The sequence below is a fragment of the Bradyrhizobium sp. sGM-13 genome, from assembly GCF_018398875.1.
Taxonomy (GTDB): Bacteria; Pseudomonadota; Alphaproteobacteria; order Rhizobiales; family Xanthobacteraceae; genus Bradyrhizobium.
This window is the reverse complement of the sequence record NZ_JAGWDK010000037.1, coordinates 1-48537: the sequence shown is the minus strand read 5'-3', so window position 1 is coordinate 48537 and position 48537 is coordinate 1. Positions and strand designations below refer to the sequence as shown.

At 58.3% G+C, this 48537-nt stretch carries 40 protein-coding genes and 5 pseudogenes; 20 read left to right on the top strand and 25 right to left on the bottom strand.

The window, feature by feature from the left end; genetic code table 11:
- Nucleotides 1–4: 4 nt before the first annotated feature.
- The 3 genes and pseudogenes from tnpB to KJQ96_RS33040 all read right to left on the bottom strand — a co-directional run.
- Nucleotides 5–175: an IS66 family insertion sequence element accessory protein TnpB gene (tnpB, locus tag KJQ96_RS33050; protein WP_249727018.1), complete on the bottom strand. Its 171-nt coding sequence runs from the start codon at nucleotides 173–175 to the stop codon at nucleotides 5–7.
- The gene (locus KJQ96_RS33045) at nucleotides 163–324 is read right to left on the bottom strand and encodes a hypothetical protein (RefSeq protein ID WP_213254921.1); all 162 of its coding nucleotides are present in this window, start codon (nucleotides 322–324) and stop codon (nucleotides 163–165) included. The genes tnpB and KJQ96_RS33045 overlap by 13 nt, the downstream gene beginning before the upstream one ends.
- Nucleotides 321–686, bottom strand: a pseudogene (locus tag KJQ96_RS33040) (transposase); the annotation flags it as partial. The gene KJQ96_RS33045 and the pseudogene KJQ96_RS33040, both read right to left, overlap by 4 nt.
- Nucleotides 687–2009: 1323 nt before the next feature.
- On the opposite strand from KJQ96_RS33040, the gene KJQ96_RS33035 reads away from it, so the two are divergent.
- Entirely contained in the window at nucleotides 2010–2195 is a 186-nt protein-coding gene (locus tag KJQ96_RS33035; protein WP_145963793.1) for a hypothetical protein, read from the top strand.
- A gap of 272 nt (nucleotides 2196–2467) precedes the next feature.
- Nucleotides 2468–2944, top strand: coding sequence for an Lrp/AsnC family transcriptional regulator (locus KJQ96_RS33030; RefSeq protein WP_108523191.1), 477 nt, complete (start codon nucleotides 2468–2470; stop codon nucleotides 2942–2944).
- A 246-nt stretch (nucleotides 2945–3190) separates the two neighbouring features.
- On the opposite strand, the gene KJQ96_RS42250 is transcribed toward KJQ96_RS33030, so the two are convergent.
- The 4 genes from KJQ96_RS42250 to KJQ96_RS33010 all read right to left on the bottom strand — a co-directional run bounded on the left by KJQ96_RS42250 (nucleotide 3191) and on the right by KJQ96_RS33010 (nucleotide 8238).
- Nucleotides 3191–3379 carry a helix-turn-helix transcriptional regulator gene (locus KJQ96_RS42250; protein WP_108523203.1) on the bottom strand — a complete coding sequence of 63 codons (189 nt, stop codon included), beginning with the start codon at nucleotides 3377–3379 and terminating at the stop codon, nucleotides 3191–3193.
- A 1961-nt stretch (nucleotides 3380–5340) separates the two neighbouring features.
- A complete protein-coding gene (locus KJQ96_RS42245) occupies nucleotides 5341–5898 on the bottom strand; it encodes a 4'-phosphopantetheinyl transferase (protein WP_375293227.1) in 558 nt (185 codons plus the stop codon).
- A 583-nt stretch (nucleotides 5899–6481) separates the two neighbouring features.
- Nucleotides 6482–6727 (bottom strand): hypothetical protein, encoded by a 246-nt coding sequence (locus KJQ96_RS33015; RefSeq protein ID WP_244608732.1) that lies wholly within the window; start codon nucleotides 6725–6727, stop codon nucleotides 6482–6484.
- 980 nt (nucleotides 6728–7707) lie between these two features.
- A complete protein-coding gene (locus tag KJQ96_RS33010; RefSeq protein WP_305830722.1) occupies nucleotides 7708–8238 on the bottom strand; it encodes an FkbM family methyltransferase in 531 nt (176 codons plus the stop codon).
- 555 nt (nucleotides 8239–8793) lie between these two features.
- Between KJQ96_RS33010 and gmd the strand changes: the two genes are divergently transcribed.
- Nucleotides 8794–9879, top strand: coding sequence for a GDP-mannose 4,6-dehydratase (gene gmd / locus KJQ96_RS33005; RefSeq protein WP_213254894.1), 1086 nt, complete (start codon nucleotides 8794–8796; stop codon nucleotides 9877–9879).
- Entirely contained in the window at nucleotides 9860–10861 is a 1002-nt protein-coding gene (locus tag KJQ96_RS33000; RefSeq protein ID WP_283772421.1) for a GDP-L-fucose synthase, read from the top strand. The genes gmd and KJQ96_RS33000 overlap by 20 nt, the downstream gene beginning before the upstream one ends.
- 151 nt (nucleotides 10862–11012) lie before the next feature.
- Here KJQ96_RS33000 and KJQ96_RS32995 read toward each other — a convergent pair.
- A pseudogene (locus KJQ96_RS32995) lies at nucleotides 11013–11318 on the bottom strand (6-pyruvoyl tetrahydropterin synthase family protein); the annotation flags it as partial.
- 371 nt (nucleotides 11319–11689) lie between these two features.
- Entirely contained in the window at nucleotides 11690–13003 is a 1314-nt protein-coding gene (locus KJQ96_RS32990) for an LLM class flavin-dependent oxidoreductase (protein WP_213254892.1), read from the bottom strand.
- Between the two features lie 2215 nt (nucleotides 13004–15218).
- Here KJQ96_RS32990 and KJQ96_RS32985 point away from each other — a divergent pair.
- The 8 genes and pseudogenes from KJQ96_RS32985 to KJQ96_RS32955 all read left to right on the top strand — a co-directional run bounded on the left by KJQ96_RS32985 (nucleotide 15219) and on the right by KJQ96_RS32955 (nucleotide 24785).
- Nucleotides 15219–15967 (top strand): annotated as a pseudogene (locus KJQ96_RS32985) (hypothetical protein).
- Nucleotides 15968–16027: 60 nt separating this feature from the next.
- Nucleotides 16028–16699, top strand: a complete 672-nt coding sequence (locus KJQ96_RS32980) for a hypothetical protein (protein ID WP_213254890.1) — start codon at nucleotides 16028–16030, stop codon at nucleotides 16697–16699.
- 482 nt (nucleotides 16700–17181) lie between these two features.
- On the top strand, nucleotides 17182–19395 hold the full coding sequence (locus tag KJQ96_RS32975) for a hypothetical protein (protein WP_249727017.1): 2214 nt from the start codon (nucleotides 17182–17184) through the stop codon (nucleotides 19393–19395).
- Between the two features lie 142 nt (nucleotides 19396–19537).
- Complete coding sequence (locus tag KJQ96_RS32970) at nucleotides 19538–19888, top strand: DUF3363 domain-containing protein (protein ID WP_213290479.1); 351 nt, start codon at nucleotides 19538–19540, stop codon at nucleotides 19886–19888.
- 336 nt (nucleotides 19889–20224) lie between these two features.
- Nucleotides 20225–20408 (top strand): annotated as a pseudogene (locus tag KJQ96_RS40645) (hypothetical protein); the annotation flags it as partial.
- Between the two features lie 1522 nt (nucleotides 20409–21930).
- Complete coding sequence (locus tag KJQ96_RS32965; protein ID WP_213254886.1) at nucleotides 21931–22620, top strand: response regulator transcription factor; 690 nt, start codon at nucleotides 21931–21933, stop codon at nucleotides 22618–22620.
- A gap of 73 nt (nucleotides 22621–22693) precedes the next feature.
- On the top strand, nucleotides 22694–24109 hold the full coding sequence (locus KJQ96_RS32960; protein WP_309142502.1) for a type II and III secretion system protein family protein: 1416 nt from the start codon (nucleotides 22694–22696) through the stop codon (nucleotides 24107–24109).
- A gap of 10 nt (nucleotides 24110–24119) precedes the next feature.
- Nucleotides 24120–24785, top strand: a complete 666-nt coding sequence (locus KJQ96_RS32955) for a CpaD family pilus assembly lipoprotein (protein ID WP_213254884.1) — start codon at nucleotides 24120–24122, stop codon at nucleotides 24783–24785.
- A 39-nt stretch (nucleotides 24786–24824) separates the two neighbouring features.
- Here the strand turns inward: KJQ96_RS32955 and KJQ96_RS32950 are convergent, their stop codons facing one another.
- The 11 genes from KJQ96_RS32950 to KJQ96_RS32900 are packed head-to-tail and all read right to left on the bottom strand — an operon-like array spanning nucleotide 24825 to nucleotide 33251.
- Nucleotides 24825–25862, bottom strand: a complete 1038-nt coding sequence (locus tag KJQ96_RS32950; RefSeq protein WP_213254882.1) for an EscU/YscU/HrcU family type III secretion system export apparatus switch protein — start codon at nucleotides 25860–25862, stop codon at nucleotides 24825–24827.
- Nucleotides 25859–26680, bottom strand: a complete 822-nt coding sequence (gene sctT, locus KJQ96_RS32945; protein WP_213254880.1) for a type III secretion system export apparatus subunit SctT — start codon at nucleotides 26678–26680, stop codon at nucleotides 25859–25861. The genes KJQ96_RS32950 and sctT overlap by 4 nt, the downstream gene beginning before the upstream one ends.
- Complete coding sequence (locus KJQ96_RS32940) at nucleotides 26681–26965, bottom strand: EscS/YscS/HrcS family type III secretion system export apparatus protein (protein ID WP_213254878.1); 285 nt, start codon at nucleotides 26963–26965, stop codon at nucleotides 26681–26683.
- 2 nt (nucleotides 26966–26967) lie between these two features.
- Nucleotides 26968–27633, bottom strand: a complete 666-nt coding sequence (gene sctR, locus KJQ96_RS32935) for a type III secretion system export apparatus subunit SctR (protein WP_108523099.1) — start codon at nucleotides 27631–27633, stop codon at nucleotides 26968–26970.
- Nucleotides 27626–28681: a type III secretion system cytoplasmic ring protein SctQ gene (sctQ, locus tag KJQ96_RS32930; RefSeq protein ID WP_213254876.1), complete on the bottom strand. Its 1056-nt coding sequence runs from the start codon at nucleotides 28679–28681 to the stop codon at nucleotides 27626–27628. Before sctQ ends, sctR begins: the two co-directional genes overlap by 8 nt.
- 59 nt (nucleotides 28682–28740) lie before the next feature.
- The gene (locus KJQ96_RS32925; protein ID WP_213254866.1) at nucleotides 28741–29271 is read right to left on the bottom strand and encodes a YscO family type III secretion system apparatus protein; all 531 of its coding nucleotides are present in this window, start codon (nucleotides 29269–29271) and stop codon (nucleotides 28741–28743) included.
- Entirely contained in the window at nucleotides 29247–30596 is a 1350-nt protein-coding gene (gene sctN, locus KJQ96_RS32920; protein WP_213254864.1) for a type III secretion system ATPase SctN, read from the bottom strand. Before sctN ends, KJQ96_RS32925 begins: the two co-directional genes overlap by 25 nt.
- A complete protein-coding gene (gene sctL, locus KJQ96_RS32915) occupies nucleotides 30593–31216 on the bottom strand; it encodes a type III secretion system stator protein SctL (protein WP_213254856.1) in 624 nt (207 codons plus the stop codon). Before sctL ends, sctN begins: the two co-directional genes overlap by 4 nt.
- Nucleotides 31206–31844, bottom strand: a complete 639-nt coding sequence (locus KJQ96_RS32910; RefSeq protein WP_213254854.1) for a nodulation protein NolU — start codon at nucleotides 31842–31844, stop codon at nucleotides 31206–31208. The genes sctL and KJQ96_RS32910 overlap by 11 nt, the downstream gene beginning before the upstream one ends.
- 10 nt (nucleotides 31845–31854) lie before the next feature.
- Nucleotides 31855–32721, bottom strand: a complete 867-nt coding sequence (gene sctJ, locus KJQ96_RS32905) for a type III secretion system inner membrane ring lipoprotein SctJ (protein WP_375293226.1) — start codon at nucleotides 32719–32721, stop codon at nucleotides 31855–31857.
- Nucleotides 32722–32726: 5 nt separating this feature from the next.
- Nucleotides 32727–33251 (bottom strand): nodulation protein NolB, encoded by a 525-nt coding sequence (locus KJQ96_RS32900; RefSeq protein ID WP_213254852.1) that lies wholly within the window; start codon nucleotides 33249–33251, stop codon nucleotides 32727–32729.
- Nucleotides 33252–33428: 177 nt separating this feature from the next.
- On the opposite strand from KJQ96_RS32900, the gene KJQ96_RS32895 reads away from it, so the two are divergent.
- Nucleotides 33429–34127: a secretin N-terminal domain-containing protein gene (locus KJQ96_RS32895; protein WP_213254850.1), complete on the top strand. Its 699-nt coding sequence runs from the start codon at nucleotides 33429–33431 to the stop codon at nucleotides 34125–34127.
- Nucleotides 34128–35542: 1415 nt separating this feature from the next.
- On the opposite strand, the gene KJQ96_RS32890 is transcribed toward KJQ96_RS32895, so the two are convergent.
- The 3 genes and pseudogenes from KJQ96_RS32890 to KJQ96_RS40640 all read right to left on the bottom strand — a co-directional run.
- Nucleotides 35543–36967 carry a pitrilysin family protein gene (locus KJQ96_RS32890; protein ID WP_309142501.1) on the bottom strand — a complete coding sequence of 475 codons (1425 nt, stop codon included), beginning with the start codon at nucleotides 36965–36967 and terminating at the stop codon, nucleotides 35543–35545.
- A complete protein-coding gene (locus tag KJQ96_RS32885; RefSeq protein ID WP_249734806.1) occupies nucleotides 36964–38439 on the bottom strand; it encodes a pitrilysin family protein in 1476 nt (491 codons plus the stop codon). Before KJQ96_RS32885 ends, KJQ96_RS32890 begins: the two co-directional genes overlap by 4 nt.
- A gap of 300 nt (nucleotides 38440–38739) precedes the next feature.
- Nucleotides 38740–38892, bottom strand: a pseudogene (locus KJQ96_RS40640) (NUDIX domain-containing protein); the annotation flags it as partial.
- 661 nt (nucleotides 38893–39553) lie between these two features.
- Between KJQ96_RS40640 and KJQ96_RS32880 the strand changes: the two are divergent.
- Nucleotides 39554–39763 (top strand): hypothetical protein, encoded by a 210-nt coding sequence (locus KJQ96_RS32880; protein ID WP_108522968.1) that lies wholly within the window; start codon nucleotides 39554–39556, stop codon nucleotides 39761–39763.
- A 747-nt stretch (nucleotides 39764–40510) separates the two neighbouring features.
- Here KJQ96_RS32880 and KJQ96_RS32875 read toward each other — a convergent pair.
- Nucleotides 40511–41929, bottom strand: coding sequence for a DUF1521 domain-containing protein (locus KJQ96_RS32875; RefSeq protein WP_213256169.1), 1419 nt, complete (start codon nucleotides 41927–41929; stop codon nucleotides 40511–40513).
- A 636-nt stretch (nucleotides 41930–42565) separates the two neighbouring features.
- Here KJQ96_RS32875 and KJQ96_RS32870 point away from each other — a divergent pair.
- The 6 genes from KJQ96_RS32870 to KJQ96_RS32845 all read left to right on the top strand — a co-directional run bounded on the left by KJQ96_RS32870 (nucleotide 42566) and on the right by KJQ96_RS32845 (nucleotide 47853).
- Nucleotides 42566–42853 (top strand): hypothetical protein, encoded by a 288-nt coding sequence (locus KJQ96_RS32870; protein WP_108522969.1) that lies wholly within the window; start codon nucleotides 42566–42568, stop codon nucleotides 42851–42853.
- Between the two features lie 372 nt (nucleotides 42854–43225).
- A complete protein-coding gene (locus KJQ96_RS32865; protein WP_108522971.1) occupies nucleotides 43226–44113 on the top strand; it encodes a hypothetical protein in 888 nt (295 codons plus the stop codon).
- Between the two features lie 30 nt (nucleotides 44114–44143).
- Nucleotides 44144–44671 (top strand): hypothetical protein, encoded by a 528-nt coding sequence (locus tag KJQ96_RS32860; protein WP_108522972.1) that lies wholly within the window; start codon nucleotides 44144–44146, stop codon nucleotides 44669–44671.
- A gap of 1 nt (nucleotide 44672) precedes the next feature.
- A complete protein-coding gene (locus KJQ96_RS32855; RefSeq protein WP_057850262.1) occupies nucleotides 44673–45101 on the top strand; it encodes a hypothetical protein in 429 nt (142 codons plus the stop codon).
- Nucleotides 45102–45112: 11 nt separating this feature from the next.
- Nucleotides 45113–47230, top strand: coding sequence for a type III secretion system export apparatus subunit SctV (sctV, locus tag KJQ96_RS32850; protein ID WP_213256165.1), 2118 nt, complete (start codon nucleotides 45113–45115; stop codon nucleotides 47228–47230).
- A 32-nt stretch (nucleotides 47231–47262) separates the two neighbouring features.
- Nucleotides 47263–47853, top strand: a complete 591-nt coding sequence (locus KJQ96_RS32845) for a tetratricopeptide repeat protein (protein WP_213256163.1) — start codon at nucleotides 47263–47265, stop codon at nucleotides 47851–47853.
- A gap of 254 nt (nucleotides 47854–48107) precedes the next feature.
- Here KJQ96_RS32845 and KJQ96_RS32840 read toward each other — a convergent pair.
- The coding region (locus KJQ96_RS32840) for a transposase (RefSeq protein ID WP_213290477.1) at nucleotides 48108–48537 on the bottom strand (430 nt) is incomplete at its 5' end.

Here is a 48537-nt window from a genome sequence, read left to right as displayed (position 1 = left end):
AGCCTCACGAGGAGGGGCATTCGCATGGATAGTCGAGCAGCATCGCGAGCTGCGTCGCACTTAGATGCACCACGCCGTCGCGGACGGGCGGCCAGGTAAAGCGTCCCTGGTGCAGCCACTTCGTCACCAGCACCATGCCGCTGCAGTCCCACGCCAGAAGCTTCACTCTGTCCATACGCTTGCTGCGGAACACGAAGACGTCGCCGCAATACGGATTCGCGCGCAGGCTTCGCTCACCAGCGCCGACAGCGTGTGCACCGACTTGCGGAAATCGACCGGCTGTGTCGCCAGCACCACCTTGAGGTCGGACCGTAGCGCAATCACCGGATGCCCCGAAGCGCTGCCAGCACGGTCGACAGCGTCGCCAGCTCCACGCCCGGCTCGCCCCGGATGCGCGCCCCGCTCACCTCGATCTCGATCACCCCGCAGGCCTTGGCCCGCGGCGCGCTGATCTCCAAAGGCTTCGTTTGTACCGGCGAAATACGCTCGGACTCGCCTGCTGTCCCGCCACCGCTCTCGGCACCAATTTGGATCGGCACGAAGTTTGGCGGCTTGCCCGCTACCGCCGCCGCAACTTGGCGTCGCCACACCGTAAGCAGCCCGCGGGAAACGCCATTGCGCCGCGCCACCTCGGAGATGTTCGCACCCTCCTCAACGCTCTCCGCCACGATCCGGGCCTTCTCCTCGCCCGTCCACCGTCACCGTCGGCGCTCCCCGGTGATCACCTCGACGCGGCGATAAGAGTCACCTTCCTGCCTGGCATCAAGCATGGCATTTGCCATCGCGCCACCTCCACAGATCAGCTCATGCCAAGCTGTATCGCAGGTGAACCTCGCGATGGCGAGGTGGGGGCCTCATGCCGGTTACCGTAGAAAGCGATATGGTGCACTCCTTCCATCCAGACGACCATGATCGGAAGAAATGTGGAGAGTAAGCATTCTCCGCCCCCGTAATGAAAAAGGAAGGCCGAGATCGACATCTCACACGCTCTGCCGGTAACACATGGCTCGCGTTAAAGCTTGTTCGCGTGCCTGTATTGGCAGTGGCGACTTCACGAGTGCTGCTACAAACCCATCGCATCCCGGCCGCTTGAATCCATCAAAAAAATGTACCAAAGCGCAGAAATTCCACGAAGATGCGCTGCTCATTGCATTAATCAAGATCTAAATATTCGTTAAACTCAGCAAACCTCGCAAAGCACTCCGATGGAGCGAGCCGCTTCGCCAACAAGGCGGACCTCAGACTTGGGATCGCTGCACCTCACCTGCGGGCATGGTGAAGCGGAAGACAATGTAGGGAGGCTATAGACGTAATGCCGACTGAAGGCGAACATGCGCAAAGCTTCCACCGTGGCTCGATTGAGAGCCTAAGATTTATGGTGGCCCCGAGATCGGCGCGCGAGGCCTGCATCTATCGATGCTATCTTGATGCCATGAATGCCACTGTCGGCCTGATCTTCCGGCCATCCTCAACACACCTGAAACGTTCGTGATGAAGGCGATTCAGTGTGCGGCTTCGCCGAGGATGACACTTTGATAAGTTTTCAAAGGTTAGTTCCACACTGTGTCGGCATCCATGAGTACTTCGATTGATGATAGCTTAAGTGAGATCAGATCAGTGCGCAATGAAATTTGGCGTTGTCTTAAGTTGCTTCAAAGCGAGTTGCCTGATGAGGAGCGAAAGCTCATCGAGCAACGCCTGGTTGAACAGTGTTCCGCCTTCGAACGGCTGTTAGCGACCACATTTCCTTTCACGTTGAGGCTCAAGTCAACTTCAGTACCTGTGCCGCTCAACACGTAACTAAGTCTACCGGCATGAGCCCCTCACCTCCATCCTTCGGCTCACCTGCGATCCGGCCTAGACTGAGTTCATCAGTGGAGGTGGAATGGCGGCAATGCGATGCATGATTTCAGGCAGGAAGTTGATTCCTATCGTTGCATCGAGGTCATCGCCCTGGGCCGCCGGCGGCAGCGCCCCAACGATGGATAGGCGAGGAGAAGGCCCGGAGCGTGGAGCAACGTTTTCAGAAGGATGCGAACATTGTAAGCGGTCTTTGGCGCAATCGCGTTGCCAGCGGCAAGGCCGAGATCGGCCGCCAGCTTGAGCAAATCCGTCAGCAAGTTAGAGCCGAGGGGCCCGCAATCTCCGGAACCCAAAAGCTTCGCAAGAGAAAGCAGAGCCAGCTTGAAATTTGAGCATAGGCCCTCCTTTAAACGAACGATCTTTGGCAAAGGTGGGGAGCAGCAGGTGATCGCACCAACGCCTCATACCATTCACACGTCGTCGTTAACGTTCACTGGCTGCTCTTCATCCGGCAGGATGATCAACTCCTGGCGGAGCAGACTCACTACCAGCGGCCAAGACGGTGCGATGGCCCACGCGGTCATTCGTTGAAATCATCGCATGCATTTGGAATATTTTGGACGCCTTTCGGGATGAAATTCACCTCAAGGCCGGGGAGCCGATTATGCAATACGATCGGATAGACGCCCGCATCCTCGAGATTGTGCAAAAGAACAACCGCCTAACTTCCGAGGTGATCGGCGCACTAGCAGGGCTTTCTGCTACCGCGTGTCAACGACGACTGAAGAGGCTCCGTTCGGAGGGCATTATCGAGGCCGATGTTTCAATCGTTTCGCCGAAAGCGGTGGGCAGACCTATTCAAATGCTGGTGCTGGTGACCATGGAGCGAGAGCGTTCAGATATAATCGATAGATTCAAGAAGGCCATCAGATCGTCCGTTGAGATCGTCAACGGCTTCTACGTCACCGGCGACGCGGATTTTGTCCTATACGTTACCGCGCCCACAATGGAAGATTATGAGGAGTTCACTCGGCGGTTCTTCTATGTGAACCCGGACATTAAGAGCTTCAAGACGATGGTCGTATTGGATCGCGTAAAGGCGGGCTTTGCTGTTCCCGTTGAAGCACCATCCGAGAATTGACAACACGCTGATGCAGGCGTTTCACCCCGCGGATCGACGCGTTTGCGCGCTTTTCATCACTTAACGCGCATAGAAACCGCGGATGCTATCGCTTTCTGCTTGTATGCTGATGAGGAAGGGTTCGAAAAGCTTCCGTGCTCCCTTTCGGTGCGACAGCAAGCGATAGGTGTGCCGTACCTGCCAGCTGAGCGGACGACCTCCACTTTGATCAGCGCCTTTGAGTTGAGCCTCTCCCGTCGTTCAACTTCACGGAAAAACGCCCAGGTCATTACCTAATCTCGCGCAGAAACTTTCAAGCAGCACAATGCTGACGGTCGATTGCCTCGTTTCGAACCGACTGATCATCCGGACTGAAATACATGCTGCCGATGCACCATCGCCAAGCGTAAGCCCGCTCTCGAGCCGGGCACGCCGAATGGCAGCCCCCCTTCTCATCGATCGGCGCCTTTGCGGTCGCGCAGCGGTAGGCGGAAGCCGCTCCGGCACGCTTCCTTCTTAAGCTTACTCGGGCGCTTCCAATCCGCTCGCTTGACTTACCCAACTCGACGTCCCCCGCAGAAATTGCTTGCACAAGATTTGACGGCTAGACGCTTCGCGACTAGCAACGCTCGTTTGTCGCCATTGGTTCTCCTCGCCGATCCACAACAGTGCTCCGGCTTGAGATCGCGTCGAGGACATTCGCCCGAAGCTCCAGAAACGTTCATCGAAATTTTTATCGGCAGTCCTTAGCCAAAGGTGACGGATCCGACCGAGAGGACCGCACCATGTTTGGCTCGGTACGATAGGCCGTTCCGGCAACGAATGCGAGACTACTAAGGCCCGACAACCCTTCGAGTGTCATGATGCGGTGCTCGATCAATGTGATTGCAACATTCATCTCCTTCGAGAGCAAGCGGAGTAGACACTCGACGCACCTCACCTACTCCGATGTTAGGGGGTTAAGCGTGCCACACGCAGCCATCACGAATGTCCGATTCCTCGAGCCCCAGCCTTCTCGTCGTCATAGCTTCGATTAGCGCATCGATCTGGTGCTTGGTCGTGCCCGGCGTGACGACCAGGTGGCTGACGTCCTGCGTCGCAATCTACCACTTGGTCTTGATGCATTCTCCAACGGGAGGGAAGACCACGGTCAGCGCATCGGGATTGCGCCACGCTCTCACGCCATGGGCATTTAGCTCTTCGGCTGCGTAGGCCGCGAGTTGCTCACATTGACGGAAGGTTCGCTTGATCCCTCCGATACCTAGGCTGCGGATCGCATATCAGAGAACAATCGGGGTACCCTTTCGGTTTCCGCTCGCCTGTACTCTGGAACGCTCCCGAGCAGGAACTTCATCATCCGCGCGTCGTTCCGATGCATTTTGTCGGTCTGCCACAGAAGCGCGCCTTGTCGCCGTTATCGAAATATGCCGCTTCGATTGGTGTATGGATCGCCGCAGTAATGCTCGATGAACCCGCTGAATGGCGCAAGTAGCGCTCCGGCTCCGGATAGAGCCACCTAGATAAGGGGCACATTGTAAAAGCCGTCGTCAGAATGGCGTTGACACTCGATTGGCTCTCAGGGGCGACGGTCTTGATCGATTCGTTCTCACTAGACGCGGATTTCATCATTACACCTATGTCGAGAACCGTGCGAACAGCACCGGTCCGCAAGCGTAACGAAGCACAGCGGAAATGGGTTGAGAGGCTTAGAAACCCAAAAAGCTCCCAATGCTCCGCAGCTCGCGATTCCCCTTTCAATTGCAACTTCGGACTTCTGCGACCGGCTTGGCCCTACTGCCACCTGGCGCGGTGCAGGATTTGAGCCACTGCGACGCAACCGCAAATTGGCTGTTTTTTTCGCTCGCGATGTCGCATTCGCAACAGCTTGGCGGCTTCTAGACAAGAGGCGCGTTTGCTTTCGTACGGAAGCGCGCGCGCAGGCCAAGGCGAATTGCGACTCGGCAGCCCGACGGGCGCCCACCGCCTCGATCATCTCTGGCTTGGCTGTTGCTTGCGGCGTCGCTCTCACCACGTTGCGTATCCGGCAGTTACATAGCTTGTTCGATGTTGGATCTAACGCCGCCATCGCTATTGCGAGCGTGGGCATCATCGCGCGAAACCCGGATAACGGCAGCTAGTCGTGACCTATCAGGCGCTCCCTTTTCACGGTTTCCTGATTGAGAGACCCACATGATGACCGGCATCTCAGCTCACGTTCGATCAGAAAGGGCTCGGTGAAGGACCTTGTCTGGTCGGATCGCGGAGAGGGCAGCGGGGCGCTACGGAGTCATACACATTAAGCTTCTTATCGGAGTCAAAGCGCCCACTCGCTACTAGAACAGAAGAATATTCTTCAATTGCAAGGCAACCTCGATGAGGTCTCGTTTGGCCTTCCAGCATTTAGCTGACGAGATGCATCACGCGCCTCGAAATCGCACGGCTAGTGCTAGAATTCCTCCAACAAATGGACGATAGATTCCATTTATGGTTCGACTGCCGAAACTAGTAGGCTTTTCCGGGTTGACAATCTCAGCCTCGAAGACCCCGCTCTGATCATTCGTCCTGACACTGACATCTTGAAAATCCAAGAATTCACCAGTTGCCGGCGCATATGATTTGTATACGGCTTCCTTTATTGCGAAGAACAATTTCGGGCCGAAGCGACTGCTGGACCACTCCTTACGTTCGATTTCCTCGGAGGTGCACACGAGCGGCAAAAGGTCCGCACCTAGCGGTTCATGATCTTCAATGTCCAACCCCAGAGCGAGCACAGTGTTGGACTTTCCAGCAACAGCTCCGCAATCAGACGAAGAGTGGGAAATGCTGCCGACGACCCCCGAAGGCCAAAGAGGAGCCCGATCCACTCTCGACAAAATCGGAACAGGAGCGAAACCCAATTTGCGCAAGACCTCATGAGCGTGATGCCGTCCCCAGGCGAACTCACGCCGACGACGAAGCGAGACGTTCCCCAACATGTCGTCTTCGGCCGGAAATGGGAGGGGGACCGGGTCACATATCGATCCGCCGGAAAAGCTGATGTCATTTGCCAAAGCTGCGCCGATAGCAGCCCCTAACGTCGTTAGCGTTTTCATAGGTTGGACCAACCTTTGTTCTGGAACAATCTGAAGCTGCAGATCTGAGCTCGCTTTACGTTAGCTAGCCTGAGATCGCAGGCCGCTCAAGGCCCGCAGCGTCCGAGACGAAGTCATGCTCTGCGACGCTCGATATTTCGACGGCAGGATCGGACCGATCGAGCGTGCATCGGACGAGCTCTGCGCTGACGCGACCCGCTTTCGAGATCGACAGCCCTCGCGCCACACCTGGCTGGCCGAATTGCATCACCGTTGTCGGAGCTGTCGCAGAGTGCTCAGAGTGGACGGGTACGGCCTTCAACAATTCCGGTGAGGCAGAGGTCGGGGCGGATTGGTACCCTGCTTGTGGACGTCGAGCAGAATTATGCAGTCTATGTGGAACCTAACCTGTCGGTCCTACCCTCCATTATGATGCCGGACCAACGAGGGCGACTTTGTGCTGCGCGGTCGTGCGAGGAGCTCTCGCTCACTGCATTTGATCCGTGGCGCGACCGATGAACTCGAGCACCGACTGCGCCTTGTGGATCTCACGTGCGACGCAATTGAAGATTCGGGTCGCAGATTCAAGCGTGACGACAAGTCCAACCTCCTCGCATGATAGCTCAAAATGATGCGCAACCTGTTCGTTGGTAGGTGCAATGCCACTTTGCAGCGAGCTGATCGCTAATGATGCGAGCATGTGCTCGACCACGTCTTTTTCGGCCTGAGTCAAGACATGCTTCCTTTCTGAATGTTGGCTCGCCTGTCGGCGAAGTTGTGGTCGCCGTTGAAAGACCGGCCAAAGCCGCTCCGCCTCCGCGCCTGTGTTGCCACGACGGTCACATCATGCGGGCTCAGGAAACTTGGGCGAGACAGCTTCCGTCGACTTCTAGACTCTACTTATGGGGCTGCAGTAAGCAGAGTAAGGCTCAAAGACGACCCTGCGCATACGATCTCGGAAGTTCGAGACGTCTGCCGGATCCGCAGCCTCACCCATTGGGGCGCTTCGCCGTGACACGAACTCGAAAGCGGCGACGTCGACTTCTGCACGCATGGCGGGAGTCCGAAATTACACGAACATGATGACCATGCCGGCGCAACCGCCGGCCCCCGGTGAGCAGCGGACTGAGGTTTCCCAACATGCTCCACGAAACGAGGAGAAGGCAGCAAGCATCACAGTAGTTCAGCTCCTTCGCAGCGATACCGCACTTCCTAAAGAATACGGCGCCCTCGCCACCTGCATATCAAGATCGGCTGAGAAGATCGCAACGTGCCACGCAGCCCAGCCAATGCGGCGCACGCCTCACCCACATGGGTGACTCTGCCTAAGGGTGGCCGGCCCTCCGAAGCGCTTGCACGGACTGATCTACCTCCCACGTCGCACCACTACGAGCCCTCTTACGAGCCCTCTTGGATTTGTGGATCTTTCCTTGACTCCGATCTGTTTCTGCCTGCCAACACGCGAAGTGACTCAGCCTCTCGAAGCACACTGAATGAAAGCGTCACGAGGATGCTCGAGAAGACGCGAATCCCTCAATGGGAACGTTGCGTGGCACTCGTTTGAGTTGCTAATGATGGCTTTAGTCAGCATTTTTTCAAGCCTACAACCTGACGCTACGTGAGATTCAAGCTGTTTTTGTTGGGCTTGCGGCTTTTCGGGATTTGGGTACTTGCGAGTTCTTATCGAAGAGCTGATCGCAGGCGAGTAAGGGTTCATCGCCGGACGAACGAAGGTAACAGGTCAAGATTGGCTTGCAGGGACTGCTGCCCTTCATAGAGCTCCTGGTCGCTGCATTCCGTGTAGACGAAGCGCGTGTTGCTCAAGGTATTCCTGCCGCCAGCGATCACATCGGACTCGGCTCCCTGCACGTCCATCCAGATGAAATCGATGCGTTTTAAGTTCGCCTCACGGCACCAATCATCCAACCGTCGAGTTTCAACTGAGATGGGATGATCAAACCGAACCCAGTCATGTTCCACGAGATGATTCTTGGGTCGGCGTATTGAGCCAGAGAGATCCCATTCCTTCGCATCTCCATTTCCATTGCTTGGATGGAAATCGACCCTGCCATTTCGCTCACTGACCGCGATCTCGAATAGCTTCACTTTGTCGAGGTACAGATCCATGTTTTTCTTGAAGCGAGCAGCCGCTCGGGGATCTGGCTCAAAGCAGTAGAGCTGAGCCTGCGGGCAGAGCTCGAGAAACTTTCGCGTATCGGTTCCGTCGTTGCAGCCGATGTCCAAGATAACGCGATCCGGCTTTTGGAAGAAGAGAAGCAATCTGCCGATTGTACTGTTAAGGATGATGTGGGTTCCATGGAAATATGCGGTCTCTTAGAAAAAGGCCTGCCGAAGCCTAGCCAGCAGTCCTGTCGAGAACTTTTGGAGCGCTCGGCAGCTGCCTACTTACAGGGCCTCGCGGAGGTCCGTTGAACTTTGTCCTTGAATTCTCGATTACACGCACCCCCTTCCTGCGCAATGTATATCAATGTATATATAGTGTATGCGCCGGCCTGACGATAAATCGGATGGATTATGCGCGCCTCTCGATCAACTCGTGGCTTTTAGGATGCGTCGCCAGCGTATTTCGGGCTCTTCAATAGGCGCGTCGTACCATGTCATTGCTGTCGAATTGCAAAGTAGCTCGTCACAATCGCACCACAGCACAAGGCAAAGGGCGGGCTCCAGCTTTCATTGCCCCGGCCGATGCTGACTCGGCGGCCTAACCGCCTGATTTGAATCGACTTTCAGTTAGACTTCGCAAATGACGGCCTTCCCTTGCGCATAACCGGAGAGAGAATGACGGCTCAGGATTCACAGCGGCGCGTGGCGCTGATCACGGGCGTCACCGGCCAGGACGGTGCCTATCTGGCCGAATATCTGCTTGGCCTCGGCTATGAGGTCCACGGCATCAAGCGGCGGTCGTCCTCGTTCAACACGGCGCGGATCGATCACCTCTACCAGGACCCGCATGCCCGCAACGTGCCGTTCCTGCTGCATTACGGCGACATGACCGACTCGACCAACCTGATCCGGCTGATGCAGCAGATCAGGCCGACCGAGATCTACAACCTCGCTGCCCAGAGCCATGTCGGCGTCAGCTTCGAAAGCCCGGAATACACCGCCAACGCCGACGCGGTCGGCGTTCTGCGCCTGCTCGAGGCGATCCGCATTCTCGGCATGGAAAAGGAGACGCGCTTCTACCAGGCCTCTACGTCGGAATTGTACGGCCTGGTCCAGGAGGTGCCGCAGAAGGAGACCACGCCGTTCTATCCGCGTTCGCCCTACGGGGTCGCAAAACTGTACGGCTACTGGATTACGGTGAATTATCGCGAAGCCTACGGCATGTTCGCTTGCAACGGCATCCTGTTCAACCATGAGAGCCCGATCCGCGGCGAGACCTTTGTCACCCGCAAGATCACGCGCGGCGTTGCCCGCCTCGAGGTGGGGCTTGAGGACACGCTCTATCTCGGCAATCTCGAGGCCAAGCGCGACTGGGGGCATGCGAAGGACTATATCGAGGGCATGCATGCGATCCTGCAGGCGGATCAGCCTGACGATTTCGTGCTCGCCACCGGCGAGACGCGCTCGGTGCGCGAACTGATCGAAGTCGCCTTTGCCGAAGTCGGCCGCAGCATCGAATGGCACGGCAAGGGCGTCGAGGAGACCGGTGTCGACAAGAAGTCCGGCAAGACCGTGGTGCGCATCGATCCGGAGTATTTCCGGCCCACGGAGGTCGACCTTCTGATTGGCGACGCCAGCAAGGCGCGGGAGAAACTGGGCTGGAAGCCCAAGACGCCCTTTGCCCAGCTGGTCAAGGAGATGGTCGCGAGCGACCTCGAAGACGCGCGACGGGAGGCGGCTCATGGTAAGCATTCCCTTTGAGCTGAAGGGCAAGACCGTCTACGTCGCCGGCCATCGCGGCATGGTCGGTTCCGCACTGGCGCGCCGGCTGGGGCGTGAAGATGTCGAACTGCTGACAACGACCCGCAATGAGGTCGATCTGCGTGATCAGGGGGCGGTCAACCGGTGGTTCGCCGCCCACCGACCGCAGGTCGTATTTCTGGCGGCAGGCAAGGTCGGCGGCATCGTCGCCAACAACACGCTGCGCGCAGAATTCCTCTACGACAATCTGGCGATTGCGGCGAACGTGATCCATGCCGCGCATGTCCATGGCGCCGAGAAACTGATGTTTCTCGGCTCCTCCTGCATCTACCCCAAGCTGGCGCCGCAGCCGCTGCGCGGGGATTCCATGTTGACCGGCCCACTGGAGCCGACCAACGAGCCATATGCGATTGCGAAGATCGCCGGTATCAAGATGGTGGAGGCCTATCGGAGCCAGTATGGCACCGACTTCATCAATGTGATGCCGACCAATCTCTATGGCCCCGGAGACAATTATCATCCCGAATATAGCCACGTCGTGGCTGCGTTGATCCGCCGTTTCCATGAGGCGAAGGCATCCGGCGCCAGCGAGGTCGCGGTCTGGGGCACCGGCACGCCACGGCGCGAATTCCTCTATGTCGACGACCTCGCGGACGCCTGCATCCATTTGATGAAGACCTATTCGGATGACGAACTAGTCAATATCGGCACCGGCGAGGACACCACGATTGCCGAATTCGCCCGTGTCGCGGCCGCAACTGTCGGCTATACCGGCGAGATCAGCTTTGACACCTCGCGCCCCGACGGCACGCCGCGCAAGCTGCTCGATGTCTGCCATCTCACCGCGCTCGGCTGGCGAGCCCGCACCTCGCTGAGGGAGGGCATTGCGTTGGCGTACCGGGCATATCTAAACGAGAGCCACAGGTCGCGGCAGAGTAGTCCTCCGCGTGCCGAACAAGCGAGCGTGATCCGGGACCCATAAGCAATCGGCCTGTGAAGACTCTCCTAGCGCTTGAGCGGGAATCGATCGTTCGGGCAGAAGGGGTTTTAGATGCACGCTTTTTTCAAGCTATAGGGCTCGAAGGATTGCAAATTCGACGACGAGAAGCAGGCCAAACAAGGTGCTTTTCTTGTCATCGTCCCTCATATTCAGCCCAACAATCGGAGGTTTCGTAGGCTCGAACGGATAATATTTGATGAAGCTTGTGCTTCAATCTCTCCAAGATCAAAACGGCAATGTTCTCTGCCGTAGGATTCTCCAATCCCTCGACTTCGTTTAGGCATCAATGATCAAGTGCACTGATGATCTAGGTCAGAAAAGTCTACGACGAATCCGGTGACAGGATCCCTGGTCCATCGAGTTGCACCTCGACCCTATAGGAATGGCCGTGCACGCGGCTGCACCTATGTGTGGGCGGCACGTTCGGGAGCCGGTGAGCCGTTTCAAAAGGCTTGGGATATCTTCATCGAATGCGCAGATGCTTATAGGATTTCAATGCTCAGCCCAGTTCGGATAACTGAGTAGTACCCATGATTTCGCGTATGGATTGGGGCATCCATCAGCTAAAGGGGCAATTGGATTCAGGGGGTGAGGCATTCGGCATCTACCCCGATCAACGTAGTCACCCAGAAAACTTAGACGCATAGCTTTGGGTTCCCAGCTTCGCAGAGAAATCACTTGTAGGATTGGCGCGGCCAGCACACAAGCTTCTTAGGACTGTGAGCGATGCGTGGCCGATTTCCTCGGCCGTTGCCGGCCACTGAGGGCACCCGCCCATGAACTCGGCCAGATCCCATCGCGGCCCTCGCGTCAGTCGACCTTGGCCGACTTGGCGAAGGACTCGCGTGAAGCCATCGGAATGGCGCCTCCGCGGGTCGGGTCCGCGAAGGTGCCACCGGCCGAGGCGTAGTCCTTACCTGTACAACGCTCAAGGACGATGCCAATCGCCTCGACATTCGGGATGTCCGACTCGTGCAGCTCGGGCATCGAGGACTTGCGGGCAAGTGCCGCCTCTACGTAGGGAGCCAGCTCCTCTTCTTTACGTCGGACGCGCTCGTCTTCCCGCTCTTTCAGAGCAGGCATGACCTCTTTGGCGAACAGCTCAAGTGCCTCACAGATATGCTCGTGCTTATTCATGCCGCACTGCTGGATAAAGATCATCTGGTCGATACCGGCATCAGCATACCCCATGAGATGCTCGCGAACACTCCTGGGCTGTCCGATGCTGCCTGAGCCTGGCGTCTCCTTCATCTCGTCCTTGATCGCTTGGAAGCGCCGCCACAAATTCGTGCGCCCAGGACGGTGTTCGCCATATACCGCATAATGCGCGATCGAATAACCGAAGAACTTGAAACCATCGAGTCCTCGACGCATCGCTTCTTCGGCGTTCTCATGAACCATCATACCGTTGAGAGTGGCGATATTGGCGTTTACCGAATGCCCAATGGGCACGCACTCATTGGACTTGATGATCTGATAATACTCGTCGCGCCACACTTTCGCTTGCGACGCCTCCACAAATCCAAAAACCAGCGCCCCTACCCCGTAACGCGCGGCACGCAAAATACTGTCGCGCCGGGAACACGCCATCCAGATCGGTGGGTGCGGCTTCTGGACCGGCTTTGGCACGATGTTACGGGTCGGCATTGAGAAGAATTGCCCGTCGTACCCGGGATACGGCCGCATCGTCATCATATTGGCGGTCTGCTCGACCCCTTCCCGCCACATGGCATTTTTCTGCTCGGGCTCGATCCCAAAGCCATGCATCTCGATCAGCGACGCGGATTCTCCGGTCCCCCACTCGGCGCGCCCCCCAGAGATCAGATCGAGCGTCGCCAGGCGCTCCGCCACCCGCGCCGGATGGTTGTAATTCGGGGAGGACAGGCAAATGCCGTGACCAATGCGAATAGTCTTTGTACGCTGGGAGACGGCACCCAGAAAGACCTCGGGTGCGGATGAGTGGGAGTACTCCTCGAGGAAATGATGCTCAACCGCCCACATGTGATCGAATCGAAGCCGATCGGCCAGTTCGATCTGCTCCAGCGCATCACTGAACAATTTTCGCTCGCTGCCGTCCTCCCAAGGACGCGGCAACTGGTGTTCATAAAACAGTCCAAGCTTCATCCTTTTTCTCCTGGGGCACGATGGTCACCGAGCCGCTTCAAACATGGCGCCCAGCCCACTGTCGCAGGGTGGTTCTGCGCCGCGGCCAGCAAATGTACTTCGTTCTCTCGGTTCAAAGCTCTTGCGCGCCAATCGAGCTCTCTATCTTAACTCCAGCCGCCGATCTGCTGGAACGGCTCGCCGCCCCCTCCACGAAGGTAGTGCACTGCGCCTCATTCACGACCATTTCCGAAGCCACTGAAGGGCAGGCTCTCCCAGTTCGCCGCGACCGAGGCGCGATCTGGATGTGCCTCTCTGCCGACGATCAGACGCGACAGGACCAATGCCGCTGCTGGCCGAATGACAGCGGCACCACGACGGATGTGGCTTCAATCGGCGCTCCAGCACTCAACAGTACAGCAGTTATGGCATTGATTTGGATCAACTGAGCAAGCCTCATCTAAACTCCCGGGCCGGTGCCTGCGATACCGCCATTGTCGTGACGGATTCTTCACCGTCTCCCAGCAATCGGCGTGCCACAAGACCTTTTGTGCGAGGCTGCTTGAAGAAGACACACCATGTGCTTCGCGTCAACTACTAGCTGCGTAGTGTCGGGCCTGGAAATTACGTCTTCAACCGGACACGGCTGACCACGACAACACGTGCGTTAAACGACGACCCTGGGTCTCGTGCCGAACTCGAATGCCTGCTCGGGGATCATCTTGCCTCTGGCGACTTCACGGCCAGGGCGCTCGGCATCGCAGCATGATCTGGTATCTGGCAATTTGCGGCGGGGGCATCCAGTGGTGCTGGCGTTGGCCGTACAGGCTGCCGCATCACCGATGCTTGCCGGTTGCCGTCTCCAAGTTTGTTGGCGGCGAGTCCTCAAACGCGCTCTGAGCGAGCCCTACACGTCGGATCCGACGACGATGTCATGGGGCGCGGTCGCCGAGTGAGATTCCGACCTGACGGCGTTCGCATGTTGAGGACCGCGGTCATCGTCGCGCTCTGGGCATCCGCGCTGATGAAGAGAGCCGAAGGTGAGCCGTAAGCGGCCGGCCAGTCCTGCTGATCAAAGTGGGAGAGCCGGTCGCCGGGGCGAAGGACGTCACCCGCGATTGCGATCGTGGCTTGGCGAGAGGCCGCCTCTTCCGGCCACTTGCTGAAACCATTCACCAGCGATGCTAGACTTTGGCTGTTCAACTCCTGAAGCGCTCCGCTTTCATCGCCCGAACATGCGGCTATTCTGATCGTTGCATTACGGTATTCGGCCATCGTTGAAGTGTCGACCGAATGATGATGCGAAGAACGAAAGGGCTCTGAGCCCGACTTCCTTAATCAGAGGGTTATCAAGCCGCGACATACATGCAGCTATGCGCTCGCACGCTTCGATACCTGCCTGACCTCAGGCCTGCTGGCTCACCGCATTGCATGTCGTGGCGCACCCCCACGATATCCCGGCGCGGATGTCTTCTTCGAAGCATGGCACGAATCTCAGTTAGTATCTGCGGCGGCCTTTTACAGGAACGTTGCCTGGTCCACGCCGGCACCCCGGCCGGACACGACTGCCTATGCAGCGGGAGCGCGTCTCTTCGCGAGATTCTGGTAGCTTGATCGCAGCGCGGGCGGTGCGCGACCTGCGCAATTGCAACTTACATCACCAAGCATTCAGCATTCGTATCATCCGACACTCCCCAGGCCACATGCGACTTTGCCAGCTTTCAGTATCATTCCAATAACCGGCGAGAGCGCTTCCCATCCTTGTACAAGATGTACCCGAATGATCGGTCATCATCCGCAAGCGAGAAGGTCGACCTCGCAAGGCATGCCGCTCGAATTGATTGCTCAAATGAGCCATAGACGCCTGCGTGGTAGCCTTGGTCATCGTTCTTCCAAGCCTACAACCTGACGCTACGTGAGATTCAAGCTGTTTGATGCTCATCTATATACGGCGATGTACCGCTGATGGTGGTCGCGGTCATAATCGCCGCAGTCGGCTTTTTCCGAGAACGGCTCGTTCGCATGTTCACAAACCTGACGTGGAACACCGCACACAGCAACTAGTCGTCCGTATCCCACCGTCACTGATGGCCTCGCATCAAGAAATCCCCACCACGCGTTGGTGACGCGTCAAAGATTCCACTATCCCTTGTTTCTGCCATCTTCGCATCCAAAGCAGAGATTTGCTGATTGCACACGTCGCGGTCGGCGGTAGCGAGTGCTTTAAGGGGATTCCGTGACAAAGCCAGTTGTGATTGTGGTGGGTGCGGACAAGGGTGGGGTTGGCAAAACGACCGTATCCCGAACGCTTCTGGACTATTTCAATACCAATAACGTGCAGACACGCGCATTCGATACTGAGTCGCCGCGAGGAACGTTGAAGCGCTTCCATCCCGAGATGACCGAGATCGTCGACATGACCACGACTGCGGATCAGATGAAGATCTTCGACACACTTAACTCAGGGTTATCCATCACGGTGATCGACGCCCGCGCAGGCTTGCTGTCTCCGGCGCTGGCATCCTTGCGCGACATCGGCTTTTTGGATGCCGCGCGGTCCGGCCAGATCACCTTTGCCGTATTCCACATCTTGGGATCATCCATCGCTTCCCGGGACGAGATCGCCGAGACCGCCAGTTCCATGACTGGTGCAATGTATTTTCTGTTCAAGAACTTCATCAACGACACTCAATTCTTCCAGTGGGACGAGTCGACCTACAACTCCTATACCACCGTATCAAGAACGCGACCGAGCTGACGATCCCTAAGCTCAACGAGATGGCCTATGAGCAGGTCGAAGTTGCTTCCGTCCCGTTCGTCAACTTCGTAGCCAACAAGGATCGGCACGACGATGCCGCGAACCACTCCTTCGTGCTGCGCGGCTATGTTCGGCACTGGCTCGCGAATGTCTGGCGCGAATATGATCGCATTAACTTGACCGACTTGGCCGGCGCCAAGTCACTGACCCGCGGCGGCGAAAAATAGTCGCTCGTTCGGCGATTGAAGGACTGAACCACATACGAAGTTAGCTTGATATTACTGGCAATGTTAGCCACGCCCGTTTACATCATCTGCTCTCCTATCCCGCAGGTCGGCAATACCCTCGTCTCTCGCCTCATGAGCGAGTTCTCGCTGCTGAAGAACGGCACTGCGCTCTCGTTCGACATCAACCTGAAGGAGCCGTCACTGGTCGATTACCTGCCTAACATCACTGAGACGGCGGATGTGATCGACACCTACGGCAAGATGCAGCTGATGGACCGGCTTATCCTGCACGACCGGGTGGCCAAGGTAATCGACCTCGGCTTCCATGCCTTTGATGAATTCTTCAAGATGTGCGAGGAGATCGGCTTCATCAAGGAGGCGCTCCGCCGCCGTGTCGCCCCCGTCATCCTATTCGTCGCCGGCACCGACCGCGCCTCCTCGCGCAGCTATGAGATGCTGCGGTGGCGGATTCCGCCGTGGGCGCTAATCACCGTCCACAATGAATTCATGCTGCGCGGCGAGTTACCTGAAGCCATGCATGGCGCGCGCGTACTCCGCTTTTCAGCGCTACCGGCATTTCTAAAGACCTACATCGATCGACTGAGCTTTTCGTTCACCGGATATCTGCGCAAAGAGAAGGATACCTCCATCGAGTTGCATCAGTGGATCCGGCGGAACTACATCATGCTACGCGATCTCGAATTGATGGTGATGCCACAGCCGTCGTCTTGAGTCGGGCTCCACAGGTGGAGAATTCCCGCGATACAAGAATTCTTCAAGTCTGATCGTCTTGCTTTCAGACGTAATGTCCGAGCGCTTGGCAAGGCTGTTTGCCCGCTTCGTGTCGGGACGGCATCGTGCGTGGCTTGGTCCAAAAATCACGTGGCGAGTACGCGACAGAGTTCTGGAGAAATCAACGCGGTCGCCATTAGCTCGTTGTGACCTTCTGAGACTCGTCAGCTTCTCATCAGGTAACTCTCCTAGCATGAGAACCTCGATATCTAGACGGCGACGTCATCAGTAAATGAACACCCGATTGCTTGATCTCGGAATCGGAGGGGCGTGGCGAGCGGTCTCGGTCGCGGCAAACGATTGTTGGTTGTCAGTTGTCTTCAGGCTTCGACAGTCGGAATCTCGGCCGAAGGCTCCACCGCTTTCACTCGATCACCCTACCGTACGCCAGATACGAGCTTTGCTGTGGGATGTGAGGTGCCATGGAGCGAACGAATAACAATTTTAACCTGTTTGATTTTGATGTGGAAGGATTCGCACAAGCGTACTATCAACAGTCGCGCGCGGGGCAGCAATCGGGCAACACGAGGGAGCAAGCTAGCTTTGAGCAGCAGATGAACGAGTTACAACTCAACTCGTCTGATGAGAGCTCCGCAACGTCTAGTTCGCCTGATGAGAGTCCCGCAAAAGGCGATGGAGGACTCCGGCGCACTGACTTCGGCGGTTCGGTGCGGATGCCGCCACACTCCCGGCTGAGGGACACCTCGTTCAGCAGCACGCGCCACAGCGTAGACATCCCCCGAGCTCACTTTCGAGATTCGGCCCAAGTACCGCCGCAGTCCAATTTGCGGGATGATTTGTTCAGCAGTGCGCGCTACACTTTGCCATCTGAGGAGCAGCCCGCGATTCAGACGAAGAACAGCAAGGATCGCGGACTGTGGTCGCGTATCAAGTCAGGTGTCGGAAAGGCGTTTGGGACGAGTCGCAGCGAAAAGCCGTCCGGCTCCACGGCTCAGCAAGAGGTCTTTTCAACGAAGTTTCGCGTGGATTACGCCAAGCAGCCCGGCCGAACACGCGGGGTCCCTGAGGAGGACGAGGAGCTGTTTGAGGACTTCAAAAGCAAAGCCAAGGTCACCCGGGACGACGGCACCGGCAAAGTACTGGGCGACGGCACCATCAAAAATGCGATAGCCGATCTGCGCCATTTGAGCGGCCGACTTAGCCAGAACAGGAGGCCATCAATCGCGGATCGAATTGGCAACCCTGAGCTGGAAGCTGGGTTGGATGATGATGTGGAAACCTATGCGAAGGATCGCAGCGGGCGCATCAAAGCGGCATTGAAAAAGCTCCGGGACGTCGGCGCCGGAAAGGCCTTGTCAGCCGATATCCGGCGCTCGGCTCCTTATCCGGCAGACGCAACCCTCATCGACATGTGGGCCGCGGCGGAAAAGGCGACACGCAGGATTGAGCCGGAGACTGTCGATAGACAGGCTCGCCGCCTTTCCAGGTTGAGTGATTGGCTGCAAACGCGCGAAAAAGGGGCCATGGCTGGCCGACTGAATGACAATGGGCTGGCCCAAGATGTTGAGGAGTATAGGAACCAAACCGCGGACACCAAAATTAACGCCGATTTGCTCAGGCTTCGGCGCTACCAGCAAGTCCTCGAGGCGAACAGAGCGCTGGGGTTGCCTCCTCCTGAGAGCGCGCGTCCGCTCGCCGGGGAAGGCGCTCGGCAGCCCGGGTCGCCGCAGGAGCTTCCCGCAACGCCAGCTACCCCGAGCGAGGGAGCTTGGGATTGGTTTAGGAATCAGATGCAAGAACCCGCGTCGTCCACATTCACACCGCACCATGGCCCGCAGCCGAGCTCGCTTCAGGAGCTTCCGGCAACGCCAGCCACCCCGAGCGCGGGAGCTTGGGACTGGTTTAGGGAGCAGATGCAAGAACCCGCGTCATCCTCGTTCACACCGCACCGCGGCCCGCAACCGCGCTCGCTTCAGGAGCTTCCGGCAACGCCAGCCACCCCGAGCGCGGGCGCTTGGGATTGGTTTAGAGAGCAGATGCAAGAACCCTCGTCACTATCATCTGCGAGGCGTCCCTCGTCAGACGTCTACGGCGGTCTTGAGCCGCTAGTTAATTTGAATCCGCCCACACCGGATGAATTGCGTGACGACGCTCACTCTGTGCCGGCGCCTGACCTCGCCAGACCGCCGTCGTTCGTTGGGTCATCAGGGGCCCCTCAGGAGCGGCTGGATATCGGATCTATCGTCGGCGAGGGTTGGCACCACGGCTCCCAACCGGCCTCGGACGTCCTGATCGATGTACTGAGTAACATCAATCTCATGCCGAACCAGTTCGGCCCAAGCCAGTTCGCGATCAACGGTGAGCATTACTCGGCCACGTTTGGGCCGGGAGAGCACAGGGACGTTCGTCTCATCCATCATCCTCGCGCGAGGCCGATGAATGAAGCTGGGCCATCGCGGCAGCCCATAGCTGATCTTGGGTTTCTTATCCGCGGGGGATGGCAGCACCGCGAACGCTGGCTTCCGCCTTACCTTGTCCGTGCACTAGAGGGGGAGCACCTCTTGCCGGAAGCCGGGCGCCCGACGTATATCAACATCCGCGGCGTGCCTTACAGGGCCGAGTTGCTGGAAACGGACGGCGGCTCACGCGTTCGTGTTTATCCTGAAGCTGGTTGAAGAACGCGCTTGGGCTGCAATCTCGGGTCAGCGGGGCGGCGCATGGGGGGAAGTTTTACCGCACACCCAGCGGCATAGGCTTGCTCGCACCAGGGGCACCCACGGGAAATGCGCTGCGCAATATGAGTTTGGATAAAAGGAAATGGCGATCGCGAAATTCAACTTACTTATTGCCGAGGTCCGCGCGGCACTCGAGCGGCTGATCGATGTGCTGGCAGACCTTGGACTTGCCCACCGCCACGGCTACAAGGTTGAGCGCCCGCGCCGCCGTGAGCTCGACACCGGAAGCCGTCTCGCCGAGGATATGGGCCTTGCGTATTGCCCGCTGATGCAGGTGGGTAGATTGCGGGGGATCTATCGCCGAAGATTGTCGATCGCCTCGGGGCGCTTTGCCATGATGGCATCATTCTCGGTTCAGCTCGTGCCCCGCCCCTTCGCTCGAGCACGAATTGAGCAACTACGTGAGCGGCATAGCCGGTCCCGGCAGCGTTGACTGGACCCTTGGGCACAAACGCGGCCTTTCGCTCTGACCCGCCGATCTCTGGGCTGGGACGCGCGCGACTGCGATGCGCGGGCTGCGCCGTTGGTTGTACCCGCGTCGATGGACCTAAACCCGTGTCACTCTACCTCATTGTGGCGCCCATCGTTCGCAACCACCCTCGCCAGAAACTCATTGTGATGACTTTAATGAGCTCGCAGCACCTTGGCCGCTCTTCTTGAGAGGCGGCCTGCCTTCATGGCTGGCTCTGACATCCGCTGCTTCCGAATCAGCCCGGACCCTGAATCAGCTCGAACGGGCCTAGGGGCGGAACCACGATCCTCGACAATTGCCACCGATGACGAGCGCACCGTCAAGCGCGTAACCGACGCGCTTTGGGAAATGCGCCAAGTTGCGAGCCATGAAGAACTATGCCGGGCACCGATTGAGCCCATAGCTCGGACACATGGTGGTGAGCTGTCAGGAAACGTCGCGCCCCTTGCTTATCTCGGGTGAAGTGATGCAACTCTCACCCATGCGAAGGAGCTTATCAATTTTCGTCGGTGCACGAACGACGTCACCGGATATAAGACGGCAAACGTCGGACGAGAGTATGAATCGAGCGTCAGGGGGGTTGGCCGCTTATCTTCACGCAACGAGCTCTCGGAGGACTTAAATCGTATGCAGCGTAAGATTGTAGTGTTTCCGACACAGCTCGCGACAATACGTCCTGACAGATAGCAAAAAGCGCGAAATGTCTCAAACCCGCATGAGAGGCATCGATTTTCCGTCCAGATAACCACGAATGATGAGTCTCGGCGCCAGCGAAGGCCCTCTGGTTCGCGTAAGATGATTTGCTGTTTTGATGCGTCGCGGTGCTTTTTATCCAATTTCCCATGGTGGCTGCTTCAGCAAGCCTGCGATTTTTAGAATATTCATGCAACGAGCTCTCGAAGGGACTTGAATCGCACGTAGCGTCAGATTGTAGGGTTTCAGACACCAGTCGCGACAATGCGTCGCGCGCAACACTTCCTGACAAGGTAACAAGAATTGCGAATGTCTCCAACCCGTAGGGCCACACCGCTCGACCCCGTCACGCTCCTCGATCAGTCCACTCGAAAGCCTGTTGGCAACGTAGCCTACGCGCCGGACGGGGTACCCGCGCCGGCCAAGTTGAGGCTGCAACAGCACGAGGAGCTCAAGAGCAGTACTCGCTGTCGTCGCGTTCCCGTTGTCAGAGGGGAAATGAAGTTGAGTCCAAGTTCGGTATCCGCCGCCGTTCGTCCCGAGAGGTGGAATGCAGGCGGCGGAACCACCCGAACCACATGCCTGATTACGCCGCTGCGGGGACGGACTCGCCATTCTTCGGTGTGCCAGATGGGCCGCAGCCAAGCGGGCGCGTTGGATCTGTCTAAATGCCGGGTTTTCTCGCGCTCCCGATGCACGTCACCGCCCACCGAGACAATCTTTCATAGCCCGCGGCGCATTGGTTGTTTCGTCCCATGTTAGCGGCATCTAGAGCATCGGCCCGCTGCGGGGGTGCGATCTGTCTTCACGCGTTCAAGGTTGCATTTGCTATGACCAAACGACCTCACAGGTCGATGGCATATCAAGACTCACCGCAGAGTCAGGGCAACATGGGGAGATTCGAAATGTCTCGTTCAGTTCGGATGCCAATCCAGCCATTCTCTCTTGTGCTTTGGTTTCGATTGCGCGTGCTGGCAATGCGCTCGCCGAGCCGATGACCGGAAGCACTGCCGAGATTGGCGCGAAGATGCACGAGGGTCCTGCCACAGCGCTCAATGCTCTGACTAATTCTGACCTAGTTCCCGACATCAAGACCACGGTGACTGTCAAGGACGCATGCGATCCACAGCAAACGGCCGAAATTGCTAATCGGCTCTCAATGGGCGGAGCGATGTTGGCCGTTGGCAACATTGCTCTTCTTAGTCGGTACCGACTCCCGACGTTTACGTTGAAGCTGGAGAACTCAATTTCGCCCGACTTCATGGTCGACGGTGATCTGCTTGGTAGTTTTGGCATGAAGAGGCAATGAAATGCGAACGCTACTGGTTGATCATGATGCGGACCTTGCGCGCGCTGTGCAAGGAGCGCTCTCGGATTGCGGTTTCGCCGTTGATGTGGCGGGCACGCTGGATGAGGCGGCGACCGCTCTCGACTACGCCAAGTACGACGTTCTCCTGCTCGAGTTGGCCCTACCGGATGGAAACGGCCTGGACTGGCTGAAGCGGTTGAGACGCGACGGACATTTGATGCCTGCCATGGTGATGAGCAGCCGCAATGATCTCGATAGGCGGATCGCCATTTTCAATGGTGGTGCAGACGATTTTCTGCCCAAGCCCGTGTCTACTGATGAACTCATCGCTCGGATGCGAGCCATTCTGAGGCGATCAACGCAAATGACAGCCCCCGTCGTTGTGTTTGGCAATCTAAAATTCGATCCGATCGCCCGGCAAGTTTCAGTTGGTGGTCGGCCGCTAAAGATTGCACGCCGCGAAGTGTGCATTCTTGAGCATCTGCTCAGCCGCGCAGGCCGCGCCGTGCCACGCGCGTCGCTGGAGGATAGCCTCTATGCGTTTGACAACGAGGTCTCTACCAATGCACTTGAAGTCGCAATCTATCGCTTGCGCGGTCATTTGAATCAGTCTGGTGCGACGCTACGGATCACAACCGCACGCGGCGTCGGCTATATCCTTGAATTGAACAGCGCGGCATCGGCCGCGTAGTCGATCGAACTTGAAAGCAAAGACTACCTTGAAGATCGCTCTTGATAATGAGGGTGGCAGCGATCGACGCTCGATCGTCGCTAGCGCCCTGTGGTCTGCCGTTTGTCCTTCTCTTTCCCACCTCCTGTGCGCGGTCGCTTTGCTATCGCCACTAACTTCCGCAGCTCAGACGACGCGGGACGCTAGAGGGGGGCCGCCGCGCGCGGCTCCTAGCAGCATCAATGGGACGCTGGTCCTTTCCTCCTCGCTCGGCAAGACAATTCATCTGCCCGGGCCGGCGGCGAGCATCTTTGTTGCCGACCCGACGATCGCGGATTATCAAGCGCCATCGAACACGACCATCTTCGTCTTTGGCAAGAAGTCAGGACGGACCAGCCTGTTCGCTTTGAACGACAATGGGGAAGCTCTCGCCGAGTTTCGTGTTATCGTCAAGGACCCGATCGAGGATCTGCGTGCCATGCTGAAGGCCCAGGTCGGCGACTATCCGATCCAAGTCAGCTATACCCCCCGCGGCGCGATCCTTAACGGTACGGCTCCCAATGCCGATGTCGTCGCCACTGCCGTGAGGGTCACAGAGCAGTTTCTCGGTCCGGGTGCGCTGGTCTTCAATAAAATTCAGGTCGCCGGATCGTTACAGGTCAATCTGAGCGTTCGCGTAGCGGAGGTCTCACGCAGCGCCATGAAGGAGCTCGGCATCAACCTCTCCGCTTTGGGTCAGAATGGCACTTTTTTCTTTAGCAGCGGCAAAGGTGCTGGTTCCGGCACGGCTAGCGGCGGCGGCAAGGCAGGTATCGGCTTCAGCGCCGGTAGTATCAACGTCGGCGCTGTTCTCGACGCGCTCGCCAGCGAGCACCTCGCTTCAGTACTGGCTGAACCGAATCTCACCGCAATGTCCGGTGAGTCCGCGCGCTTCCTGGCGGGCGGCGAATTTCCAATTCCGGTCATGCAGGACAACCGACAGGTTTCGATCGAATTTCGTCACTATGGAGTGAGCCTCGACTTCGTCCCGACTGTTCTTAACAACAATCAAATCAATGTCCGCGTGAAACCTGAGGTCAGCGAGATTTCGAAAGTAGGTGAGGTCAAAGTGAACGGTATGGCCGTGCCTGCCCTCTCTACGAGGCGTGCGGAGACCGTTATCGAGCTTGGGAGCGGACAAAGCTTCGTAATAGGCGGGCTAATCAGGCGTAACTTCAGCACGGATATCAGTACTTTTCCTTGGTTAGGCGACCTGCCCATTCTCGGTGCACTGTTTCGCTCTTCGTCCTTTCAGAAGCAGGAGACGGAGCTCGTTATTATTGTCACGCCTTACATCGTGCGGCCAGCATCGAACCCGAACCGGATGAGCGCCCCCGCCGACCGCATCGGACCGCCCTCAGATATGGGGCGCGCCTTGACGAACACGTTGGCAAGCCCGCCGCGAGGCCGCGACGCTCCGCGCACCAGTGTACCAGGCGCGACAGGCGGCGCCGGCTTTATTATCGAATGAGGATCGTCGAATGACTTTACGAGCCCTGCCCCATCTGTTCGTTCTGATGGCGAGCCTAGGCGGCTGCACAAGCACTGCTCTGATCAACACGGGGCCGGCTGAACAACCAAGCATGGTGCAGCAGCAGAACAGTGTCTTGGTGCTGCAGAGCCTTCGTGGCCTCGAGCGGTATCGACTGAGGGATTTCATTGCCGGCGCCAGTCGCGGTCGGTTTGATGCGCTCCATCTCGATATCACCGGCTCGCCCCGGCTCGCCGCGCAGGTAGCCAGCGAGGCCCGCGCAATGGGCGTCGCGCCTTACAACGTCCGCCTGTTCGGCCCTGGCATCGACCGGCCTGTCGGCTTCGCGGTGCGAATCGAGGCCATTGTCTATGAAGCACGTCCTCCCGTATGTCCGTCCCTTTCGATCATTGGTCCTTCGGTTAACGATAATTCGTTCGACCAGACGCTAGGCTGCTCAACCCGTAACAATCTGGGCGTCATGGTCAACGATCCGAGCGACCTGCTGGACAATAGAGCTGTTATGGCAACAAAAGGTGATCGTGCCGCCACTCCTGTTGCCACATATGGGTCCATGGGGCGACGCAACAAGAGCGACTTGGAAGATGGAATTGGCAACAGGTCCTCGCCAGAAGCCGGGTCAACGGCGACGAGGGATATACAGTCGCCTCGATAGCGCGCCGGATGGCGCAATCATTGCTGCCATAAGCAATGTCTAGACCAGCCCGGCGGAATAGAGCGCTCTCGCAACTCCTTCAAAGCACTTCCCAGGAACGACGTTGCCCAGCCTGGCATTCCGGATGAGCTGCCGCGCCAAGGCTGGATCCTGGACAATGCTGAGGCGCAGCGACTGCGCCTCAGAAAGCAGTCGTGAGGCAAGTTCGCCCTCACCACGGCAAACCACGATCGGCACGCCGGTCTCGCCACGAATGTAGCGAAGCCCAATCAAGATCGCTTGTCCTGTCACTATCAATGTAGCGCGATGCACGCCAAGCGGAGGCTCGTTCGCCGTCTCCTGACGAAGGCGACGGTGTTCTCGTTTGACCTGCGGATTGCCCTGCTGTTCTTTGGACTCGCGTTTGGCCTCGGTCTCCGTCATGCGCATGTCCTGTAAAAACAACCAGCGCTGGATAAGAAGATCGGCCAATCCGGCGATCAGAAAAGCACCGGCAGCAATTTCGGTCAGCAATTTGATCTCAGTGAACACGAAGTTGAGACATCCCCTACCGCAGGTTGGCAAGTATACCAGCGCCTTCCAACTTGCGATAACCGTGAATAGCAAGCTTGCGCCGAGAACGCACACCTTAAGAAGCGACTTCGAGAGTTCAATGAGCGACCGCTTAGACGCAATCCGCTTGAGCCCCTTCATGGGATCCAATTTCTCGAATTTCGGCTTTAAGGACTCGAAAGAGACGTTTAATCCACCGTTGGCCAGGACTCCCGCTAGAATACCAGCGGCAACACCGGCCCCGAGGAATGGACCAACGGCCGCAAGAAACAGTTCGATCAAGCCGCCCAGCGCCTGCTGGACCGCGCTTGTGAACGGCTGCCCCTGCAGTTTGTCGATTAGCCGTACCGTTTCATACCACTTGGTCTCAATGAGGCCCGCTCTTAACCAGAGGCAGCCGAAACCGGCGCAAACACTGACTGCGCTGACCAAATCGGTGCTGCGCGGACTCTGCCCTTTCTTGCGCGCATCTTTTAGCTTCTTGGGAGTGGGGGGGAGCTTCTTCTCTTCGCTCGAGCCACTCATTTAAGGAGGTTCTTGAACAACTCGAGCACGGTGTTGGACTGACTGATCTCCGATCCCATATATTCGACGAGGAAGGTGGCGTAACTTACCATGATTATCCCATACGCCAGATTCTTCATGGTGGGAGAGACATCGTTCAGTTTGAGTTGCGGCGCAAACCGCCCGAGTATCATGACCGATACATCGAGTAGCAGCAGGAATGCCAACACGGGGCCAGAGACCAGTAGCGCCGTATACATGATGTGACCGAGAAGCCCCAGAAATGCCATCGCGCCTTGCACGGTCAAGCTAGGCATCAGCCGATACACGGGCCAGATCAAATAGCTGCCATAAAGGCCCCTAATCATATTCTCCAATCCCCCGGCTAGAACGAAAATCGAAATCGCAGTGGTACCGAGTAAAACCGCCGTCGCCGAAGCCTGGCCACGCGTGGCTGGATCATCGGAAGCAACAGGGTTCGTAATCCCCCTTTGGGTATCGATGATCTCACCCACTGCCTGGATGCTCCATAACGGAATACTGAGCAAAAAGCCGATGAGCAGGCCGACGAACACCTCCTTCAAACCGAGCAGCGTGAGACTGATCAGTCGTGAGCCCTCATCCAGCGACTGCAAGCCGTGCCTGATCTGCAACAGGCATGGCAGTCCCATCGCAAAGGTCACGCAGCCGCGGATCAGCCCCCTAATGCGCGGCAGCGTAAACACGGGAAGGACCAACATAATGCCAAGGGCGCGGGCTGCCGCGAGCCCGGCTGCGAGCACGAGTTCGATCGCCTCCTGGATCAGAGTTTGCGTCTCGGTGAATGAGGGGACGTTCATCTAACGTCGGCTAATACTTGCTGTGAGTGCGGGAAAGTCGGTAAATACCTGCTCTGCTTCCTTGATCAGCGCGGCGCTGAGCACTGGAGAGAACAAAGCGATCACCGCGACAACGACAAGAAGCTTCACAGTCAGTGGCAAAGTTTGATCCTGAAGCTGCGTTGCCGCCTGGATGATGCCGACGACCAAGCCGACAACGACCGCCGCGATAAGCGGTGGCAGAACCCAGATCATGAAGATCACAAGTGACCGGCTCATATGAGTGAGAATACTCGCCTCATCCATGCTCAGCCTCCCGGTGTTGTGTAGCTGAGCACCAGCCCGTGCATGAGCCGCGACCAGCCGTCGATTGAGACGAATAGAAACAGCTTAAACGGCACGGATATCACCGTTGGCGAAACCATCGACATACCCATGGCCATCAAGATGGTCGTTACAATCAGATCGATGGTGATAAAGGGCAGATAGAGAAGAAAACCAATTTCGAAGCCACGCTTGAGTTCTGAAATTAGGAAAGATGGCACCAGAATGACCAGGTCATCGGCGCTCACGTTGCCGCGCATGTCCTCGGGCCAGACCTGTTCGGTTGAAGCCAAGAAGAAGCGGCGCTGCTCGTCAGCGGTGAACTTCTTCAGATGCCCGCGCAGCGGCTCCTGCGCCTCCTTTGCGGCGCTCAGCCAATCATCGACCGTTTGGTAGCGGAGTTGTGGCGCAGAAAGGCGATTATAGGTCTGTTCAATCACTGGCGCGCTAATGAAAACTGTCAGGATCAGCGCCGCGCCATATAGAACGAGGTTCGGTGGGATAGATTGAGTCCCGAGCGCGTTGCGAACGAGGAAGAGCACGACGGACACCTTTATGAACGCTGTGCTTGTTACGACTAGGAACGCCAGCAGGCCAAGGCCGGCCGTGAGCGCAAGGAGTCCAAGAATTCCCGGTTGAATGTCAGTCATTGACGGCCAACCTGCCCCGCAACCTGACGCCAAGCTCCCCGCCGATGCTTACGATGTCCCCGCGGCCTATGCGGCGGCCGTTAGCAAGGATATCAACCGGTCCGTCGAGCGGCCGGCCAAGTTCGAACACATGTCCCTCGCTGATATCCCTCAAGGCTCCGAGTGCGACAGTCCAGCGGCCGCATTCGAAAACAAGAGTAATCTCGATGTTGTCGAGATCACTTTCAGAGGGCGGCCGGGGTTTTTCGGATTGAGTCATCATATGTGCACACTCCAGGGGATGTGGTTGGAGGCGGAATGCCCCTCGCACGATCAAGCGATCCTCTGCAACATGTGCCGGAGCCCATAAGGTTCCCGCGTTGAGGATGGCTTGGCCACGGGCCAAGGGTATTACGTCCGGCAATAGAGCGTCTCCTGCATTTGCTTTCCCTAGCAGCGCAACCGTCGCACGGAGCGAACCGATCTCTCCCTTAACGATGACAGGCAATTCTGGGGGAAGCTGGCGTGCCTCTCGCGGCAGCTGCCTGAGCAGTCCGCCTAACGCCCGAAACGCGGGTGGAACTGACCCATCGAGAGGTGAGAACAGGAGCAGGCGCGCTTTTCCCTTGAATGGGCGGTAGGTGATTTCGAGCTCCAGATAAGGACCCCGAGCCGTTGCTTCGCTCAAACAGATCAGCTGCAACTTCTGTTGTGTCAGACCCTCTAGTTGATCGAGCAACGGATCGAGTGCAAATTCGACGAGGAGCGAACGAGTGGGCTCGGCAGGTAGGCCAAGCTCACTTTGCACCGTCGCGATCAGCCCTTCTACAACCGGACGGGCCAACGATAAGATGATTGTTTCATGTCCGATGGCCCAAACGCAGTCGAGCATCGATACGGCACACGGCTCCGGCTCCCAGACCAGCCGTTCCATCCGTACGGATAGCGGCTTATCGCGGAGACGGCTTTGCAGAGGCTTGCGGGCAGCCGCGATCTCGTTGAGCCAAGAGACGACCGCAGGGGACAGGGTTAGCGCCGGTTTAAATCCCGATTGTTCACCCGTAGCCATGGTCACAGGCGCGTCTACAAGACAAGGCGCCTTCCCTAGCATAGAAGAAGCCATCAGATTCAGTAGCTAGCCGTGTGAGTACGCGAACCACTGCGATACCGAAGCAAAACCTCATCATCGGCCTCCATCTCGGCTTCCGCCTCTGAATGGGCATCACTCGCGCGCTGAACGTCGCCTTCAATTTTCTGCCATTTGTGACTCGCCGCCGAGCACTTGGTCAAAGTGGTCCGCGCATCGAAGACCGCCGTCTCGGCACGCTCTTGAGCGGCGCGCGCTTCCTCAAGCGTTCGGCGTGCTCCTGCGATCTCAGTTTTGAGCCGTCCAATGACGATGTGACAGCGACGATCGAGCTCTTCGACAGATAGCGAATCAAAAGATGCCAGTTCTCGGTAAAGCTCCGCTTCTAGCGCCGCTTGGTTTTTCTCGGCCGTTGCAAGATCCCGGACAGCTTGTTCCACCGCTTGAAGCGCGGTGCGGCGCTTGGCCTCCATGTTGTACACCTCACGAAGGGCGCTCCGCTGTCTCATGTCCTTCACTAGCCGCAATTTCGAGGCATGGACGCGATTCACGCGGTCAGACGTGACATCCATGTGACCGTCTCCTCAAAGCTTGACGCCTCGTCTCCGCCCTGACGCAGGAATTTCCGCAACTCCTCGATCGAATTGATTGCCCGGTCTGTCAGAGGATCACTGCCTTGTTTATATTCGCCAACCTTCACCAAGAACTCGGCCTCGCCGTAGCGGGAGAGCAGATCACGGAAGAAGGAAGCCGCCTTTCGATGCGACACAGAGACGACCGCATTCATCACGCGGCTGCGGCTTGACAATACGTCAATAGCTGGAAAATGCTCGCGCGCAGCCAAAAGGCGTGAGAGAACAACGTGGCCATCAAGAATGCCTCGTGATTCTTCGGCGATTGGATCACCCGAGCCGTCGCCTTCGACAAGCACAGTATAGAAGGCCGTGATCGAGCCGCGCTCGGCCATGCCGGCACGCTCCAACAGGCCAGGAAGCATCGCAAAAACCGATGGCGGAAAGCCGCGCCGCGTCGGCGGCTCTCCTGCCGCAAGGCCAATTTCGCGCATGGCGCGGCTAAAGCGCGTCAATGAGTCCATCATCAGGACGACGCGAAGTCCTTCATCACGAAAATATTCGGCGACTGCCGTCGCCATGTGAGCGCATTGCGCTCGTTCCATTGCCGAGCGATCGGAGGTCTCAACGACAACGACGGTGCGGCGAAGCGCTGCCTCACCAAGGTGCTGCTCGATGAATTCCCGCACTTCACGACCGCGCTCACCGATCAACGCGACTATGGTGGCGTCGGCAGCCGCGCCTTTTACGATCTGCGACAGGAGCGTCGACTTACCGCACCCTGGGTCTCCGTAGATGCCGATCCGCTGCCCCTCGCCACATGTTAGAAGCCCATCCAAGACACGGACGCCGAGTGGCAATGTTCGCTCGATACCGCGCCTTGTCATGGGGTTGGGGGCCTTGCCGCGCAGCGGGCGAGTTTGAGCGGCGTTGATTGGACCCTTTCCGTCGATCGGACGGCCGAAGCTGTCGATCACCCGGCCAAGCAAATCGGGGCCGACCGGAACTTCATGCATTCGTCCGGTCGCGACCACTTCTGCTCGGCTGGATAAGCCCGCCATGTCACCAATGGGAGTGAGCAATACCCCATCTTGCGATAGGCCGATCACCTCGGCCTCGAGCGACCATCCGGTGCGGGGATCCTGCAACAGGCAAAGCTCCCCTATACGCGCCTCTGGCAAGACGGCATGGAGCAAGGTGCCGACCGCCCGTGTGATCCGCCCTCGTACAGCACGCGTGTCGATATGCTTTGCTGTAGATTTCAGAGACGACAGCGCGGCGTGCAGATTCCTCTCTCCCGCCGCATCGGTGGCTGATGTGGTCATGGCCCGTCTTCCTTTGATGGCAAACCCAGGCCAAGACGTAGAGCCCGCAGCTGCGCGGCAACTCCAATGTCTACATTGCCAAATTCGCTCCACAACACGCACTGCTCTGTCGTTAGAGCCGGATCCGGAGCAACCCGCACTTTCGGCCGGCCCTCCTGTCCATCGCACGTAGCGAACTCGCGCGCTAGCGCATCGGCTTTCAGAGGAGAGACATGAAGGCAAATTTCCGCGCTACCATATTTTTGCTCGATCGCGTTACGAACGGTCCTCACCAACATCTCGCCTGGATCAAACGCGCCCAGAAGATCGCTCACGATCTCCATGACGAGCTGCGGCAACTCCTGCTCCAGAATGGCTTTTCGCTGCGCAAGTGCGGAAGCAGCCTGTGCAATCAGCCGAGACATTTCCTCGGCGCCGCTCTTGAAGCCATCCGCACAGCCGCGCGCCCGCTCCCGCTTATAAGCTGTCCGTCCCCAGCCGCGAACGCGTTGCAGATGCCGCTCGGCAGCCGCGCGCGCCTCTACGGCATCGCACCAGATCCCGATCTCGGCCGCCGATATGAGAGGCCCGAGCGGCCGTATCTCGGGGGCCACCGGCGGCGCTGGGTCATCAGCTGTCATGCCGTGGCGTCTCCCTCGACAAATGGGCTATCACCAAGGAAAGCACTGGGCCCGCGGCATTGCGGTGTTCGGCCGCTGGATTCTCGGCAGCAGTGCCCATGGGCAAGCGTAACAGCACGCGCGTGCGATCAAGTGCCGAGGCTTCGTCGAGCCAAGCACCTAGGCAGGCATGGCCATCGTGTTCAATCTGTTGCGAAAGTTGCTCCGGATCAGCGGTAGCGGTGATTGCGACCGCGCTGGCCAAGTTCCGGATACCGAAAGCGTGCGCTTCTGCCCCGATACGCCCGAGCAGAATCGCGAGATGCTGCTTTGAGACGAGCTTTAGGAGCGAGCCAGCATGCCAGATACTGCCGGCAAGCAAAGCAGCCCTATTCGGATCATGGCCGAGCAGAAGATCAGTTCCCCAGTTACGGCCGTTGGAGTCCATTTCATTACCAAGCAGCATTTCAGCAAGTCTTACCTGCAGCCTTGAGCTCTTCTGTAGCCGGACCAAAGTCGAAGCCGACAGCCGCCCGTCAAGACGGGCAGCAAATCGGGTCAGATGGGTGGAGGCAGCAAGCTCGCGCAGCCCCTCAGAGGTCGATTCGGACATCGTATGAGAACCGGAGCATGGCAGCGGTATGGGCATCTGCGCACTCCTATGCCTTGTCGGAGGTGATCTTTTTACCGGGAGGCGGGATAGCGGGCGTGTTCGAACGGTTGCCAAGTCTGGATCGCGCGCGCGACTGCTGGGCGCGCTGATGCATACGAGAGCCCAGGAATATGTAGCACAGAAGGCCAATCGCAGCGCCGCCCCCTCCGATACCGGCCGCAAGTAGCGGGTCTGAAATGGATTTGGTCGACTGAGCGGACGCAGCTCGCGGGGCAGGCTGCTCAAGCGGAGCCCGCTCAACCGGCACAAAGACCACCACCACCTTGTCATAGGATAGGCCCTCGATGCTGTTGGTGACCAGCATCTTGATCTGCGGTTGCAGGAGCGAGAGCTTTGCATTGGAGTTATGTCGAATGAACACCGACGCTGAGGACGGCATCGTGTCCTGGCGCAATAGATCATTTTTTGGCAAAACAACGTGGACACGCGCGGATATGACGCCGTCGATATCGCTAATCGTGCGCGACAATTCTTCGCTCAGGGCATAAACGTAGCGGGCGCGCTCCTCGATCGGCGAGGCAACCAGGCCCGATCCTTTGAACACCTCGCCGAGGTTCTTGAAAGGGTGGCGCGGCAACCCTTCGAGATTTAGCAGCTCAATCGAAAAGGCTAGCTGCTTCTCTTCGACCTGGATCGTGCTGGTCCCGTCCTTGGCAGTAACACGGACCGCATCGACTCCCTTGCTAAGCAGGAGAGCAAGCATCTCATTGGCCTCGCGCTCCTGCACTTTGGTGTAGAGATCGGCCTTACAGCCAATCAAGGGGAGGAGAAGCGATAGCACGGCAAAAACACGCAACCACTGACCGGATAGGCGGGCATGGCCGTTTTGTCCATAGATGAAAGCAGACGTCAACGAACTCAGCCCGCCGATAGCAATTTGTTCAAAGATGAGCTGACGGCGCTGGTGCTCTTGGACACAAGCGAAACCTCGACGACACCCTTGTAAACGTCCCGCAGACCCGCAACCATCGCGTCGAAGTCGAGCACCCCTTCCGGCTTGCCCGCGGGGCTCGCCCCGACTAGCTGCGACCGTGAAAGCGGCTGAGCGGCCGGCCCAGGTTGAACGGTCTTCGAAATGGCGGTCACACCGCCGCTCGTTGCAGAAGGAATGGGATTGCTCCGATACATCGAAGAGAGAGCCTGGAGCACGCGCTCGCCAGGCGGGCTCGCCTGCACTGCTGCACGCTGAACCTCTGACACCGCAGGAACGGACGCTGCTCTATCGGTAACTGAGGAGGCAGCGTCTGATGTCGAAGCGACATGCAGAAGAGTCTGCTGAAACTGGCACTGCTGGCCGATGGCTGCCGGCTGGCAGAGCCCGGACAGACCGTCGTTAGGCTTCAGAGAGATCGGCGTAGCGCCTAGCGTGATCGAAGGTGTCATTGGTTTGGGCTGCGATGAGACATCGCCCTTGTTAAGAATTGATGGTCAATACCGTAAAGAGGCCAGCTGACCGCAAGCTGACGAACATGCGAGCCATAAGGCCATTTTAAAGATCACGCTTGGCTTCCAATTTGGGCGAAGTCTTAATACTTGTTCTCAGGCCGAAGGGACTTGGGAATGCTAAGCCGACGCACGATCCTGAACATTTTGAACCGAGTTGCGGGCGCAGGAGTTTTCCTTTGCTCCGGGGTACTCACGGCGTTTGGGGCTCCGCTCTCGCTGCCTTCGGCACCTTATAGCTACACGGTTCTGGATCAGGACCTGTCTGCCGCACTGCTGGAATTCGGTAACAACCTCAATATCAGAGTGAACGTCAGCGCGGAGGTGAGGGGTCGGATTCGCGGGCGCATGCCAGATCTGCCACCGCGCGAGTTCCTGGACCGTTTGACCAATCTCTACAATCTTCAATGGTACTACGATGGGCTCGTGCTGTATGTATCTGCTGCAAATGAGGCGCAAAGTCGTCTGCTTGTGTTGAAGCCGATCAGCTTCGATGCATTCAAAGCGGCCCTCGATGCACTCAATATCTCCGACGAGCGCTATCTTGTGAGACCGGCACCAGGAGATGGCCTCGTCCTAGTTTCTGGTCCACCACGCTTCATCGCGCTCTTAGACCAAACGCTCAACGGCCTTGTAGCGGAGGCGCAGGCGCGGCCGCACGCTGCCGTCGAAAAGCAGTCGCGGGAATCGGTGCTGAAGTTATTTCGTGGCTCCTCAACCACGGTCGTTCGCGATGGACGACCGGAAGCCCCCTATTCTTCCGACGCGCCGCGTCAGGACAGCATCGTGCGCGAGCCTGCGCCGGGCCAGAGATGAAATTTAGAATGCGCGGCAGCTTTCGGCGAAAGTCAATGCCGTCTCCATTGGCTCATTTTGAATCCTTCTGATGCTCGTCAGCTTCTCGAAAGCTCACCCTCCTAGCATGAGAGCGCGGATGTCTCGGCGGCGATGCCGTCTATCCACCTCATGCAACGTCGGGGCACCCGATGCTCGGAATAGCCGTAAACCTGGTTGGCGCCATTGTTGCTGGCAGATTGGAGGCTACAGCTCAAGGCGAGAGTTCTCAGCTGTTCTCCGTAGTCGCGATGCAAGTGGCCTTCTTCAAAGAAGGGCTCGAGCCGCTCCCTGTATCAAAGGAGGAACAGGATGGATTTCAACTCAATCGACCCACTGAACACGGACCCACAGCCCGCCTCACTGCCAACGCCCGCGGATCCAACGGGCTTTGAGCACCAGCTGAGCGAGTTGCAAGACAGTCCCCCGCCATATGCTGCGTGGTCGCCAGTGCCGCAGGGGGAAGCCTATTCGCCATATTTGGAGGCCGAGCATCCCTATTCGTCACATTTGAGTTGGGACGATGATCTGCATACGCCGGCTGCGGCCCCCCTGGGCCATTACCGGCCGCCGGCGACCGGTTTCTGCAGCCCAGCTCGCAGCAGCCGCCTGCTCAGTCGCTCGCGGAAGCCCCCGATAAGGACCCGGTTTGGGAGGAGCTCGAACCCAGGCTGTTACAGGCCGGGCCATCGCATGCCGCGCCATCACAAGCCGGGCCATCGTCGTCCACGGGGGATGCGCCACTGGAACTCGGAAACTTCGTCATGGAAAACGGACGTCGCGCCTACGAGTACTGGGTCTTCTGTCCCCAAACGGCATCGAACGCCCAGCTCAACATGCTAAGAACCGTCGGACTCATGCCGAGCAAGGACTCACCGACAACTTTCTCTATCCTAGGTGTGCCCCACACAGCCGAATGGCGAGAAGAGGATTTTGTTCGTCTCAACCCGTCGCTTGACCCTAGCCTCTGGCCTGGATACTCGGGTGAGGATTCCCCCACCGGGTAGGCGTTTCCACAGCCCAGCTTGCGGCAGAGCCATGCCCTCCCCGCTAAAACGGACCTTTGGGATGCCGCCGATGGCAGGAGCACTTGGCGGTGTCCCTTTTGTGCCGGCGTCGATTATCTTGGCTATGTTGGCCTCGCGCCAAGATGATTGTACGCGGTCAATTAATTATGTGTCACTTTAAGAGATCTGGTCAGGCAGTCGGCGCGGCCAGGACATCCTGGCTGAGACGACGCAGATATCCCCGCAAGCTTCCGGTTCTCAACCGGCAGAGGTTTTTGAAAACACCTCCTGCGTACGTTCCGTCGCATTGACGGCATCGCTTGCCGCGACCGCAGCTGTCTCGGCCGCAAAAAAGAAGTTCAGAGCGCATGTCACCTCACGAATACAAAATTAATTGGGTGTTGCCGGCGTTGCGGCGGATGGCGCGGCGCCTGGCTGTACTGCCGCTGGCGGCGGCGTCGTGGCCGATGGCGCGGTGGTCGACTGGGCTGCGGCCGGTGGGGAGCGGCCGACGATGACGCTGAGCAGACCCCGGCCCCACAGCCGCTGCGCCGCCTTCCTGGCATCCTCCAGCGTCACCGCATCGACGAGCGCGCAGTGCTTCTCGATATAGTCGATCGGCAGCTTATCGAGCTGATACTGCAGCAGCGCCCGCGCAAGCTTTGACGAGGTATCGAGCGCCAACATCTGCGAGCCCTTCAGGTACGACTTGGCATTATCGAGTTCCTGCTGGGTCGGGCCTTCCTCAGCCATGCGACGAACCTGCTTTTCGATCTCTTCCACCGTCTCGCCGGCGCGATCGGCGCGGGTGCCGGTATTGCCGACGAACAGTGCGGAATGATCCATCCACAAGAGCGTCTCATGGACGGAATAGGCGAGCCCGCGCTTGTCGCGGACTTCGCGGAACAGCCGCGACGATAGTCCGAATCCGCCGAGGATGTGGTTGACGACATAGGCCGCCATGAAATCCGGCTCGCTGCGGCGGACGCCGGGACCGCCGAAGGTCACGACGGTCTGCGGCACGTCGAGCGGAATGAAGACGCGCTGCGGCGGCTTTGCCGCGACCACGTCGGCTACCTGTGTCAACTCCGCCTTGGCCGGCAGGCTGCCAAAGGCCTTGTCGAGCAATTTTCCGAGGCTCTCTGGATCGAGGTCACCGACCATCGCGATCTTGAGCGTGTCCTTCGCGATCACGCGGCGGACATAGTCCTTCAGATCGGCGACGTCGATTTTCGGCACGCTCTCGACCGTGCCTCCGGCCTGGCGAGCATAAGGATGATCGTTAAAGGCGACTTCAAGGAACTTGCGATTGGCGAGCGTTGAAGGATTCGTGGAGTCACGCCGAAGCTTCGCGAGCACCGCGGTACGGATCCGTTCGACATCGGCCGCATCGAGACGCGGCGAGGTCAGCGCCATTCGCAGCAGGTCGAAGGCCTCGTCCCTGTTGTCCTTGAGCATGCGCAAGGAGCCGCGAAACTGATCGCGAGTCGAGTCAAAGCTCAGCTCAATGGCGCGGCGGTCGAGCCGCTCGTGAAAGGTCTTGAAGTCGAGATCGCCGGACCCTTCATCGAGCAGGCCGGCAACCATGTGGCCGACACCGGGCTTGTCGTTGGGGTCCTGGGTCGCTCCGCCGCCGAAGGCGCATTCCATCGCGATCAGCGGGACGGTGGCGTCGTGCATGAACCAGGCTTCGATGCCGCCGGGGGAGACCAGGCGCTGAACTTTCGTGGCGGCAAGCGATGGTGCAGAGCCGGGCGTCGCGATCGCGAGCGAGGCTCCACCGAGGACGGCACGCCGTGTGAAGGAACAGGTCACGAGCGCTTCTCCTCGCGTTTGTGCGCAGAATCCTTGATCAGATAGCCGGTCACCGAGCGTTTCTTGTCGAGCCATGTTTGCGCGGCCTCGCGCACCTGCTCGGGGGTGACGCCCCGGATGCGGTCCGGCCAGCTTCGGATATCGTCAACGCTGAGCCCGGTGGTGAGCGCGCTTCCATACCAGCCCGCAAGCGTCGCCTGGTCATCCTGGGCGTAGATGGCTTCCGCAATCAATTGGGTCTTGACGCGCTCGAGATCCTCGGCGCGCGCGGGATTTTGCGCGAGGTCGGCGATCACCTTGTCGATCGCGTCCTCGATCTGGGCGAATTCGACACCAGGTTTCGGCGTGACAGAGATCATGAATCGCGAGGGATCGAGCGAGGTGCGCTGGTAGTTCGCGCCCGTGCTGCTCGCGAGCTGCTTGTCGATCACCAGCGAACGATAGAGATGGGAATTGGCGCCGCCGCCCATCAATCGCGCGAGCACGTCAAGCGCAGGACTCTCGCCGGCGGCCGCGGTGTGAGCCGACGGCACGAGATAATAGCGGTGTAGGGTCGGCTGCTCGACTCGCGGATCGGATAACGTCACCGTGCGCGGGGCCGCCGCCGTCGGCTCCTGCGGCCGCAGGCGTTTTGCAGGAATCAAAGGATCTGCAGGGATGTCGCCAAAATTTTTCTCCACCATCGTGCGGATGTCCTTGGGATCGACGTCGCCGGCGATGATCAGGATCGCGTTATTCGGCGTGTAGAAGCGCCTGTAGAAGGCGAGCGCGTCCTCGCGGTCGAGCTTTTCGATCTCCTGCCGCCAGCCGATAATGGGGCGGCCGTAGGGGTGGTTGAGGTAAAGCGCCGCCATCATCTGCTCGGTGAGCCGCGCATCGGGATTGTTGGCGACGCGCATGTTGAATTCTTCGAGCACAACATCGCGTTCGGACAGCACGTCCTCATCTTGGAGAACGAGACCGGTCATGCGGTCGGCCTCAAATTCCATCATCTTCGTCAGCTGCTCGCGCGGCACGCGTTGGTAATAGCTGGTGTAGTCCATCGAGGTGAAGGCGTTCTGGTTGCCGCCGACGCGCAGCACGGTCTGGGAGAACTCGCCGGGCGGATGCTTCGCTGTGCCCTTTTTCATCAAGTGTTCGAAGAAATGCGCAAGCCCCGATTTGCCCGGCGTCTCATCGGCGGAGCCGACCTTATACCAAATCATATGAGTCACGACCGGGTTGCGATGATCGGGGATCACCACCACCTGCAGGCCGTTCGCAAGCGTGAAGCTTGCTGGTCGTTCCGAGGTGACTGTGATCTGGGTAAGCACGCTGCTGTTTTCAGGAACGTCCCGGAGGCTAGGATTGCTGCTATTATCCCTTTTGTATTCGACTTTGTATTCGACCGCCAGCGCGGTGGGTGTCGTCAAGGCCATTGCAACAGTGGCCGTGCCTAGCACCTTGGTTGTCACGGAACTCCAATTCTTCATGGCATCGCCTTTGGTCACATCGAGATACACATTCTGCAACGGCCGATCCCGACAAAGCAGAGAGCCGCACGCCGTTGGCAAACAAGGGAGCAAAAGCCGGGCCAATCGCGCCTAATGCTCCCGCGCACGGACCGCTGCGCGGGCAGCTGGACGCAAAACGAAGCGTGGCGCGTGCTTTCTCTTCCGAAAGCCAAAGCCGCACTTGTTTGGTATCCGCCAACATGTTGCGAACACGACGTTGCACACGAAAACGCACAATAACTCGCCGCCTCGCGCTTGCCTAAATCCTGCGACGCCACATAATGGCGCCTTGATCTCGCGCCAGAGGCACTGCTCCGCCGTTTCGTGGCCGCGCCGGCGCCCGCCAGGAGACATACAAAGCTTGTCGCGGCGCCGCCGCACCAGGAGTACCCGGCCGCGCTTCGACGCGACGAGCTTTGACGATCTTGCCATTTCTTCGATCCGAATGACCCGAAATGTCCTAGCGTATACGCGACAAGATCATGTGGAAGGTTTCAGGCCCGGCGAATTTTGTCCTGCACCTCGCACCGCACCTTGAGTTCAATCAGCTCGCCCTCCAGCACCAGCCGCTGCGCCGTTCAAGCGCTACTTTAGCGACCTGCGAGATCAGGTGCTCGGATTGCATCGAGTTTCACGTCCCTCCTCGGCATCACAAACTATTGGCTCCGGCAATGATGACGATCACGTAGTTCATTCTTTGCCCGACCGTGCTCCACCGGTTCACGCAGCGTGTCGGCCTCCATCGTCTTCTTCCCCCACAACTTACGTAGGTGCTTGAGCGCCTCAGCCAATTCGGACGCACCCTCTTGGCGGCCACTGCCGAGAGCTGCCGTCCTGCAGGAGGAGCTCTTCTAAACGAAACAGGCTTTTCGGATTGCCGGCGTGCTAGCGTCCACCGAGACCGTCTTGCCCCACCTCAAACTCTTCTCCGGCCAGCACTAGCTCTTCTTTGGCAGACCCCGACGCCTCACCTGACGGAAGCATCGATGTGGTCTCCAATGGCTCATCATGAAACGCACTGAGCCTCGTCAGCTTCTCGAAAGCTAACGTTGCTAGGATGAGAGAGTGGTTATCTACAGGCGGTGTTACGAACATGAACGCAGGTGCACCCGATATCGGAGCAACGGGAAGCAATAACGGTGCGAATTTTGACGGAACCGAAGGGGCCGATGACGCCAACTCGCAGGCCGCGCAACAACGCAAAGCTTTCGAATCGGCACTTGGCATGATCGCAATGCGAATTGTCAGCGATGCGCAGGCCGATCTAGACTCTGTCATGGACGACACAGAAGAGGATGTTTGACTCCGCCCCGTCGAGTCGGGAACAACGAGCGGCACACGGCACATCCAAGCAACGGTGAGAAGAGAGAAAGGAGAGGAGCTTCTCCGCAGCTGGAGGATCCGCACCACAATAGTGTCTGATCGTTCTGATCGGTTGCGGTAAGCTTGGCGTGACAGTCCTTAGGGTTCTTGTCGCTCCGGGCCACTCCGGTCATCCGCATCTCGGTAGCCCAAGACGTCTGGCTCACATACCTAACGGACGCGCCTCGCTTCAGGCAATCGCGCATTTACAAACTTGCACGTCATAAGGTGTCTTATACGGGTGAGAGACCGAACAGGATCTTCCTCTCCTCGCGCGCTGCGTAGCGGCTGAACGCGCCTAACGACTCGGCGCGTCGCTCTTGGCCGTAAACCCGATAAATCGCGCATTCCTGCCGCCTGGCGTTCGCCGCCATAGCGCATCCGGCCGCCGAGGCCCTCTTGTCAATCAATCGACCTTGCAATGGAACTACTGGTAGAATCCTGTGCATCGTCGACTTGAGGTTGGACCAACTCTCGCTGGTTGAGACGCCCCCACTCGTCCAGTCGTGCCTTCGTTGCAGACTGTTACCGGCAGAGATATGACAGCCAGATCATCGATAGCGTGAGAGCGCGGAATACGCATGAGTATCCCGAAGCGAGGCGCTTCCCTGCGCACTCGCGCTGAGGAGCATGGGAGAGCGGGCGACAGCGCCCGCTCCCGTTATTTTGAACTGTGCTCAGATCGGCCTTACCCGGCAGCCCGCTCATTGGCGTCAATGCTCGCCTGGTTGACCCGCCATCCGGACCTATCGACCCACCCTTGACCTTGCTCATATATCGTCTGTGCACCATCCGCCGTAAGCTGATCGAGGGTTCGGCCAGCATTGGACTGCGTCACCTTCAGATTGTTGGCACCGTCCCTCTTGTCACCGAGTCCCTCGACAACCATAGCGTTGTCGCCATTCGTGATGGTGAGCTTGGACGAAATGGTTCCCTTGCCGTAGTCGACCGTATCCACGGTGATCTTCGTGCCATCATCGAGTTGCAGGGTCATGCCTTTCTTGAAATCAAAGTCGTCCTTGCCGTCTCCATTAGCATCGACATGAGGGTCGCCATGAATCTTCGAGACATGCCCGGTTTCTTTGTTGCGAACACTCCAGGTGCCGTCCTTCTCGTCGGCCGTGATTGTATACTTGTCGCCAAGGTGTATCGTTGCCTTGCCGTCATGGACCTCATGCGACCACACCGGATTAGTTTTAGGTGGCGGGCTCTGGTTCACCGCAACTGGGGTCATCGACGCAGGCGGGGGAGGAGGAACGAAAACTGGCGTGTAGTAGTACAATGGAGTAGCGAGCGGCGGAGGAGTGTACTGGGATTGGGAGCCGGCGCCCGGGGCGCGCCCCTCTTCACCAGCATCGATACTCGCCTGGTCCACCTCACGCCCGGCGCCGTCGACCCAACCCTGACCTTGCTCATGGATCGTTTGTGAACCATCGGCTGTCAGCTCATCGAGAGTGAGGCCAGCATTAGACTGCGTCACCTTCAGATTGTTGGCACCATCCTTGTCGTCACCGAGGCCCTCGACAACCATGGCGTTGCTGCCATTCGTGATGGTGAGCTTCGATGAAATGCTCTTGCCGTTGCCGTAGTCGGCCGTATCCACGGTGATCTTCGTACCATCATCGAGTTTCAGGGTCATGCCCTTCTTGAAATCGAAATCGTCCTTCCCGTCCCCATCAGCATCGAAGTGAGGATCGCCGTGGATCTTCGTGACATGCCCGGTCTCGTTATTGCGGACAGTCCAGGTGCCGTCCTTCTCGTCCGCCGTGATTGTATACTTATCGCCAAGGTGGATCGTGGCCTTGCCGTCATGGACCTCATGCGTCCACACCGGATCAATTGAGGACGACGAGCTTTGGTTCTGCGCGACCGGCGCGAACGAAGGAGGCGGCGGCAGGGCGAGAACGGAAACGTGGGCCCGACTGCGTACGGCGTGAGCGACGACGGCCGGACCATTTACCGGCAGGTACTGGTAGGCCCCAACCGGGACGCCGGCAGTGCCGGCGTACTGCCCCATCACCACGTTGAACATTGGAGCGGCGGGCACGCCTTCAGGCACTAGCCCTACCGCCGGATTGAAGCCGCCCACCACGGGAAGATACGCCATTTTCATTCACTCCTATTGCATTGAAGGAAGCGACAGACTGCGAGGACCACCCGCACAATCAACTTGGCACGTTGCGCCGAGGCCATTCAAAAACCAATCCCACGTCATGACCAGCAGCAGGCCGCCCTCGCGTTTCTTGTTGCAGGTGACAACAGCCTTGATCGGCGGACCACTTCTCTTACCCTTGCCTTCGGCAATGCGGGCCTCTCACGTCGAGCGCATCCAAGTCGCAGGAAGTTTATCCTGAGTACCTGTCGAAAAGCTGACGATAAGATAATCGCCCACCAGCACATCAGCTTTCGGATCATCTGAATGTTGAGAGCATGTGATCGCGACGAATCGCTCTTCGTGATGGGCGTCGGAACAACGACATCTTGGGACGCGCGGCCAGCAAGCGTCCACGCTCTCTAAAGAACGTCGGCCGAGCCTCTCGCGTGAATGCTCCAGGCGGTCTTTCGGTGCCTTAGAGAACCGACACATTTCCGTGAGAGAAAAAGTTGGGCCACCACGACTCATTCCGCGGCCTTTCTGAGACTCGTCAGCTTCTCGAAAGGTAATCCTCTTAGGATGAGAGCGCTGATCTCTAGGCGACGAGTCGTCTATTGATCTTAGTGGAGATGAACACAGGAGAATGCGATGATTGGAGAAATGATCGGAAGCGCGGCTGGTGGATGGCTCGGTGGACCGTCGGGAGCGGCAATTGGTTCCGCTGTCGGTGGAGTACTCGACCAAGCCTTCGAGAAGGTTATTCACAGCTTGGAGCCTGAGAAGGCTGATGCTGACAAGGTCGCCAAGGACAATGGCCCTGCCGCAGGAAGCACCCCCCAGTGTAACCACGGCAACGGCGAATTGACTCTCTTGAATGGCCCGCCAGGCGCGCATGTAATGATTTCATTTCCTGCCGTCGTCACGCCAGTTGGTTAGGCGTGAGGCAGGTCATCAGTAGCAGTAACTTCCAAACAGAAAGGTGAGTCGATATGGTTTCTCCCGTTGGCGGTTTCCCCACTCCGTCTGAAGTCCCTACGAATCAGCAAACCGGGTCTGGCGATTTCGCGGCGCAGCTCGCCGAGCTCGAGCGTGTTAGCAAAGAAGCTCAGGCCAATAGCATCGTGATGCGCAGAATTACGACTGAGCTCTCGTCCGAAAAGAAGGTTGCCGACGAGCGCGTGAGTTAGCGCTGCAAGAGGGGCTCACGGCCGCTTTTTTCGCGTGCTGGATGCTCTCTACAGCCTGACGAATTCGGAACCAGCCGTACGGCAACGCCGTACGGCTTCTCGTTGCTCAGGGAGCCTCTCCGTGAACGAACCGGCCTCCGTTGATTTCGAAGTGCTATCAGGGCTCTATTCCGGGGTGACCGGTGAAGCGCCCGTCGGAACGAGCCTTATCGGAAGTGGCCTCGATGCCGATATCGTCTTCGTCGAACAGGGGCTCGAGCCCAATCACTTCCGTCTCACCCCCCTGCACGATTCGATGGAGATCGAGGCTCTAGCAGCCGGAGTCAGCATAGAAGGAAACGGAGATATTGCCGTAGGCAAGCGGGTTGTTATTTCTCTTCCTGCCGTCGTTCATGCGGGCACGATGTCCATTCGCTGCACACAGGATTCGGAGCAAGGATCAATCGGCCTGTCGCGTGTCTCGATAATAGCAGCCGCCTTGGTCTTGCTGAGCTCTGTCGGGATCGCCACTCTTGCAGTCAGCTTCCTCTTTGACGGCAGTGCCGGTGCACTGAGCCCCGATGCGCCCCCTGTCGCCGCACTTCCACCGAAGCTGACGCTCAACGGTCCTGATGATCGCCCCCTCCATGCGGCCGCCGAACAGCTGCAAGAGGAGGTCAACAAAGCGGGACTTCTCAATATCAAGATCGGTCCTGGGCCAGGTGTGGTCAGCGCCGAGGGCACCGTGACGCCTGCGTCAGTCAGTAGATGGCAGAAGGTTCAGCAATGGTTCGATCAGCATACGAACGGATCGCTGACACTCGTAAATGGAGTGATCGTGAAGGAGGATAAGCCGCCCTCCTCAATTGCTGTCCAGGCGGTGTGGCGCGGAGCCCACCCCTATCTTCTTATTGGTGGCCAAAAGTACTTCGTGGGCGCGCTGTTGAACGATGGATGGACGGTCGATCGTATCGAGACGGGACGCGTACTGCTCAGCCGGAATGGACGGCTTGCTGCTCTTCCCTATTAGAGCTCCACCGCCGCAGGAAAGGAGAACGTCATGACCAAGCTGCCCCAGCATCCTGTCGGACTTGGCACCTCTTCGCAAAGGCTCAACACGCACGACCATGAGCCAGCGAACAAGCCGGCCCTCCCTCAAGTCCATAATTTAGGGATCCATGGCACCGATGGCGGTGGCGAGAAGAGGCACGGGTCGGTTTGGCCGGATACCGAGGCGCCGGATCTGCCAATCGAGGCCGCGCTTGAGGTAAACGATATCAATGCCGTCTCGCGCGTCAGTCTCAACGAGAGGCGCGTACGGATAGCTGAGATCGATCCCCGTGCAGCACTCGCTTCACTTTATGGCCGCAATCTCGCAACTGGCCTGCTCTCCTTCGTGACACCACGCCTGCGTGACCCGGACGTGCTGCGAGCAGAGAAGCATGGTGTTCTTCTCGAGCGCTTGGCCGATAGGCTATGCGCCGAACCGGAGGCTTCGGCGGCGCGTGAAGGGACCGAAGCCCTGCAGCAGGAGCTCCGGCGGCTCATCCTGCTCCGGCAGAACCAGAACAGTTTGATTGGGGGCTAGCATGATCGACTCGGGCGGAGCGCAGTTCGCCAGTCCACCGCCGCCGGCCGATGCTTCCAAAACCGGCGATGTCTTGCCAATCTCAGGGCAGGAGCGTGATTTGGTCTGCGCAATATCCTTCGTCCACCTTGCGTGTGGACAGAGCGCACAAGCTCTCGCTCTGTTGCGGCTCATTGCCCATGACGATTCGCAAGACGTCGACCTGCTTCGCATTCTTACCTATGCTCTCATCTCGGAGGGCTTTGGCAATGAAGCACTTGCCGTGCTGGATAGACTAGACACGCTTGATGACGAGCCCTCTTCGCGTCTGCCTTTGACGCTTCTCCGCAGTCACGCGCTACGACGGGCCGGCCGTATGGACGAGGCGCGGGCAGTCTTCCAAGACTATGTGTCCCTGCGTGGCAGGACAGCCCCAACGGAACAACAATAAGAATCGTCTCCATGGCAAACCTCCTTCGTAAGCTTATCGTGCGCGCGCCATTCCACCCGGATTTCATGGTCGCGTTCATGCTGCTTCTGGCAATCGCAATGATGATCATGCCGATGCCGATCGTCGTGGTCGACATGCTGATCGGCTTCAATCTGGGTTTTGCCGTATTGCTGCTGATGGTTGCACTGTATCTCAGTACGCCACTGGATTTCTCGTCCTTGCCCGGCGTCATCCTGATCTCTACCGTTTTTCGTCTGGCGCTGACCATCGCGACAACCCGGCTGATTCTCGCTGAAGGAGACGCCGGCAGCATCATTCACACCTTCGGTGAGTTCGTGATATCAGGGAACATCGCGGTCGGCATTGTTATATTTTTGATCGTGACCATGGTGCAGTTCATGGTTCTCGCCAAGGGCGCCGAGCGCGTTGCTGAAGTCTCGGCACGATTCACGCTCGACGCTCTGCCGGGCAAGCAGATGGCTATCGACGCGGAGCTACGCAACGGTCATATCGATCAGCACGAGGCACGCAGCCGGCGAGCCTCACTGGAGCGAGAAAGCCAACTTCACGGTGCGATGGATGGCGCCATGAAGTTCGTGAAAGGGGATGCCATTGCCGGACTCATAGTCATTTGCATCAACATGCTGGGAGGAATCAGCATCGGACTGCTCTCCAAGGGCATGTCCGTCGATGAGGCGTTGCACCAATATACGCTGCTCACCATCGGCGATGCGTTGATTTCTCAGATTCCGGCGCTCCTGCTGTCGGTTACGGCCGCAACCATCGTCACACGTGTGAATGGGCCTTCCAAGCTCAAGCTTGGTGCCGATATCATCAACCAACTCACGGCCAGTACCCAGGCACTGCGGCTAGCGGCCGGCGTCTTACTTCTCATGGGGCTCATACCAGGTTTCCCTTTGCCCCCGTTTCTCATGCTGGCCGCACTTTTTGCCGGGACGAGCTATGTCAAAGGCGGTGTGCAAGGCGCGAACACGGGCTCCAAGACGAGCGCTAACGTTAGTACTCCGACTTCAAATCCAGCGCAGGCTCAACGGCAAACCATACCTGCGGAGGCGCTTCCGGTCGCGGTATTCTTTGCACCTAACCTGGTAAACGCGATTGACAGAGAGGAAGTTGAGCAGCACATCGCTCGCATTTCGGCACTGGTCTCAGCCGATCTTGGCATCACGATTCCCCGCATTCCAGTCCAGGTCGATCAACGTTTGGCCCAATCCGAGTTTAGGCTAGATGTGGAAGGAGTACCGGTTGAACGGGATCGGGTGGATCCGACGCAGCTCGCGCTCACCGACGACCGAGCGAACATTGAATTGAGCGGCATCCCGCATCGGCAAGATCCAGACACCGACCGGATCTGGATCGAACAGAGCCATGCACCGGCTCTCAAAGCGGCCGGGATCGGGCATCACCGTCCGAGCGAAATCATAGCCCTGCGCGTCAGTTCCGTACTGACGCGATATGCGCAGCGCTTGGTAGGCATTCAAGAGACGCGACAATTGCTCGCCCGGATGGAGCAGGAATATGCCGACCTGGTGAAGGAAGTGCTACGCACGACTCCAGTTCCCCGGATCGCCGATGTCCTGCGTCGCCTGCTCGACGAGGGCATCCCGATTCGTAACACCCGGCTGGTCTTGGAAGCGTTCGCCGAATGGAGCGAACGCGAGCAGAACGCCGTCCTGCTCACCGAATATGTCCGCTCCGGCCTAAGACGGCAAATCTGCTATCGCCATGCCAACGCTCACCGTGTTCTGCCCGCCTTTATCGTCGAACGTGAAACTGAGGATGTGATTCGCAGTGCGGTCCGAGAGACCGCCGTCGGGCCGTACCTCGCGCTGGAGGACCGGCATAGCGAGATGTTGCTGTCGCAACTGCGCCAGATTCATTCAGGCATGCCACCAGGTCAGAGCCAGCCCGTCATCCTGAGTTCGCTGGATATCAGGCGCTTCGTCCGCGGCTTTCTCACCCGCAACGGGTTCGATCTTCCTGTTCTGTCTTATCAGGATCTCGCCTCCGATTTCACGGTCCAGCCGGTGGGGTCGCTCAAGCTTACAGGTCCCAAGGAAAAAGCTCCGGCAGGAGAACAACGCAACCTGCATGCCACAAACGGCTAACAGAGTGCAGCAGTCGGTCGTGAGAGGATGGCATGAATTCACCTACAACAAGGTTCGCTGCTCGATTGTATGCGTTCCATCCGCCCTCGGGCTTTACTCTCCTCGCTTTATTCGCCACTCTTGTGCTTGGTGGTTGCGCCAGTCTGGATCAGCAAGCTAGCTCAGTTCAAGAGACGCCGCGGCCAGAGTTGCTGGGCGCCAAGGACATCGATCCTGCTATGCGCGAGCGCATTGCACACGCCCTCCTGCGGGTTTCCGACGAGGAGAGTTTGCGTGAGGCTCTGAAGCAAAAGCCAGACAATGTCGATGCGGCAATCTCGCTTACGCAGGCCCTTCTGGCACAGAAACGCGCGGGCGAAGCACTTGAGGTAGCCGACAAGATCTTGCTTACAGTTCCTGGTAATTTGCGTGCCCTGAATGCAAAAGGGGTGGTCCTCGACGCCGAGGGGCGTCATGATGAAGCACAAGCGCTATATCGCGAGGCTCTCGCAGCGGCCCCAGGCAATCAGATGTTGCGCAACAATCTCGGCCTATCGCTCGCACTTGCTGGGAATGCCGATACTGGAAACGCCAGCCTGCAACCGCTTTCGCACGAGCCGGGTGCGCTGGCCCGTTCGCCATAGCGTGGCCTTCGCGTAGAACGCCGGATCGTACACGCTTAGCGCCTGCGCGTCAGCTCGTCGTCAGCTGGGCTGACTATCAAATTCGCGGTGCCCGACGAGTCTGAACTCAGTGGGAGAATACTTCACGGATAGGAAACCCAATCACCATGTATGGCCGAATCAATAGCTTACCCGGTGCTTCCGACACTGATGAAATGAGACAATCCGCCACCAACCACAGAGCTATCGCCAAATTTTGGTGACGGCGCGGCCGGTCAGGCGGCGGCGGTTATGGGCTGACGGTCAGTCGGTTTGGCGATGACCTCGATCCCATCGTTGAATGTCACACCGAGAACGAGTTTTGGCAACTGGTTGTGGCCATCGAGACGACGCCAGCTTTTCTGCGCGGCCTCCAGCAGTTTGAAGACCATCGCGAGCGCCGTCCTGTTGGACAGGCAACCCTTCGATCGGATCGTGCGGTGGCGCACGGTAGCGAAGGTGCTTTCAATGGGATTGGTCGTCCGCAGGTGCTTCCAGTGCTCGGCCGGGAAGTCGTAGAACGCCAGTAGCGTGTCCCGGTCCTTACTCAGGCAGTCGGCCGCCTTCTCGTATTTGGGCGTGTAGCTCTCGATGAAGGCGTCGAACGCCAACTCGGCGGCGGCCTTGGTTTCGGCCATCCAGATCTCCTGCAACGCGCGTTTGGCC

Bases quoted from the DNA above. Each gene is read 5' to 3' on its own strand.
- sctT (WP_213254880.1), bottom strand. From the start codon at position 26,680: ATGAACGTCCCCTCATTCACCGAGACGCAAACTCTGATCCAGGAGGCG.
- KJQ96_RS32975 (WP_249727017.1), top strand. From the start codon at position 17,182: ATGGAGCGAACGAATAACAATTTTAACCTGTTTGATTTTGATGTGGAA.
- KJQ96_RS32910 (WP_213254854.1), bottom strand. From the start codon at position 31,844: ATGCCCATACCGCTGCCATGCTCCGGTTCTCATACGATGTCCGAATCG.
- KJQ96_RS33000 (WP_283772421.1), top strand. From the start codon at position 9,860: ATGGTAAGCATTCCCTTTGAGCTGAAGGGCAAGACCGTCTACGTCGCC.
- KJQ96_RS32940 (WP_213254878.1), bottom strand. From the start codon at position 26,965: ATGGATGAGGCGAGTATTCTCACTCATATGAGCCGGTCACTTGTGATC.
- KJQ96_RS32860 (WP_108522972.1), top strand. From the start codon at position 44,144: ATGACCAAGCTGCCCCAGCATCCTGTCGGACTTGGCACCTCTTCGCAA.
- KJQ96_RS32980 (WP_213254890.1), top strand. From the start codon at position 16,028: ATGTTAGCCACGCCCGTTTACATCATCTGCTCTCCTATCCCGCAGGTC.
- KJQ96_RS32895 (WP_213254850.1), top strand. From the start codon at position 33,429: ATGCTAAGCCGACGCACGATCCTGAACATTTTGAACCGAGTTGCGGGC.
- KJQ96_RS32845 (WP_213256163.1), top strand. From the start codon at position 47,263: ATGAATTCACCTACAACAAGGTTCGCTGCTCGATTGTATGCGTTCCAT.
- KJQ96_RS32875 (WP_213256169.1), bottom strand. From the start codon at position 41,929: ATGGCGTATCTTCCCGTGGTGGGCGGCTTCAATCCGGCGGTAGGGCTA.
- KJQ96_RS32950 (WP_213254882.1), bottom strand. From the start codon at position 25,862: ATGAGTGGCTCGAGCGAAGAGAAGAAGCTCCCCCCCACTCCCAAGAAG.
- KJQ96_RS32885 (WP_249734806.1), bottom strand. From the start codon at position 38,439: ATGAAGAATTGGAGTTCCGTGACAACCAAGGTGCTAGGCACGGCCACT.
- KJQ96_RS33030 (WP_108523191.1), top strand. From the start codon at position 2,468: ATGCAATACGATCGGATAGACGCCCGCATCCTCGAGATTGTGCAAAAG.
- sctV (WP_213256165.1), top strand. From the start codon at position 45,113: ATGGCAAACCTCCTTCGTAAGCTTATCGTGCGCGCGCCATTCCACCCG.
- KJQ96_RS32970 (WP_213290479.1), top strand. From the start codon at position 19,538: ATGGCGATCGCGAAATTCAACTTACTTATTGCCGAGGTCCGCGCGGCA.
- KJQ96_RS32955 (WP_213254884.1), top strand. From the start codon at position 24,120: ATGACTTTACGAGCCCTGCCCCATCTGTTCGTTCTGATGGCGAGCCTA.
- sctL (WP_213254856.1), bottom strand. From the start codon at position 31,216: ATGACAGCTGATGACCCAGCGCCGCCGGTGGCCCCCGAGATACGGCCG.
- KJQ96_RS42245 (WP_375293227.1), bottom strand. From the start codon at position 5,898: ATGTTGGGGAACGTCTCGCTTCGTCGTCGGCGTGAGTTCGCCTGGGGA.
- sctR (WP_108523099.1), bottom strand. From the start codon at position 27,633: ATGACTGACATTCAACCGGGAATTCTTGGACTCCTTGCGCTCACGGCC.
- KJQ96_RS32900 (WP_213254852.1), bottom strand. From the start codon at position 33,251: ATGACACCTTCGATCACGCTAGGCGCTACGCCGATCTCTCTGAAGCCT.
- KJQ96_RS42250 (WP_108523203.1), bottom strand. From the start codon at position 3,379: ATGAGAAGGGGGGCTGCCATTCGGCGTGCCCGGCTCGAGAGCGGGCTT.
- KJQ96_RS32965 (WP_213254886.1), top strand. From the start codon at position 21,931: ATGCGAACGCTACTGGTTGATCATGATGCGGACCTTGCGCGCGCTGTG.
- sctQ (WP_213254876.1), bottom strand. From the start codon at position 28,681: ATGGCTACGGGTGAACAATCGGGATTTAAACCGGCGCTAACCCTGTCC.
- gmd (WP_213254894.1), top strand. From the start codon at position 8,794: ATGACGGCTCAGGATTCACAGCGGCGCGTGGCGCTGATCACGGGCGTC.
- KJQ96_RS32855 (WP_057850262.1), top strand. From the start codon at position 44,673: ATGATCGACTCGGGCGGAGCGCAGTTCGCCAGTCCACCGCCGCCGGCC.
- KJQ96_RS32880 (WP_108522968.1), top strand. From the start codon at position 39,554: ATGAACGCAGGTGCACCCGATATCGGAGCAACGGGAAGCAATAACGGT.
- KJQ96_RS32870 (WP_108522969.1), top strand. From the start codon at position 42,566: ATGATTGGAGAAATGATCGGAAGCGCGGCTGGTGGATGGCTCGGTGGA.
- sctN (WP_213254864.1), bottom strand. From the start codon at position 30,596: ATGACCACATCAGCCACCGATGCGGCGGGAGAGAGGAATCTGCACGCC.
- tnpB (WP_249727018.1), bottom strand. From the start codon at position 175: ATGGACAGAGTGAAGCTTCTGGCGTGGGACTGCAGCGGCATGGTGCTG.
- KJQ96_RS32925 (WP_213254866.1), bottom strand. From the start codon at position 29,271: ATGGATGTCACGTCTGACCGCGTGAATCGCGTCCATGCCTCGAAATTG.
- KJQ96_RS32990 (WP_213254892.1), bottom strand. From the start codon at position 13,003: ATGAAGCTTGGACTGTTTTATGAACACCAGTTGCCGCGTCCTTGGGAG.